This window comes from Gynuella sp. (genome assembly GCF_050297175.1).
In the GTDB taxonomy this organism is placed as follows: Bacteria; Pseudomonadota; Gammaproteobacteria; order Pseudomonadales; family Natronospirillaceae; genus Gynuella.
The window spans coordinates 57,672-114,879 of sequence record NZ_JBNKSF010000014.1; the positions used below are offsets into that span (position 1 = coordinate 57,672).

The 57,208-nt window shown below is 46.6% G+C and carries 61 protein-coding genes and 1 tRNA gene (2 of these 62 only partly in view); 31 read left to right on the top strand and 31 right to left on the bottom strand.

Annotated elements, in window-relative coordinates:
- The 5 genes in view from ACQY6I_RS05135 to ACQY6I_RS05155 are tightly spaced (at most 20 nt apart) and all read right to left on the bottom strand, a layout consistent with a single transcriptional unit that may run on beyond the window.
- A protein-coding gene (locus ACQY6I_RS05135; RefSeq protein WP_428240396.1) for a prepilin-type N-terminal cleavage/methylation domain-containing protein crosses the window boundary here: on the bottom strand, positions 1-61 show its 5' portion. The gene continues 530 nt to the left of window position 1, outside the view; only the first 61 of its 591 coding nucleotides appear in the window; the start codon lies at positions 59-61; its stop codon lies off the left edge, out of view.
- Between the two features lie 2 nt (positions 62-63).
- Positions 64-483, bottom strand: a complete 420-nt coding sequence (gspG, locus tag ACQY6I_RS05140; RefSeq protein WP_428240397.1) for a type II secretion system major pseudopilin GspG — start codon at positions 481-483, stop codon at positions 64-66.
- A gap of 20 nt (positions 484-503) precedes the next feature.
- Entirely contained in the window at positions 504-1,712 is a 1,209-nt protein-coding gene (gene gspF / locus ACQY6I_RS05145) for a type II secretion system inner membrane protein GspF (protein ID WP_428240398.1), read from the bottom strand.
- On the bottom strand, positions 1,712-3,244 hold the full coding sequence (gene gspE, locus ACQY6I_RS05150) for a type II secretion system ATPase GspE (protein ID WP_428240505.1): 1,533 nt from the start codon (positions 3,242-3,244) through the stop codon (positions 1,712-1,714). Before gspE ends, gspF begins: the two co-directional genes overlap by 1 nt.
- 10 nt (positions 3,245-3,254) lie before the next feature.
- Entirely contained in the window at positions 3,255-5,411 is a 2,157-nt protein-coding gene (locus tag ACQY6I_RS05155; protein WP_428240399.1) for a response regulator, read from the bottom strand.
- 79 nt (positions 5,412-5,490) lie between these two features.
- Between ACQY6I_RS05155 and ACQY6I_RS05160 the strand changes: the two genes are divergently transcribed.
- Positions 5,491-6,834, top strand: coding sequence for a substrate-binding domain-containing protein (locus tag ACQY6I_RS05160; protein WP_428240400.1), 1,344 nt, complete (start codon positions 5,491-5,493; stop codon positions 6,832-6,834).
- Positions 6,835-6,909: 75 nt separating this feature from the next.
- Here the strand turns inward: ACQY6I_RS05160 and ACQY6I_RS05165 are convergent, their stop codons facing one another.
- Both ACQY6I_RS05165 and ACQY6I_RS05170 read right to left on the bottom strand, forming a co-directional pair.
- Positions 6,910-7,839 (bottom strand): electron transfer flavoprotein subunit alpha/FixB family protein, encoded by a 930-nt coding sequence (locus ACQY6I_RS05165; protein ID WP_428240401.1) that lies wholly within the window; start codon positions 7,837-7,839, stop codon positions 6,910-6,912.
- Entirely contained in the window at positions 7,839-8,588 is a 750-nt protein-coding gene (locus ACQY6I_RS05170) for an electron transfer flavoprotein subunit beta/FixA family protein (protein WP_428240402.1), read from the bottom strand. The genes ACQY6I_RS05165 and ACQY6I_RS05170 overlap by 1 nt, the downstream gene beginning before the upstream one ends.
- 222 nt (positions 8,589-8,810) lie before the next feature.
- On the opposite strand from ACQY6I_RS05170, the gene ACQY6I_RS05175 reads away from it, so the two are divergent.
- Positions 8,811-10,463 carry an electron transfer flavoprotein-ubiquinone oxidoreductase gene (locus tag ACQY6I_RS05175; RefSeq protein ID WP_428240403.1) on the top strand — a complete coding sequence of 551 codons (1,653 nt, stop codon included), beginning with the start codon at positions 8,811-8,813 and terminating at the stop codon, positions 10,461-10,463.
- A gap of 26 nt (positions 10,464-10,489) precedes the next feature.
- Here ACQY6I_RS05175 and ACQY6I_RS05180 read toward each other — a convergent pair whose 3' ends face one another.
- Together ACQY6I_RS05180 and ACQY6I_RS05185 are read right to left on the bottom strand one after the other, a co-directional pair.
- A complete protein-coding gene (locus ACQY6I_RS05180) occupies positions 10,490-10,909 on the bottom strand; it encodes a secondary thiamine-phosphate synthase enzyme YjbQ (protein WP_428240404.1) in 420 nt (139 codons plus the stop codon).
- A gap of 24 nt (positions 10,910-10,933) precedes the next feature.
- Positions 10,934-11,911, bottom strand: a complete 978-nt coding sequence (locus ACQY6I_RS05185; RefSeq protein ID WP_428240405.1) for a sterol desaturase family protein — start codon at positions 11,909-11,911, stop codon at positions 10,934-10,936.
- Between the two features lie 251 nt (positions 11,912-12,162).
- Between ACQY6I_RS05185 and ACQY6I_RS05190 the strand changes: the two genes are divergently transcribed.
- The gene (locus ACQY6I_RS05190; RefSeq protein ID WP_428240406.1) at positions 12,163-13,302 is read left to right on the top strand and encodes a class I SAM-dependent methyltransferase; all 1,140 of its coding nucleotides are present in this window, start codon (positions 12,163-12,165) and stop codon (positions 13,300-13,302) included.
- 53 nt (positions 13,303-13,355) lie between these two features.
- Here ACQY6I_RS05190 and rlmKL read toward each other — a convergent pair whose 3' ends face one another.
- From rlmKL to ACQY6I_RS05225, 7 genes are all read right to left on the bottom strand, one after another.
- Positions 13,356-15,512 (bottom strand): bifunctional 23S rRNA (guanine(2069)-N(7))-methyltransferase RlmK/23S rRNA (guanine(2445)-N(2))-methyltransferase RlmL, encoded by a 2,157-nt coding sequence (gene rlmKL / locus ACQY6I_RS05195; protein WP_428240407.1) that lies wholly within the window; start codon positions 15,510-15,512, stop codon positions 13,356-13,358.
- 155 nt (positions 15,513-15,667) lie between these two features.
- Positions 15,668-16,822, bottom strand: coding sequence for a hypothetical protein (locus tag ACQY6I_RS05200; RefSeq protein ID WP_428240408.1), 1,155 nt, complete (start codon positions 16,820-16,822; stop codon positions 15,668-15,670).
- A gap of 11 nt (positions 16,823-16,833) precedes the next feature.
- Positions 16,834-17,136 (bottom strand): LapA family protein, encoded by a 303-nt coding sequence (locus ACQY6I_RS05205; protein WP_428240409.1) that lies wholly within the window; start codon positions 17,134-17,136, stop codon positions 16,834-16,836.
- A gap of 35 nt (positions 17,137-17,171) precedes the next feature.
- Entirely contained in the window at positions 17,172-17,462 is a 291-nt protein-coding gene (gene ihfB / locus ACQY6I_RS05210) for an integration host factor subunit beta (protein ID WP_044618043.1), read from the bottom strand.
- A gap of 110 nt (positions 17,463-17,572) precedes the next feature.
- Entirely contained in the window at positions 17,573-19,384 is a 1,812-nt protein-coding gene (locus ACQY6I_RS05215; protein ID WP_428240410.1) for an ABCB family ABC transporter ATP-binding protein/permease, read from the bottom strand.
- Positions 19,385-19,386: 2 nt separating this feature from the next.
- Positions 19,387-20,157, bottom strand: coding sequence for a pseudouridine synthase (locus ACQY6I_RS05220; RefSeq protein WP_428240411.1), 771 nt, complete (start codon positions 20,155-20,157; stop codon positions 19,387-19,389).
- Positions 20,158-20,169: 12 nt separating this feature from the next.
- Complete coding sequence (locus ACQY6I_RS05225; RefSeq protein WP_428240412.1) at positions 20,170-20,379, bottom strand: hypothetical protein; 210 nt, start codon at positions 20,377-20,379, stop codon at positions 20,170-20,172.
- Between the two features lie 321 nt (positions 20,380-20,700).
- On the opposite strand from ACQY6I_RS05225, the gene ACQY6I_RS05230 reads away from it, so the two are divergent.
- Complete coding sequence (locus tag ACQY6I_RS05230) at positions 20,701-21,192, top strand: hypothetical protein (protein ID WP_428240413.1); 492 nt, start codon at positions 20,701-20,703, stop codon at positions 21,190-21,192.
- Here ACQY6I_RS05230 and hda read toward each other — a convergent pair.
- The 3 genes from hda to ACQY6I_RS05245 are packed head-to-tail and all read right to left on the bottom strand — an operon-like array spanning position 21,189 to position 24,049.
- On the bottom strand, positions 21,189-21,863 hold the full coding sequence (gene hda, locus ACQY6I_RS05235; RefSeq protein ID WP_428240414.1) for a DnaA regulatory inactivator Hda: 675 nt from the start codon (positions 21,861-21,863) through the stop codon (positions 21,189-21,191). The genes ACQY6I_RS05230 and hda overlap by 4 nt on opposite strands.
- Positions 21,860-22,936: an AI-2E family transporter gene (locus ACQY6I_RS05240; RefSeq protein ID WP_428240415.1), complete on the bottom strand. Its 1,077-nt coding sequence runs from the start codon at positions 22,934-22,936 to the stop codon at positions 21,860-21,862. The genes hda and ACQY6I_RS05240 overlap by 4 nt, the downstream gene beginning before the upstream one ends.
- 6 nt (positions 22,937-22,942) lie before the next feature.
- Positions 22,943-24,049 (bottom strand): DUF2066 domain-containing protein, encoded by a 1,107-nt coding sequence (locus ACQY6I_RS05245; protein WP_428240416.1) that lies wholly within the window; start codon positions 24,047-24,049, stop codon positions 22,943-22,945.
- Positions 24,050-24,193: 144 nt separating this feature from the next.
- Here ACQY6I_RS05245 and purM point away from each other — a divergent pair, with 144 nt between their 5' ends.
- The 4 genes from purM (at position 24,194) to ACQY6I_RS05265 (ending at position 27,868) form a co-directional block, all read left to right on the top strand.
- Positions 24,194-25,252 (top strand): phosphoribosylformylglycinamidine cyclo-ligase, encoded by a 1,059-nt coding sequence (gene purM / locus ACQY6I_RS05250; protein ID WP_428240417.1) that lies wholly within the window; start codon positions 24,194-24,196, stop codon positions 25,250-25,252.
- Positions 25,249-25,902, top strand: coding sequence for a phosphoribosylglycinamide formyltransferase (purN, locus tag ACQY6I_RS05255; RefSeq protein WP_428240418.1), 654 nt, complete (start codon positions 25,249-25,251; stop codon positions 25,900-25,902). The genes purM and purN overlap by 4 nt, the downstream gene beginning before the upstream one ends.
- 13 nt (positions 25,903-25,915) lie before the next feature.
- Complete coding sequence (locus ACQY6I_RS05260; RefSeq protein ID WP_428240419.1) at positions 25,916-26,647, top strand: DUF3108 domain-containing protein; 732 nt, start codon at positions 25,916-25,918, stop codon at positions 26,645-26,647.
- A 213-nt stretch (positions 26,648-26,860) separates the two neighbouring features.
- Positions 26,861-27,868, top strand: a complete 1,008-nt coding sequence (locus ACQY6I_RS05265) for a 2-hydroxyacid dehydrogenase (RefSeq protein WP_428240420.1) — start codon at positions 26,861-26,863, stop codon at positions 27,866-27,868.
- A gap of 174 nt (positions 27,869-28,042) precedes the next feature.
- Here the strand turns inward: ACQY6I_RS05265 and ACQY6I_RS05270 are convergent, their stop codons facing one another.
- Together ACQY6I_RS05270 and apbC are read right to left on the bottom strand one after the other, a co-directional pair.
- Positions 28,043-28,708, bottom strand: a complete 666-nt coding sequence (locus ACQY6I_RS05270; protein ID WP_428240421.1) for a hypothetical protein — start codon at positions 28,706-28,708, stop codon at positions 28,043-28,045.
- Positions 28,709-28,727: 19 nt separating this feature from the next.
- The gene (apbC, locus tag ACQY6I_RS05275) at positions 28,728-29,816 is read right to left on the bottom strand and encodes an iron-sulfur cluster carrier protein ApbC (RefSeq protein ID WP_428240422.1); all 1,089 of its coding nucleotides are present in this window, start codon (positions 29,814-29,816) and stop codon (positions 28,728-28,730) included.
- Between the two features lie 108 nt (positions 29,817-29,924).
- Between apbC and metG the strand changes: the two genes are divergently transcribed.
- The 9 genes from metG to ACQY6I_RS05320 all read left to right on the top strand — a co-directional run bounded on the left by metG (position 29,925) and on the right by ACQY6I_RS05320 (position 39,187).
- Complete coding sequence (metG, locus tag ACQY6I_RS05280; protein ID WP_428240423.1) at positions 29,925-31,937, top strand: methionine--tRNA ligase; 2,013 nt, start codon at positions 29,925-29,927, stop codon at positions 31,935-31,937.
- 179 nt (positions 31,938-32,116) lie between these two features.
- Positions 32,117-32,698: an electron transport complex subunit RsxA gene (rsxA, locus tag ACQY6I_RS05285; protein ID WP_428240424.1), complete on the top strand. Its 582-nt coding sequence runs from the start codon at positions 32,117-32,119 to the stop codon at positions 32,696-32,698.
- Between the two features lie 12 nt (positions 32,699-32,710).
- Positions 32,711-33,298: an electron transport complex subunit RsxB gene (gene rsxB, locus ACQY6I_RS05290; protein WP_428240425.1), complete on the top strand. Its 588-nt coding sequence runs from the start codon at positions 32,711-32,713 to the stop codon at positions 33,296-33,298.
- Entirely contained in the window at positions 33,295-35,079 is a 1,785-nt protein-coding gene (rsxC, locus tag ACQY6I_RS05295) for an electron transport complex subunit RsxC (protein WP_428240426.1), read from the top strand. The genes rsxB and rsxC overlap by 4 nt, the downstream gene beginning before the upstream one ends.
- Positions 35,076-36,125, top strand: coding sequence for an electron transport complex subunit RsxD (rsxD, locus tag ACQY6I_RS05300; RefSeq protein WP_428240427.1), 1,050 nt, complete (start codon positions 35,076-35,078; stop codon positions 36,123-36,125). Before rsxC ends, rsxD begins: the two co-directional genes overlap by 4 nt.
- On the top strand, positions 36,122-36,739 hold the full coding sequence (gene rsxG / locus ACQY6I_RS05305; RefSeq protein WP_428240428.1) for an electron transport complex subunit RsxG: 618 nt from the start codon (positions 36,122-36,124) through the stop codon (positions 36,737-36,739). Before rsxD ends, rsxG begins: the two co-directional genes overlap by 4 nt.
- Before the next feature lie 3 nt (positions 36,740-36,742).
- Positions 36,743-37,450, top strand: coding sequence for an electron transport complex subunit E (locus ACQY6I_RS05310; protein ID WP_428240429.1), 708 nt, complete (start codon positions 36,743-36,745; stop codon positions 37,448-37,450).
- A gap of 141 nt (positions 37,451-37,591) precedes the next feature.
- The gene (gene nth, locus ACQY6I_RS05315) at positions 37,592-38,224 is read left to right on the top strand and encodes an endonuclease III (protein WP_428240430.1); all 633 of its coding nucleotides are present in this window, start codon (positions 37,592-37,594) and stop codon (positions 38,222-38,224) included.
- 18 nt (positions 38,225-38,242) lie between these two features.
- Positions 38,243-39,187, top strand: coding sequence for a DegV family protein (locus ACQY6I_RS05320; RefSeq protein WP_428240431.1), 945 nt, complete (start codon positions 38,243-38,245; stop codon positions 39,185-39,187).
- Here ACQY6I_RS05320 and ACQY6I_RS05325 read toward each other — a convergent pair.
- Both ACQY6I_RS05325 and ACQY6I_RS05330 read right to left on the bottom strand, forming a co-directional pair.
- Positions 39,184-40,143: a DUF4062 domain-containing protein gene (locus tag ACQY6I_RS05325; RefSeq protein WP_428240432.1), complete on the bottom strand. Its 960-nt coding sequence runs from the start codon at positions 40,141-40,143 to the stop codon at positions 39,184-39,186. The two genes, ACQY6I_RS05320 and ACQY6I_RS05325, sit on opposite strands and share 4 nt — an antisense overlap.
- A gap of 3 nt (positions 40,144-40,146) precedes the next feature.
- Positions 40,147-40,818: a CoA pyrophosphatase gene (locus ACQY6I_RS05330; protein ID WP_428240433.1), complete on the bottom strand. Its 672-nt coding sequence runs from the start codon at positions 40,816-40,818 to the stop codon at positions 40,147-40,149.
- Between the two features lie 126 nt (positions 40,819-40,944).
- Between ACQY6I_RS05330 and ACQY6I_RS05335 the strand changes: the two genes are divergently transcribed.
- Both ACQY6I_RS05335 and ACQY6I_RS05340 read left to right on the top strand, forming a co-directional pair.
- Entirely contained in the window at positions 40,945-41,301 is a 357-nt protein-coding gene (locus tag ACQY6I_RS05335) for a DUF3135 domain-containing protein (protein ID WP_428240434.1), read from the top strand.
- 44 nt (positions 41,302-41,345) lie between these two features.
- Complete coding sequence (locus ACQY6I_RS05340) at positions 41,346-41,903, top strand: NUDIX hydrolase (RefSeq protein ID WP_428240435.1); 558 nt, start codon at positions 41,346-41,348, stop codon at positions 41,901-41,903.
- A 25-nt stretch (positions 41,904-41,928) separates the two neighbouring features.
- Here the strand turns inward: ACQY6I_RS05340 and ACQY6I_RS05345 are convergent, their stop codons facing one another.
- A complete protein-coding gene (locus ACQY6I_RS05345; protein ID WP_428240436.1) occupies positions 41,929-42,249 on the bottom strand; it encodes an NGG1p interacting factor NIF3 in 321 nt (106 codons plus the stop codon).
- A 72-nt stretch (positions 42,250-42,321) separates the two neighbouring features.
- On the opposite strand from ACQY6I_RS05345, the gene ACQY6I_RS05350 reads away from it, so the two are divergent.
- The gene (locus ACQY6I_RS05350) at positions 42,322-42,813 is read left to right on the top strand and encodes a hypothetical protein (protein ID WP_428240437.1); all 492 of its coding nucleotides are present in this window, start codon (positions 42,322-42,324) and stop codon (positions 42,811-42,813) included.
- 76 nt (positions 42,814-42,889) lie between these two features.
- A tRNA-Ser gene (locus ACQY6I_RS05355) sits at positions 42,890-42,977 on the top strand.
- Between the two features lie 141 nt (positions 42,978-43,118).
- Here the strand turns inward: ACQY6I_RS05355 and ACQY6I_RS05360 are convergent.
- Positions 43,119-43,634 carry a hypothetical protein gene (locus ACQY6I_RS05360; protein ID WP_428240438.1) on the bottom strand — a complete coding sequence of 172 codons (516 nt, stop codon included), beginning with the start codon at positions 43,632-43,634 and terminating at the stop codon, positions 43,119-43,121.
- 143 nt (positions 43,635-43,777) lie between these two features.
- On the opposite strand from ACQY6I_RS05360, the gene ACQY6I_RS05365 reads away from it, so the two are divergent.
- Together ACQY6I_RS05365 and ACQY6I_RS05370 are read left to right on the top strand one after the other, a co-directional pair.
- On the top strand, positions 43,778-44,458 hold the full coding sequence (locus ACQY6I_RS05365) for a response regulator transcription factor (protein ID WP_428240439.1): 681 nt from the start codon (positions 43,778-43,780) through the stop codon (positions 44,456-44,458).
- On the top strand, positions 44,436-45,827 hold the full coding sequence (locus ACQY6I_RS05370) for a sensor histidine kinase (RefSeq protein WP_428240440.1): 1,392 nt from the start codon (positions 44,436-44,438) through the stop codon (positions 45,825-45,827). The genes ACQY6I_RS05365 and ACQY6I_RS05370 overlap by 23 nt, the downstream gene beginning before the upstream one ends.
- 102 nt (positions 45,828-45,929) lie before the next feature.
- Here ACQY6I_RS05370 and ACQY6I_RS05375 read toward each other — a convergent pair whose 3' ends face one another.
- Complete coding sequence (locus tag ACQY6I_RS05375; RefSeq protein WP_428240441.1) at positions 45,930-46,367, bottom strand: TerB family tellurite resistance protein; 438 nt, start codon at positions 46,365-46,367, stop codon at positions 45,930-45,932.
- A 93-nt stretch (positions 46,368-46,460) separates the two neighbouring features.
- Between ACQY6I_RS05375 and ACQY6I_RS05380 the strand changes: the two genes are divergently transcribed.
- Entirely contained in the window at positions 46,461-46,805 is a 345-nt protein-coding gene (locus tag ACQY6I_RS05380; RefSeq protein WP_428240506.1) for a DUF2721 domain-containing protein, read from the top strand.
- Between the two features lie 52 nt (positions 46,806-46,857).
- Entirely contained in the window at positions 46,858-47,580 is a 723-nt protein-coding gene (locus tag ACQY6I_RS05385; protein ID WP_428240442.1) for a sulfite exporter TauE/SafE family protein, read from the top strand.
- On the opposite strand, the gene ACQY6I_RS05390 is transcribed toward ACQY6I_RS05385, so the two are convergent.
- Positions 47,570-48,427, bottom strand: a complete 858-nt coding sequence (locus ACQY6I_RS05390; protein WP_428240443.1) for a zinc ABC transporter substrate-binding protein — start codon at positions 48,425-48,427, stop codon at positions 47,570-47,572. The genes ACQY6I_RS05385 and ACQY6I_RS05390 overlap by 11 nt on opposite strands.
- A 124-nt stretch (positions 48,428-48,551) precedes the next feature.
- Between ACQY6I_RS05390 and znuC the strand changes: the two genes are divergently transcribed.
- Positions 48,552-49,274: a zinc ABC transporter ATP-binding protein ZnuC gene (znuC, locus tag ACQY6I_RS05395; RefSeq protein ID WP_428240444.1), complete on the top strand. Its 723-nt coding sequence runs from the start codon at positions 48,552-48,554 to the stop codon at positions 49,272-49,274.
- Between the two features lie 4 nt (positions 49,275-49,278).
- Positions 49,279-50,061 carry a metal ABC transporter permease gene (locus ACQY6I_RS05400; RefSeq protein ID WP_428240445.1) on the top strand — a complete coding sequence of 261 codons (783 nt, stop codon included), beginning with the start codon at positions 49,279-49,281 and terminating at the stop codon, positions 50,059-50,061.
- Between the two features lie 36 nt (positions 50,062-50,097).
- On the opposite strand, the gene ACQY6I_RS05405 is transcribed toward ACQY6I_RS05400, so the two are convergent.
- A complete protein-coding gene (locus tag ACQY6I_RS05405) occupies positions 50,098-50,550 on the bottom strand; it encodes a transcriptional repressor (protein ID WP_428240446.1) in 453 nt (150 codons plus the stop codon).
- Between the two features lie 51 nt (positions 50,551-50,601).
- Between ACQY6I_RS05405 and hisI the strand changes: the two genes are divergently transcribed.
- Positions 50,602-51,009, top strand: coding sequence for a phosphoribosyl-AMP cyclohydrolase (hisI, locus tag ACQY6I_RS05410; RefSeq protein ID WP_428240447.1), 408 nt, complete (start codon positions 50,602-50,604; stop codon positions 51,007-51,009).
- Between the two features lie 25 nt (positions 51,010-51,034).
- Here the strand turns inward: hisI and feoB are convergent, their stop codons facing one another.
- Both feoB and ACQY6I_RS05420 read right to left on the bottom strand, forming a co-directional pair.
- Entirely contained in the window at positions 51,035-53,074 is a 2,040-nt protein-coding gene (feoB, locus tag ACQY6I_RS05415; RefSeq protein ID WP_428240448.1) for a ferrous iron transport protein B, read from the bottom strand.
- Positions 53,071-53,319, bottom strand: coding sequence for a FeoA family protein (locus ACQY6I_RS05420; protein ID WP_428240449.1), 249 nt, complete (start codon positions 53,317-53,319; stop codon positions 53,071-53,073). Before ACQY6I_RS05420 ends, feoB begins: the two co-directional genes overlap by 4 nt.
- 212 nt (positions 53,320-53,531) lie before the next feature.
- Here ACQY6I_RS05420 and ACQY6I_RS05425 point away from each other — a divergent pair, with 212 nt between their 5' ends.
- The 3 genes from ACQY6I_RS05425 (at position 53,532) to ACQY6I_RS05435 (ending at position 56,715) form a co-directional block, all read left to right on the top strand.
- Positions 53,532-54,122 carry a hypothetical protein gene (locus ACQY6I_RS05425; RefSeq protein ID WP_428240450.1) on the top strand — a complete coding sequence of 197 codons (591 nt, stop codon included), beginning with the start codon at positions 53,532-53,534 and terminating at the stop codon, positions 54,120-54,122.
- 269 nt (positions 54,123-54,391) lie between these two features.
- Positions 54,392-55,186 (top strand): phosphonate metabolism protein PhnP, encoded by a 795-nt coding sequence (phnP, locus tag ACQY6I_RS05430; protein ID WP_428240451.1) that lies wholly within the window; start codon positions 54,392-54,394, stop codon positions 55,184-55,186.
- A 164-nt stretch (positions 55,187-55,350) separates the two neighbouring features.
- On the top strand, positions 55,351-56,715 hold the full coding sequence (locus ACQY6I_RS05435) for a phosphomannomutase CpsG (protein ID WP_428240452.1): 1,365 nt from the start codon (positions 55,351-55,353) through the stop codon (positions 56,713-56,715).
- Between the two features lie 25 nt (positions 56,716-56,740).
- Here the strand turns inward: ACQY6I_RS05435 and ACQY6I_RS05440 are convergent, their stop codons facing one another.
- Positions 56,741-57,208 carry the 3' portion of a hypothetical protein gene (locus tag ACQY6I_RS05440; protein ID WP_428240453.1) on the bottom strand. It continues 1,095 nt past the right edge of the window, so the window shows 468 of its 1,563 coding nt (coding positions 1,096-1,563); its start codon lies beyond the right edge, outside the window; it ends in the stop codon at positions 56,741-56,743.

Sequence of the window (57,208 nt, forward strand, 5' to 3'; positions counted from 1 at the left end):
CGAGGATCACCAACATAACCATCAGTTCTATCAGGGTGAAGCCTGTCTCCGCCCGTTTCATGATTAATTTATACTGCTGATATCCGCATCGGCTTCTTCACCACCTTCGCGACCATCCTTACCATACGACATGATTTCAATAGACCCACTGCCGTTGTTTATATATACGTATGGATTACCCCAGGGATCTTTTGGTTCTGTTTTGATATAAGGCCCGCGCCAGTTTTTAGCTTCAGGACTGCCACTGGGCTTGTTCAACAAGGCATCCAAACCTTGATCAGTTGACGGATAAACAAAATTATCCAGACGATACATATCGAGCGCTGTTTCTATTGTCTTCAGGTCCGTTCTAGCCAGTTTCTGGTTGGCCTCATCCTGACGACCAAAATACATTGGTGCAACCAATCCCGTGATCGCTGCCATAATCAATACAGCAATCATCAATTCCAGTAACGAAAAGCCAGTCTGTTTGTTATTCATCATTTCCTTACTCTATTACTTATTTAAATATTTGAATTTAGCTGAGCGATTGGCAGAACCACAGCCATAACGATCAACATCACGATCATACCCATTACCACCAGCATTAACGGCTCCAAAAGAGTCAACATTGTGGAAATTAATTCTTTCAGAGTTCGCTCTTGTGTATTTGCTGTTCGTTCCAGCATTCGCTCAAGATCACCACTGGCCTCGCCACTGGCTATCATGTGAATCATCATCGGAGGAAAGTAGCCTGTCGCCGCCAAAGACTTGTTCAAAGACTCCCCTTCGCTAACCTTCTGGGTAGCAGCCGTCACTTTTTCCTGAATCTCAAGATTGCCGATGACCTGCGAAGCAATTCGCATAGCATCAACCAGAGGTACGCCACTGCTTCCCAATGTCGCCAATGTACTCGCGAACCTGGCAGTACTAAAACCTTTGATCATTTTACCAATTAAGGGCAGTTTTAACTTGAACCGGTCCTTAATTTTCTTTCTTCCAGGTGTTCGTCCCCACCAAACATTAAAAAATATCAGCAAGATCACCAACACAACCATCCCCAACCAGTAAGCACGAACAAAGTCACTCACGGATAACAATATCTGGGTTGGTTTGGGAAGTTCCTGATTACTGGATATAAAGACATCCAGAATCTTCGGAACAACCGTATTGAGCAGGTAAACCACAATGGATAAAGCAATCACGACCAGAATAGTAGGGTATACGGCAGCCATCTGTATGCTTTTCTTAGTGGCATCCTGACCTTCAACATAGTCGGCCAGTTTATCCATGACAGCTTCAAGATGACCCGACTGCTCCCCTGCATCGACAGTTGCACGATAAAGATGTGGAAAAGCACGCGGATATTCGCCAAAAGCCTGAGCCAGGGTATGCCCTTCGAGTACTTTTCCGCGAACAGCCATCATCATGGAGCGAATTTTGGCTGACTCGCTTTGCTCCGCGACTGCTTTCAAACATTCTTCCAGAGGCATACCAGAGCCAACCAACGTAGCCAGCTGCCGGGTCAGCAAGGCAAGATCCGCGCTGGATACTGACGGGCCTTTCCGGCCCAGAGACACATTTCCACCTTTCTCCTTGATCAGCTCTACTTCAGTCGGAAACCACCCTTTTTCTCTGAGCAGTTGCCGGATCTGACGAGGACTATCGCCTTCAAGGACTCCTTTACGACGCTTACCTTTTTCATCAATGGCAATATAATCAAAAGCGGCCACTAGAGCTCCTTACGACAAACACGTAATACTTCTTCAACAGTCGTTAATCCCTGCAGTACCTTTGCAATACCATCATGATATATGCTTGGATCTGACTTACGAGCCTCAGCTTCCAACTCTTGCTCACCGGCCCGGGTATGAATGAGTCGTTGTAGCGTGGGCGTTACATTCACAATTTCATACAAACCAAGTCGCCCTTTATAGCCACTGTTGCGGCACTGACCACACCCTTTAGCATAATAAATAGTCGGTGGATTGGCCGGATCAGCACCCAGAAAACCACATTCAGCCTTATCGGCTTTCACCGCTTGCTTACAATCCGGACAAAGAGTTCTGACCAGACGCTGTGCACATGCACCGATTAATGATGAAGACAGCAGAAACGGCTCGACCCCCATATCCTGTAAACGGGTAACAGATCCAACGGCACTGTTTGTATGCAGGGTCGATAACACCAAGTGCCCCGTCAGCGAGGCTTCCACAGCAATCTGTGCTGTCTCAAGGTCACGAATCTCCCCGATCATCACGACGTCTGGATCCTGACGCAAAATCGCCCGCAACCCCCGCGCAAACGTCATATTCACTTTGGTATTGACTTGTGTCTGACCAATACCCGGAAGGCTGTATTCGATAGGGTCCTCAACGGTCATGATGTTTCGAACCTGATTATTCAACTCTTCCAAAGAAGCATAAAGGGTTGTGGTTTTACCGGAACCGGTAGGCCCAGTGACCAGGATAATGCCATGCGGTCTGGTAATCAGCTTCTTAATATCATCATAAGCCCGCTTGTTCATTCCCAGGTGGCTCAAATCCAGCTTGCCAGCCTGTTTATCTAACAAACGCAGTACCACCCGCTCACCATAGTTTGAGGGTATGGTTGACACCCTTATGTCTACCTCCCGGCCCGCCACCCGCAGTGCAATACGGCCATCCTGAGGTACTCTCTTCTCAGCAATGTCCATCTTCGACATAACTTTGATACGAGAGATCAATAATGGTGCCAGTGCTCTTTTTGGTTGAACCACTTCACGCAACACACCATCAACCCGGAAGCGAACAAGCAATTTACGCTCAAAAGTTTCAATGTGAATATCAGAGGCACCTTCTTTAACCGCCTCTGATAACAGAGCATTAATCAAACGGATAATAGGCGCGTCATCTTCCTGCTCCAGAAGATCTTCAGTTTCAGGCACCGCGTCGGCCAGGCTTCGGAGATCCATTTCATCCCCAAGCCCCTCGACCATTTGCATGGTTTCGTCCGAATCACTCTGATATATCCTGTTGAGGGCAAGATTAAAATCTTCCTCTGTTACCTGTTCCGGAACCAGATTAACACCTGCAAAACGCCTGGCCTCCTGAAGAGACTCTAATGCCACATCAACCCGATAGAGTAATTTGGGGCGATCATCTTCTTTAAAATCGATAACCACTCCCTTGCGCTTGGCAAAGCTGAATGGTAACCGGGCTCTTGCTTCTAAATGTACACTCTCAGTCACTAACTTATCCGTCTTCGTGGGGTGTTGTTGTTCCATCATCGTTTAATCAACCTATCCAGCGTTTGAGTGCGCTGGCCAGCTCCTCAAGTGTTATGGGTTTGGAGATAAAGTCATCCATACCGGCTGTCAGACATTCCCGTTTTTCTTCTTCGCTGTTTCGAACGGTCAGTGCCAGTATTGGCACCCTGGACTGGTTGTTTTCCATCGTCCGTATCATTCTAGCGGCTCCATAGCCATCTAACACGGGCATTAAGCAATCCATGAGGACTAGGTCATATTTTTGTTTTTGGGTTTCGTTTACGACCTCTCGACCATTCTCCACAGATACAACCTGATATCCCAGCTTTTTTAACATCGATTCTGTTACAGTTCGACTGACCAAGTCATCCTCAGCCAGTAAAATAAGCTTATGAGCATTATCCTCTATATCCCCCTCTACAATGCCTTCCTGCTTTTCCTCATTCAACTGCAAAAAAGCATCATGGAGAGAGTAACGACCTGCTGGCTTGGTTAAATACGGCACCCGACCTAATCTGTCAATCAGCACATTTTTACTTTTGACGGCTCCATATAAAATGAGCAAAGTATTTTCGCTTTTACGCTGATAAAGTTGCTCAAGAAATGCCAACAGCGTCTCATCGTTGTCATTGAGCGGTAGATTTAGCAAAATGAAATCAGGGTTTTCCGACAGCCGTTCTAGTAGCACATCAAAAGTCGGCAATTGTTGCACCTGCATCCCCCAGGCACTGGTCTCCCCTGCCAAACCTTTAGCTGCTCTTGGCGGCATGGCAACCAACCAAAGAGTTTTCTGTTCCAACTCCTTGCTGGATTGAAATTGGGCAATCTGCTGACTTGATGCTTCCAAAGGCACATACGACACTACGGAATAGACTGCACTTTCTATTTCATTGCATGCCAGATCGCCACCCATAATCTGCGCCAGACGAGTGGAAATCATCAATGACAAGGCCGTACTGTCAATATTTTCGCTACCTTCCAGCAACAACCCTGTACTGGAACGACGGAGTTCTTCGATATCCAGCTCTATGGACTCAAAATATACCGAAAACTTGAGGACTGAACCGAGTTTTTTGGAGTCTTCCATCGACACTTTGAACACGACTTCGTTCTCATTGGCAAAGTTCAGTGCCAGCTGGATCTGACTTTGAATAACTTGTCCTACGTGTTTCTTATCCAGGTTAACCCGCGAAGGAACATTGATATCATAGAGATAACTCAGTTCCAGTCCGAGTTCATGGGCCTGATGCCCTAATGACTCGGCCAGATTCTCGGTAAACTTGCGCAAGTCGAAATACTGAAAATCCAGCTGAAAATTACCGCTCTGTATCTTTGAATAGTCTTCCAGATCAGTCATCAGCGCCACCAACGCGTCCCCAGACTGAGTCGCTAATTCCAAAGCCTGACGCTGATCATTATCCAGGCGCGACTGCTTAACCAGCGACAACATACCCAACACCCCCTGTAATGGTGTTTTGATGAGCCCCATTAGTGTGTGCAATACGTTCTCGTTAACATCGGCTCTCTGTACCTGCTCAATACGTGACGCATTCAACAAAGCAACTTGTTGCTGTAACTGCTGAGAAAATTCAACCCGATCCCAAAAACTGGTATACAACTTCTGAGCCTGACGCAGTAAAAATATCAGATAAACCAACATTCCCACGGCAAGGATGGAATCAAGGATGTTGGCACGGAAAAACAAAAATACCGCCGGTGGAATCAGAACCAGACATACAAAAGCCCGCACATAACGGATATAACAGGAATACAACGTAATCGTACCTGCGGTAATTGCCGAGCTATACAGCAACATCAAGGTTTCTGATTGGAAGAATTGGGCATTGGACAGGATAAATATCTGAATCCCTCCCCAAATCACGGCATTCAGCAACGACAGCGACATAAAATGTGTACGCCAGCGATGTGGCCCTTTGGCATAAATACCATCAAATCGGAGGCCATAAAAAATCCGAAGAATAGCGATAACCAGAATCGTCATCCCAATGACATAGCTGATCATCCGTGTCTCCAACTTGAAGCCCATGGCAAAGTCGACAAGTAAAAACACGACAAAATAGCTCAGCATACTGGGCAGACTTTTGACCGCCAGCTCCTTATCGATCTTTTTTAGAATCTTCCGGTCTTTTTGAACTTTTGATACCGGATTGAACAGAAGCCCCATGAATACTCCAATTTAATGCAACCATCATAATTACTATTTAGTATCCGCCGCGGTCTAACGTGGAGGCATAGCTTTATCTATGAAAAAGGCGCAAATCACCTTTCTTTTATTATTTCTTTGTACATCTGTACCGTGTTCAGCAGCGACATTGGAGGAAATCGGAAAAATCCCCGACAACACCCCACTATTTACGATTCATGGCTCTAATACCATAGGCGCGCATCTAGGCCCCAATCTTATTAAAGCCTACCTGAGTACCAAGGGGGTGAAAGATACAGAAATTAACGCTTCGGGTGTAGAGAACGAACAGTTAGTTAGTGGTTTTTTTAATAACAGGCGGGTCAGCGTCTATGTTGCAGCCCATGGATCCAGTACTGGATTCAAAGGACTACAGTCAAAGAAAGCGGACCTGGCAGCGGCATCACGCCCGGTTAAAAACAAAGAAAGCCGTTTATTCCCTGAGACCAACATGGTTGATGGTATGCATGAGTTTGTGTTGGGTATTGATGGCCTCGCCATTATCGTACATCGTAACAATCCCATTGAACGTTTAAATATTGATCAATTGGGACAGATATTTTCAGGGCAGATCAGCAACTGGTCTGAAATTGGCGGACCAAACCGTCCTATTCATGTATATGCCCGGGACAGCAAGTCAGGTACTTATGATACGTTTAACAGTCAGGTACTTGGTCGCGGTTATAAACTGTCAAACAAAGCCCAACGATTCGAATCCAATGAAAAGCTTTCTGATCAGGTCGCAAGGGATCTGGGAGGAATAGGGTTTACGGCTTTGGCTACCATTAACAATGCCAAAGCCATCAAAGTAAACGATATGGGAGCCAGCGCTTTTTTCCCCGATACCACCACCATTGCCACTGAGGACTATCCTCTGGCCAGAAGGCTTTATTTTTACAAAGCCACCAGCAACAACCCGTTTGTGAAAGACTTTCTAAATTTCGCCACTGGCCCTGAGGGCCAGAACATTGTTGAGCAAACTGGGTTTGTTTCACAGAACATTCTGAGCTATCAGAATCACCCCGCACCAGATATGCCTGTTGGTTATCGGGTTCTCGCTCAAAGCTCAAAACGCCTATCTGTGAACTTTCGCTTTCAGGCTGATGCCATGGAGCTGGATAACAAAGCCAGAGCCGATGTCAAACGTTTGAAACTATTCTTCGAACAACCTGAGAATGCCAACAAACAAATTATCTTGTTCGGCTTTTCAAGTGAAACCAGCCACCAGATTCGGGCCAGCTTAACTTCAGAGTTACGTGTCAACAAGGTAAAAGAAGCATTGCGTTCAGCTGGCATCAGCAATTCCATTGAACTAGGTGGCTATGGGGATATCAACCCAGTCGCAACCAACGAAAATACGGCATACGCGAACAAAAACAATCGCGTGGAAGTATGGATTAAATAACCATTGAGAGGATATCGGTAACGGAATACTCAACAGCCCGGAAAAATCCGGGCTGTTACTTCGGAAGGAGAATAACTAAAGTGCCTTTTCCAGCTCTGGTACTGCATCAAACAAATCTGCAACCAAACCATAATCCGCCACTTGAAAAATTGGGGCTTCCTCATCCTTATTGATAGCCACAATAACCTTAGAACCTTTCATACCTGCCAAATGCTGAATGGCACCAGAAATACCAACCGCAATGTACAAATCCGGCGCTACGATTTTCCCGGTTTGACCAACCTGCATGTCATTAGGCACAAACCCTGCGTCCACTGCTGCTCTCGATGCCCCGACAGCCGCTCCCAACTTATCAGCAATTCTCTCCAGCATGGCAAAGTTTTCACCGCTTTGCATACCTCGTCCACCCGATATCACAACCTTCGCTGCGGTTAACTCCGGACGATCACTCTCAGCGACTTCTTCCGATACATACTCAGAAACGCCTTTATTACACTGAGCCGAAACGCTCTCAATCGATGCAGAACCGCCCTCGGCAGCTACCGGATCAAACGCGGTACCCCTGACAGTCATCACTTTGACTGCATCTGCAGATTGAATCGTGGCGATTCCATTTCCGGCGTATATGGGACGCTTAAACGTATCTGGACCTTCCACCGCAATTACTTCAGATATCTGCTCAACATTTAACAGAGCAGCTACACGTGGTAAGTAGTTTTTACCATTAGTGGTTGCCGGAGCAATGATATGGCTGTATTTGTCTGCGATAGACAATATCAACTCAGCTACATTTTCGGCCAACAGATGAGACAGTTCTGGTTGATCCGCCACCAATACCTTAGCCACACTGGGAACTTTTGCGGCGTTTTCTGCAACTGAGGAGCAATCTGAACCAGCAACCAGCAAGTCAATATCTCCACCGATCTGTGCAGCGGCAGCAATTACATTCAAGGTTACAGGTGCCAATGCCTGGCCGTCATATTCTGCTATCACTAAGATACTCATTAGATCACCTTCGCTTCGTTTTTCAGTTTTTCGACCAAATCCGCCACACTGGCGACTTTTATACCGGCAGATCGTTCTGCTGGCGATTCAACTTTCAAGGTCGTCAGTGACGTGCTGACCGCCACTCCCAGCTCTTGAAGCGTGATTTTCTCCAGTGGTTTCTTTTTGGCTTTCATGATATCCGGCAGCTTGGCATATCTGGGTTCATTGAGACGCAGATCTGTCGTAATGACCGCAGGCAACTGTAATTTGACTGTTTGCAGACCACCATCGATCTCACGGGTAACCTGTACCTGGTTGCCATCAACTTCGACCTTGGAAGCGAAAGTTCCCTGTGCACAGCCCATCAGCGCAGCCAGCATCTGACCGGTTTGATTGTTATCCGAGTCAATTGCCTGTTTGCCCAGAATAACCATATCCGGCTGTTCTTTCTCAGCAATCGCTTTCAACGTTTTCGCCGCAGTCAGTGAGGAAACAGCCCCTTCTGCCTGCACCAGGATTCCCCTGTCAGCGCCGAGGGCAATAGCTGCCCGAATTTGCTCTTCTGCCTTTGCCTCGCCTATTGATACCACCACAATCTCAGTTGCCACCCCTTTCTCTTTCAACCGCACCGCTTCTTCCACGGCGATTTCACAAAATGGGTTCATCGACATTTTGACATTGGATAAATCAATACCGCTATTGTCAGGTTTCACACGGACTTTTACGTTATAGTCCACCACCCTCTTCACTGCGACCAGTACTTTCATAGGTTCTTCATCCCGTTTTTATGAATCATTGGCACAAATTCTAAGTTTCTTCCAGAATATCCCGGATTTCGTTGGTAGTTATCCACACATGCGGCCGATATTAGAACGATTCAAACGCTGATTTCAAACGCTTGTTTAAATTTTAACATCGATATGCTTTGATTATTGCCAGCAAAGCCAAATCTTAACCAAAACTCTGAGACCCGAACTGGAGGTAAAGCTATGGAACGCGATTCCATGGATTTTGATGTAGTCATCGTTGGCGCTGGCCCTGCGGGCCTGTCTGCCGCCATTCGTATATTACAGTTGGCCAAAGAAACTGAGACAGAGCTGACAGTATGTGTCGTTGAGAAGGGCTCCGAGGTTGGCGCACATATATTATCGGGTGCAGTCTTTGAACCTCGGGCACTGAACGAGCTGATCCCTGACTGGAAAGAAAAAGGGGCGCCTCTGAACACCCCCGTTAATGAAGATAAGATATTAGTGCTCAAAGATGCTAAAGGATCAATTAACGTCCCACCGGTGTTTGCCCCCAAAACCATGCATAACTCTGGCAACTATGTAATTTCTCTCGGAAATCTATGCCGCTGGTTGGCAGAGCAGGCCGAGGAGTTAGGCGCTGAAATCTTTCCGGGGTTTACAGCCCATCAACTGCTTAAAAATGAACAGGGACAGGTGGTTGGTATTATCACCGGTGATATGGGTATTGATGCCCAAGGAAATGAAAAAAACAGCTTCACGCCCGGGATGGAGCTTCGGGCCAAATTTACATTGTTTGCAGAAGGCGCCAGAGGTCATCTTGGCAAACAATTGATTGAAGATTTTGGACTTGATCAGGGCAAAGACCCCCAACATTATGGTATTGGCATTAAAGAGTTGTGGGATATCCCGGCAGAGCAGCACAAGCCAGGCTTGGTGATTCACTCTGCTGGCTGGCCGCTGAAACAATCAAAATCAGCCGGGGGAGCTTTTCTATACCACCTCGAAAACAATCAGGTTGTTATTGGGCTCATCACGGATTTATCTTACTCCAACCCGCATGTCAGCCCCTTTGATGAAATGCAGCGCATGAAACATCATCCGGAGTTCAGCAAATATCTACGCAATGGCAAACGGATTGCTTATGGTGCCAGAGCCATTACGAAAGGAGGACTACAGTCTCTGCCGACAATGCATTTTCCTGGCGGTTTGATCATCGGGTGTGATGCAGGCACCCTGAACTTTGCCAAAATCAAAGGCAGTCACACTGCTATGAAATCTGGCATGATCGCAGCCGAATCAGTCTTCACTGCCATAAAAAATGGTGCAGAAAATGGCGTGGATCTGTCTGATTATACGACTGCCTTCCAGAACAGTTGGGTTTATGAAGAACTGTACCAACAGCGTAACTTCGGACCAGCACAACACAAATGGGGAAACATCCTGGGTTCTGCTTACGCATTCGTGGATATCAATCTACTGAATGGCAAAACCCCGTGGACCCTGAGAGATCCAATTCCGGATTACGCTCAACTGAAACCTGCTGCAGACTGCCCCCCTATCGATTATCCAAAACCGGATGGCACTCTCAGTTTTGACAAGCTTTCGTCTGTCTTTCTGTCAAATACCAACCACGAAGAAGATCAACCCTGCCACCTGCAACTGGCAGACCCTGAACTTCCCATCAGAGTGAACCTGAAACGTTTTGATGAACCGGCGCAGCGTTATTGCCCTGCCGGGGTATATGAAGTGGTAGAGGAAAATGGCGAGACACACTTTCAAATTAATGCTCAAAACTGCGTCCACTGTAAAACCTGTGACATTAAGGACCCCAGCCAAAACATCACCTGGGTAACACCAGAGGGTGGCGGTGGTCCTAACTACCCCAACATGTAGCATCAACCTTGGCTGTTAAGTAGCGCTTAACAGCCATTGAGTGTCAATACTAATGATCGACTGCCACCATGGTTACGATGTTCACACAGATATATTCCCTGCCAGGTACCAAGCGCCAAAAGGCCATTACCGACAGGAACATCCAGTGAGGGTCCAAACAATGAAGCTTTAATATGCGCAGGCATATCATCCGAACCTTCATAAGTATGAACGAAACCTGGAAAGTTCTCAGGAACCGCAGTATTTGCCCAGGTTTCGAAATCCCCTCTCACACTGGGATCAGCATTTTCATTGATTGTCAGCGAAGCCGACGTGTGCTGAATAAAAATGTTCAGCCGTCCTATTTTAATGGATCGTAATTCAGGCAATTGCTCGACGATTTCATCCGTTACCAAATGAAACCCACGACCTCTGGCCTTAAGTCTGATTGTCTTTTGATACCACATGCAGTCTTCCCAATGAGAAAAAGACTATTGTGAATCAGTAGAAGCCGCATGTTCAAGCGGATCCCTCACCAGGACATCGCTACGCTCAGTGTAAAAGTACTGTGGTCGACGCCCCAACCGACGAAGCCAATACCGAAATGGGTGCCACCATCCTTTAACAATATTGAATGGCGAGGGAAACGTATGTGGTTTCGCTACTCCAACTTCAAGCTGCTTTTGATTTGGACGATAAATATAGGAACCAAACAACTTGTCCCACAACACTATCTCAGAACCAAAATTACCGGCTTCAGGAACATAGTTACTATGGTGAAAACGGTGTAGTTCACAACTTGCCAACACGTGGTTCCAAGGTCCAATTCGAATATCCGAATTGGTGTGAATGAAATATCCCTGCATGATCGTAAACAGCCCGGATATCAACAACCCTTCATCACTAATACCGATTGCCAGTAAGACGAGTTGAGTCAGAATTGTCCCGGATATCAATTCGATAAAATGAACCACACTATTATTAGTGATATTTACCTTGTCAGGCACATGATGTATACCATGCACGGGCCACAAAACGTCAACTCGATGTTCAAGCCGATGCTGCCAGTAGCCGACAAAAGATCCGGCCAGAACCGCAACCAATACGTTAAACCATAAGGGCCAGCTGTTCGTATCCGGACTAAGATCAACAGCAATCGCTCTGACTGCGGCCTCTCCAAGTCCTCCATACAACATGATCAACCCGAAATATATTCCGTCCCGCCGCCACTCCTTGGGAGTCTGCTTCCAGTCCGCCCTGAACGGAATAATCTGCTCGAGCACGATAAAATAACCGATACAGAGAATCGTACTCGCGAACAAGGTCATTCCATAATCCCAACCGTTCCGAATAGCAAGATAACCCAAACCTGATATCAGGAAAAATATTAAAGGGTATGCAACGTTCTTCACCATAGAACGCAACCGTTCTCCAAACGAGGCTGTACGTTTTTCCTCAATAGGGCTCATAAAATGTCCTTGTGACGTAAATAGGAAGAGCCACACACAGCAGAGAACTGAACAATGGAAAGAGTACTTAAGGGAGTTATCCTGCTCACAAAAACGGTTCGGTTTTTCTTAGCGGCAACGGCATTCTATGTTGCCATTCGGTACTTGGGCACCCTACTTTTGGCCGCACGCAATTGTGAGACTGCTCCAAACTATAGTTGGAAACATCTTACATTATCGTTAACATCCCGGCATAACCAGTGAACAAGCATATGACTGAGCCTCTTTTTAACACACCTGCAGGAACATTTATTTTAAAGAGAGACTCTGTCTCTCATAATGCCAATCTACGTGCGTGGGATGCTGCAGATGAATATCTGCTGGACATATTCCATCAATCGCCTGCTGAACGCATTATCATCATTAATGATCAGTTTGGGGCGCTCAGCATCCCCCTTTCCAAGCATGTTGAGACCGTATGGTCAGACTCATTTTTGTCACTTTCGGCAATCCATGAGAACACTGCCGGAAATCAAATTTCGCGACACATTCATTCAACCCAAGCAAACAAAATTCCAGCGGCCCAGGTGTCTTTGGCGCTCATGCGAATTCCAAAGAACAATCAGTTCTTTAGCTGGCAGCTGAAGTGTCTGCATCACCTGCTACCTGTTAACGCGGAACTTTGGCTGGCAGGGATGGATAAACACATAACTAAAAGTCAGTTTGACATGGTCGCGGACATATTCGGACCCGTTGAATTTTTGCCTGGCCGTAAAAAAGCGAGAATATGGAAAGCTCGCAAGATAGATGAGCGCCAGCATTCAGTTGATTTATTCAAACCTGGCTATCAGCTGGAAAAATATCAGCTTTCAATGCAACAGACGCCCAATGTGTTTTCGGGCAACCGACCAGATTCCGGTTCACTCTTTTTGTTGGAGCAACTAACTAACCTTCAGGACTTCAAACATATTGCCGATGTAGGTTGCGGCAATGGCCTGTTATCCATGGCAATAGCCAAAAACCTAGGGCAAGCACACATTACAGCAGTTGATGAATCTTTCCAGGCTGTTGCCTGTTGTCAGGAAAATGCCCGGTTGAATCATATTGACAACATTACAGTATCTGCGGGCAATGGATTAGAGGCGTATGAACCAGACAGCTTTGACCTGGTTCTTTGCAATCCTCCCTTTCATCAGGGCACAACGTTGACGGAACAATTGGCTCACTGGATGTTTAAAACAGCCGCCCGCACTCTTCGAATGAATGGTGAGCTTTGGGTCGTTGCCAATCGCCATTTGGACTACCCCAAAATACTCAGAGCTATCTTTGGTCATTGTCAGATGGTGAAACAGAACAATCGATTCAAAGTATATAGAGCTCGAAAGTCAAAAAATGAACGCTATACCGACTGATTTCCCACATAAACCATTTACGGGAAGTCAGTCAGATCTTCAGTAGACATCTATCAACGATGCCTGATTATCCAGCACCGATGAATGTTGGGCGTGCGGGCAAAATCCAACGGAATCGTCTGAGCAGTAATATCCTCGACAGCAAATCGCATGGCTAATGTTTCGTCGAGCACAAACTTTTTTTGATTATTGGAAAAAATCAACACTCCATCCTGAGAGAGAAGTTTCATGGCTCCATGAATTAACTCACTATGATCCTGCTGGATATCCAATACTTCGATCATCTTTTTTGAATTGCTGAATGAAGGCGGATCCATAAAAATCAGATCATATTTAGAAGCCTCTTTGGCCGCCTGCTGCAACCATTGTTTGCAATCTGCTTCGATAAACTGGTGGTGGCGATCACTGAAACCGTTCAGCTCAAAGTTCCGTTGAGCCCACTTCAGATACGTCTTGGACAAATCAACACTGGTAGTTTTGGAAGCCTTTCCTTTTGCGGCATGCAAACTGGCAACACCGGTATAACAAAATAAATTAAGAAATGACTTACCTTTACTGTGGGTTTGAATGTACTGACGAATCGGACGATGATCCAAAAACAAACCGGTATCGAGAAAATCCGAGAGATTGACAATAACCTCCAGACCGTTCTCATACACGATGACTTCTTTGCTTACGGCGGCAAACTTCTCATATTGCTGCTTGCCTTTCTGCCGTTTCCGCTCTTTCAGAAAAACATGATCTTCAGGAACCTGCATCACCTGAGGCAGAGCTGTCATGATGTCCGCCAATCTGGCTTGCGTTTTTTCCTCCGGGATTTTCGCAGGTGCTTTATATTCCGATACATGCAGATAGTTGCCATACAGATCAACGGCAACAGAGTATTCAGGTAAATCCGCATCATAAAGCCGATACGCATCGGTATTGAGAGTTTGCGGCCATTTTTTAGCTTTTTTCAGATTCTTAGTTAGACGGTTGGCAAACATTTGTGCGCCTTCGCCCAGCTCAATCTGACCAGTTTCAGACTTTTTCTCAGACTTCCTGACGGCCTGTTCATCTATATCAAATGTCAGAATCTTACAATCAATGGAGCCATTAAATATGCGATACTGTTTTCCTGCTCGCAGACCCATTGCATGCCCGAGATCGGGATTTCCAGTCAGAACAGCCGCTTGCCAACCTGGCAACTGACTGACCAGCAAACGACCAAGATAACGGTATAAACCTTTGAGTGAGTTTAGTTCCCCAAGACGCTCACCGTAAGGCGGGTTGCAAATCAACAGTCCCGGGTTTAAATCGATATGAGTCGGTTTTACCCATTCAGCTAATTCTTTATGGTAAGCGAAAGCCAAACCTTTAAGCCCGGCCCGATTAATATTTTCGTTAGCATTGCGAATCACTCCTGCATCGGCGTCATAACCTAGTAGTGGCGGGATCTGTGCCTCACCTGCTGATCTTCGTTGACGCGCCTCTTCCAAAAGCCGGTTCCATAACTCATGTTCATGTTGCAACCACCCCTTAAAACCAAAGTAGTGACGAGTCAGTCCAGGAGCCCGATCACCAGCCATCCAGGCAGCTTCAATCAGAAAAGTACCCGATCCACACATTGGATCAATGAGTGCCCCACGCTTGGCCGCTATCGTCGGCCACCCGGCTCTTAACAACACCGCTGCCGCCAGATTTTCTTTCAATGGAGCCTTACTTCCAGCCAAGCGATAACCCCGCCGATGCAAGGGTTCACCAGATAAATCAATGGCAATTGTTGCCTGACCTTTCTTGATTCGAATATCGATGACAATATCGGGCTGATCTTTTTGTACACTTGGCCGAACGCCCGTTTTGAGACGAAACTGATCGACCACTACATCTTTGGTTTTCTGGGCCCCAAAAACCTCATTGCGAATATCTTTTAATTCGCCCTTAAACTGAACTTTAAAGCTACCACTGGCACGCAAATGCTCAGTCCAATCCACGGTATTAATATGAAATGCAAGTGTTTCAAACGTAGTCACCGGTCCACTCGCTAACACCAGCGCTACACGACTGGCCAAGCGGCTCCAGAGCAGAATCCGGTAATAGACTTCGGCACTGGCATACCCTGATATAGCCCCAACCGTTTCTTTGGGATGTTCAAGACCAAGCTGGATTAACTCCTCCAGCAACAACTGTTCTACACCTTTGGGGCAACTGACGATCAATAGTGAATTCAAAAGATAACCTTGTCTGCAATTCTGACGGTGCGCCATTTTGCTACAAAACAATCGCAAGCAAAAATAAAATAAAAATAACGGCCTAGTCGGGGCGGATATTTGTATTAGCAGCAGGTATCGCCAGAGCTATGGTTTGTGGAATTAGGCAGTCCGACTTAAAAGACTTTACGGTGATTTCCGGAAAGCTGAGCTTCCCAGTCAAGTTTATCCGAAACGGTTTCCCAGGATTTACAGCTTGGGCATTGCCACTCCAGTTTATTCAGCTCAAAACCACAATGACTGCATTGGTGGGACGTATGCGAAACAAGGTGTTTGTCAGTCCAATGAATGATAGCGGTCAGGTCAGCAGGAACATTGGAAAGGTCAGCCTGATTGATTAATAACTGAACCACTTTGGAGTTTATTTCCTGCCGGCCCAATGACAATAACAGTTGCTTGTCTTTAACCAGTTTGTCAGCCATAACCGAAGGCATTTTTTCAAGCCCGGAGATGGTGTGAATCATTTCACGAACATCCCGCGCAAAAGATGCAACCTCCTGTTGATCGATAAAGCTGAAAACTTCGGCGATAAAGACCGGATTCGCCTGAATGGCTTTTTGCAGATATTTCATGGCAGTTTTGGGGTGATCCCACAAGACCATTAAACGAGCATATAACAACCAGGCACGAAAACTTTGCTTGTTTTCGCTCAAAGCTTTAGCAAGATGTCCTTCTGCTGACGCATATGCCCGCTTTCGAATGTCCACTTCCGCCAGTTCACAAAAATGATGTGACAATGCTTTTTTCTGCTGCTCGCTGATTTTGCGACCAAACTGTTTTCCCCAGTGTATACAGTTTTGCCAATCCTTCTGCTGTTCATAAATTTTAACCAGCTCTGCAATGGCCTTAAATCTGAATACAGAATTTTCCCTGACAAGGTTCATAAGCAGGCTTTCTGAGCGATTGCTTAATCCTAAGTTATAGTAGTCCTGGGCAAGGTGTAGCTGGATTTCCTGATTTACAACTTTGGCCAGATTCGCCCGACCAAACAGATGCTGGTATACCATGATGGACTGATCATACTGACCTTTTTGTCTCAACGTCTTCGCGACATTCAGGTAAGCTTTAACGGTCTCTGGAGTTACTGGCAGCTGATCCATCATTTGCTGAATGGACTTATCCGATGGTTCTGCAAAGTTTATTGGCTCAATTACAGGCACTGTCTGTACAGTACTACCTGACAAACTTAAAGATGATTTGCGTCCAATTGTTATACCCGCAGCCAGCAGAATAAGCGCCAGAGCGATAAAAAGTACCACTTCAAGGCTCATATGTTACCCACTCACTCTTTGGGCTCAGAAATGGGCATCTCTGTCAGTTGGGTTCTCAGCACGGATATTTCTTTCTTTTGTTTTCTGATCTGATGACCTGCTCGCAAACCATAGTATGAAGCCAGCACAACGCCAATAAACAGACCAATTCCTAATGCCATGAACAGCCATAGAAACAGAGGTAATTCAGGAGTTTTTAACTTTAGAAAGGCAATCGAAACAGGTTGGTGATTGTCTATACCGATGACGACACCAGCAACGGTTACAATCAAAAATAAGACAATAAAAACTATGCGACCAAGAAATTTAATCATTCATCTAATCTGGTCTTATTAAGGTCTGCACATGATCATTCTTCGATATGGGCATTTACCAGATCCCTCAATTCTTTACCGGGTTTAAAATGCGGTACAAACTTACCAGTCAAATCTACGGACTCCCCTGTTTTAGGATTACGACCTAACCTGGGAGAACGATAATGCAATGAAAAACTGCCAAACCCGCGTATCTCAATACGCTCTCCGCTCGCCAGCGTTTGTGCCATATGATCCAACATGGTTTTTATGGCAAGTTCAACATCCTTTACCGACAACTGATTTTGTCTTTCGACAATCCGTTCGATGAGTTCAGACTTGGTCATTGTGCCTCCTCGATCTTCAGAATCTTTGGTCAATCAAGTGAACCTCACTCCCAGACCCCTGCAATGACACTCTAGCTAGCGTAATTGACAAATATATTAAACTCAAGCCTTTATTTTTTAAGGAGTTTTTCAGATTCCTGTTGCTGCTGCATTTGCCACAGTTCAGCATAGAGACCGCCACTGGCCAGCAACTGTCCATGAGTACCGAACTCGCAAATCCTTCCTTGTTCCAACACAACAATCACATCAGCATTCACAACTGTCGATAAACGATGAGCAATCACCACAGTTGTCCTGTTTCTGGATAATTCCTCCATGGCATCCAATATTGCCTTTTCTGCTCTGCTATCCAACGCCGAAGTCGCTTCATCAAAAATCAGGATCGGAGGATCCTTCAGTAAGGTTCTGGCAATCGCAATCCGCTGTTTTTCACCACCCGATACTTTTAACCCCCGCTCTCCGACTAATGTATCAGCCCCCTTTGGTAACTGACGGACAAATTCACCAAGATGCGCCATTTCAATTGCCCGCCAGACATCCGCATCACTTGCTTGTGTATTGCCGTACCAGACATTGTTAAAAATGGTGTCATTAAAAAGTACAGTATCCTGTGGAACCACCCCGATATGACGGCGCAGACTTGATTGCGTTACATCCACAATACATTGATCATCTATCTTGATCCGGCCCGAGGAAGGATCATAAAACCGAAACATCAATCTCGCCAAAGTTGATTTTCCAGAACCGCTGTGCCCGACCAAGGCAACTTTCTGCCCTGGCAAAATCTCCAGATTCAGGTCATGGATGATCATCCTCTCAGCACTGTATCCAAAACTAACATTCTCAAAAACAACATGCCCCCGATGTACTACCAGATCCGTTGCATTGCCGGCATCGGTGACAGCTGGTTTCCGGTTCAGCAAGCCAAGCATGTTTTCCACATCAGCCACCGCCCGACGCACTTCGCGATATACAAAACCCAGAAAATTAAGAGGAATAAACAGTTGGATCATATAGGCATTTATCATGACAAGGTCACCCAGTGAAACCTGGCCTTCTGCAACATCGTAACCAGCCATGATCATCATGACGGTTACAGCTGCAGAAACAATAAATGCCTGCCCACTGTTCAATGCAGCCAGAGAAAGACGATTTCGCATCCGTGCAGCTTCCCACTGCTGCAGGTAATGATCATATTCACGACTTTCATAGGCTTCATTATTGAAATACTTAACGGTCTCATAGTTCAACAGACTATCAATGGCACGTGAGTTGGATCTTGAGTCCAGCTGATTGGCCTCACGTACAAACCTGGTGCGCCATTCAGTTGTGTAGATGGTGAAAAGGATATACACCGATACCGCAGACACAGTAATCAGAGCATACAGGACGTTGAAATTGACAAACAAAATGCCCGCGACCATGAGTAGTTCAAACAGCGTGGGCAAAATATTAAAAACCACTGTTCGTAGCAAAAAGCTGATGCCACTCGTTCCGCGATCGATATCCCTCGATACTCCACCGGTTTGGCGATTAAGATGAAAATCCAGCTCCAGCTTATGAAGATGCTGAAACACCGCCAGCGAAGTCTTACGCATGGTATGTTCAGTGACACGAGAAAATATTGCATCCCGCAATTCACCTAAAAATACAGAAGCAAATCGCACAGCACCATAAGCCAATAACAATGCGAGAGGCACCACCACAACCTGAGCCTTACTGGCATCAAGCGAATCTACAATATGCTTTAACACCCAGGGCATGGTTACGGTTGCGATTTTTGCCAGAATCAATAGCACAAGTGCAGCAGTGACTCGCCCGCGATAATCCATCAGATAAGGCCACAGTCCTTTTAGAACCGACCAGACATTTACATCCTTATTGGGTGCTTCCTCATAGATACCAGCTCTGCGACTCGACATAATTACTGAATATGATGAAGCCAGTCAGGTATGGGACGATCCAGAACATTGGTCAGCCGGGACCAGCCCAGTTGCGCCAATATATCCCGCCATGAATCTGTCAAACCCGCATGAATCACCACATCCTGACCATTAGCAGGATGTTTAAACTCTACCTGCATGGCCCGTAATGCGAGTTGCTTCCAACCGAAATGACGGATGAATAAGTCATTATGACGACCATCACCATGACGGGTATCACTGATAAGATGATGGGATATTTTCCGAAAATGACGGCGGATCTGGTGCTTTCTACCGGTTTTCGGTTCCGCCAATACCAGAGAATATCTGGCTTTTGGGTATTTACTGACCGGTATCGCCAATTCGGTATGAGCGAGTTTGCAATACTCAGTCACCGCTTCTTTGGCCGGCTTATCCTTTTTGGCAAACTTATCCGCAATCTTATCCAGTTCCTCCGCCAAAGGCGCATCAATCACTCCTGATACTTTTGTCCAGCCTCGGGCAATTAACAAATAAGACTTACGGATCTTTTGCTCAGAAAACTGCCCCAACATAGCCCGGGCGACGTCCGGGGTTTTGCCGAACAGCAACACACCACTGGCTGGCCGATCCAGACGGTGCAATGTGTGTAACTTCTGCCCACAATATTCTTCAGCCAGATTCTGAGCAAATTGAGTGGCAGATGAATCCAGCCAGCTTTTATGCACCAGCATGCCTGGGATCTTATCCACCGCAAGAAGATAGTCGTCTTCAAATAAAATCGATTGTTGCACAATGAACCCTGATTATTCCTCGTCGTCCAGTTCGGTGACGACTTTTTCACCACATTTTTTACAATCACCTTCTACGTAGATAATGCCATCCAGCTCATATTCAATTGGATTTACCATCCCGAGATCCATCTCCATGCAGTGGTTACACCACGTATACTGTAAAAACGAACGCTGCTCCTCAAGATCTCGAGCATAGAAATCACGTTCTATTAGATCTGACATCAGGACTCCTCCCATGGGGTTTGTGAACATATGCCAACATGTATTGCCGGCCGGGGGTATAACCGATCTGCGATACTTTTACCAATGAAATACATCTTTTCTATAAACTTAGATCAACTTATCAATCCGATAAGAACGCCAGACACCTACCCTATCCAATCGGCTTTATACGCAACTGGGGGGAAACCAAATCAGAAAATCACCCTGCCCGGTCACACAGACAGTTACGGCGATATTCACTCATAACGAATAAATTATTGCTAACAGACGCACCCCAGAATCCGTATTATAGACACGCCTTTAACAATTAGGGATCTAACTTTGACACATCCTGTCTTTATTTGTTTTGAAGCCTCTGGCTATAGTGAGCGCAGCTACCCCATTGCACTGGGTTGGACACTGCATGACGGCTGCTACAAAAGTATATTTATCAAACCAGAGGATGACTGGACTGAGTGGGATGCCAACCTTGAGAGTCACCTAAGCAAGACCAGAGAGGATTTGTACCAACTCGGGGAGCCCGCACTGGATGTAATCCGAGAACTGGATCTGGATGTTGAACAGGGCATCGTCTATGTAGAAGACACAGATGCAGCCACCCTCTGGCTTGAAGCACTTTACAATGCTTACGACAAAGATATTCCTTTTGAAATCAAATCATTGTTTGAGCTGTTCCCTGAAATCAATCGCAGCGACTTCGACGAGGAAAGACGTTATTTGTTGGAATCCAATAACCTGTCCTTCAGTTCAGCAGAAGATCAGGTACTGGTAATGCAAAGACTCTGGGCAGACTTTGGTCAAAAGCAACGTTAACCAATCACTTCTTTGATCAGTGGAATTGTAATCCGACGCTGTTGCGTCAGAGACGCCAAATCCAATGTATCGAGCATCTGAAATAAGCTGCCAACATCGCGTGGAAAATGCGTCACAATATAGCGGGCTACTTCTGGCGTCAGATTCAGCCCCTTTCGTTCCGACCGGGCAATCAAGGCCCGGACCATCTGGCTGTCGTTTAGGGCATGGAGTCGGAAAATCAATCCCCAGCTAAAACGACTGACCAAGTCAGACATTTCCAGGGACAATTCCCCAGGAGATACATCCGCGGCCAACAATAGCTGTCGTTTCAACTGACGGGTACGGTTAAACAGGTTGAACATAGCCTCCTGCCAACGCGATTTGCCTGACAGCAGATGCACATCATCAATGCAGACCAGGGAGTACTGCTCCAAACCATCCATCAGGGAAGGATCACAGTTGACGGTATCACGAAAGGAAAAATAAAAAGCATTGTGCTCTCTGCACATGGCCTGCAGCAAATAACTTCGTCCAGCCCCGGACTCCCCCCAAATGAACAACAGATGCTCTTCGTTTCCGACAAAATCGGCCAGACAACTTAACAGCTCCTCATTACCCTCGGCATAAAAATGCTCCAGAGCCAAAGGCTCAGGCAGCTTAACGGCGAGAGGTAACTGAACTGGTTTCATGGTTTCCCGTACAATGAACTGCCCTTATAGTTGGCATGCAAATGCCGCAACAGCACCATAATCACTGCCGCCACGGGCAATCCAATCAGAATGCCCACGAAGCCAAACAATTGTCCGCCGGCCAACACCGCAAAAATAACCGCGACAGGATGAAGCCCTATTCGGTCACCAACCAATAAAGGAGTTAACAACATGCCTTCGACCATTTGTCCTATCGCAAAAACCAGACAGACCCACAACAATGGCATCCAATCCTGGAACTGCAACATAGCGGCAATTAAAGCAAACCCAATCCCAACCACAAATCCCATATACGGAACAATACTGGCAAGACCGGCCACTAATCCAATCAACAATGCCAACTTAAGACCAACAACCCACAGCCCAATAGAGTACATAATTCCCAGCGCCAGCATGACCAACAACTGCCCGCGCAGAAAAGCACCTAGCATTTCGTGGCATTCCTGAGCCACTTTTGTACTCGTCTGATAGTAGTTTCGAGGAATCAAATCACCAATCCTCGCTACCATAATGTCCCAGTCACGCAGCAAATAAAAAGTCACCACCGGAATCAGGACCAAATTACCAATAAAAGCCGCCACAGCAATACCCGATGTGGTTACCCTGGCAAGAGTTTTGGTCACAATAGACCCCGTTTCCTTCCAGTTTATGGTTGCGCCTAAGGATGACCAGTCTATGGCATCAAGATCGACGCCTACATTCTGATTGATCCAGGGAATAGCTTCTTTTTGGAAACGCACTATTGCCTCAGGTCCGATCTCGGCCAGGAAGCGAAACTGCGAGGCAAGCTTGGGCACCAGAATCAAGCCAATCGCCACCAGAACCAGCAATAACACCGCAAACGTCACTACGACAGATAGCGTTCGTGAGAGTTTTAACTTTTCCAGACGATCAACCAGCGGATCTCCCATATAAGCCAGTGCAATACCCACCAGAAACGGGGACAAAATTGGTGAAAGCAGATAAATAAACATGCCGAAAAGCAGCACGCTGACCAGAACTAACCATTTTTGAGTATCAGAAATCACCATTAAATCCTTTTCAGTCGCCATCGGGGGTTAGGGGTTCCAGACGTAGCGAAGCTCATTTGGAGGCTCTTGAACACCTGCAGCAGCAAAATACTGCTCCGGAACCAAACGCGAATCCAGAGCAATCAACCTCTTCAACTGCTGTACATCACCAGAAACATCTACCTGAATGCGTAATATGTCATCAGTAACAGATACCACTAGCGGGGAACTCACTCCCGTCATGTTTTCAACATACTGCAGCACTGAATGGTATCGTTTTAAATTTTGAACACCGGAAATTCTAAGCACCACACGGTCCTGGAACAAACTATTCAAATAAACCGCATATTGACCAGACAAACGACTGGAAATTTGCCCCAGCACTTGATCGATAATATCTTCCTCGGACCTACCATTGACAGTATATTTCTGTTGTTCACCATTAAAAATGAACAGCCAGGTCGAACGCCACTGCTGATCATTAACGGATTCCACTCGACCAGCCAGAATGGCATCGGCATTGTACCGGGCTGATGCGGCTGCCAAAGGCTCCGCAAACAGTCCCCATAGTTCCGAAACATCAAGCGTTAACTGATCTTCCAGGTCACCATGAGGCAGCATAACCGGAAGGCCACGGGCATCTGCCAACTGCTGGACTTTATCTGCCATATTTAGACTGGAATCCGAAGATAATATTTCTCTCACTCCATGGTTATTGGAAGCCACCCAAACCATTATATCAGGGCGCCGTGCACTCCAAACGGGGAACCCTAAAGTGGTCAGACTGGCATTAACCCGGCTGGGATCAAATGACATCTTCAGCCTCTGGGTATCCACCACTTCGCCAAGTGCATTGACTCTCTTTTCATTATTCGCCTCAAAACTGAAAGACAACAGGTAGCTTTGAGCGTCCTGCAGATATTTATTGATATCGTCATCCGCCAGCACCGCTTCATCACCACTGACTTTGGCAAATACTTTAGCCAGCCCTTGTGCCATCAGCTGATGCCGCTCTCTGGTAGAAGCCCCTACTGCAATCACTTCAGAGACTTTATACAAATCAGCAACTTTTGTGGCTGCCTGTACCTGAGAGGATATTCCCAGACACAGAACTCCCAGAAAGATCAAATGCCTGCCAAGAGACTTTAACACCATAAAATAACCTTCAGCCCAATTAACTTTGATAACTATTGTGACAAACGGGCGATAAAAAAACAGTGCTATGTGACAAAACTTGCTTCACCGGTGATAGAATGCGCGCCGCTTCCAATCCGAGACCTCTTTTCTGGAGACCAGCACATGGCTGACACACACAAAACATCATTAAGTTACGCAGACGCCGGTGTCGATATTAATGCCGGTAATGCTCTGGTAGAAAAAATAAAATCTGTTACAGCCAGAACTAAACGCCCTGAAGTACTAGGGGGACTTGGGGGGTTTGGCGCATTGTGTGAAATTCCGGAAGGCTACCGCCGGCCGGTACTGGTCAGCGGCACAGACGGCGTTGGAACCAAACTCAAACTGGCGCTGGATATGAAGAAGCACGACACCATCGGCATTGATCTGGTTGCCATGTGCGTGAATGATCTGGTGGTTTGCGGTGCTGAACCATTGTTCTTCCTTGATTACTACGCAACCGGAGCCCTGGATATTGAAACTGCGGCAGAGGTGATTACAGGCATTGCCAAAGGTTGTGAAGAATCAGGATGCGCACTTGTTGGTGGCGAAACAGCCGAAATGCCAGGCATGTATCACGGTGACGACTATGATTTAGCGGGATTTTGCGTGGGCGTAGTGGAAAAAGACAATATCATTGATGGCTCCACGATTGCCGATGGTGACACGATTATTGGCCTGCCCTCTTCCGGTCCACACTCCAATGGTTATTCTCTGATTCGAAAAGTGATTGACGTGGCTGGCGCAACGCTGGACCAGGATTTTGGTGACAGTACTCTCGGACAAACTCTACTGCAACCAACCCGGCTCTATGTTAAACCGCTGCTCAAGACAATGCGTGATACTTCAGGCATCAAGGGCCTGGTACATATCACCGGTGGCGGCTTTCAGGAAAACATTCCCCGCATCCTGCCAGACCAGGTCAAAGCCATTATCGAAACCACAAGCTGGCAACGCCCAGTCATCTTTGACTGGTTACAGGAAAACGGCAACATAACCGACTGGGAGTTGTTCAAAACCTTTAACTGTGGAATTGGCATGATATGTATTGTCGCCACCGATCAGGTGGAACAAGTGATGGAAAGCCTTCGTTCTTCAGGCGAAACGCCAGTAATTATCGGTAAAACCGCATCCTGCGATACAACAGATGAACGCGTTGAGCTAAGAGGAATCAAAGCGTGAACCAGAAATCAGGCATCGTGGTCCTGATCTCAGGCAGTGGCTCTAACCTACAGGCCATTGTCGATCAGGTTCAGCAGGGGAATATTGATGGTGAAATACGCGCCGTCATATCTAACCGCGCAGACGCATTTGGTCTTGAACGGGCCCGCACTGCGGGCATTCCTGCCATCATTCTTGACCACCGGGTATTTGCCTCTCGTGAAGCATTCGACCAGACGTTAGCCCGTACGATAGAAGCCTTTACACCGGAAGTTGTGGTCATGGCGGGATTCATGCGCATCCTGACGCCTGAATTTGTACAGCAGTTTATGGGGCGACTAATCAATATTCACCCTGCACTATTACCGAAATACAAAGGCCTCAATACTCACCAGCGCGCTATCGATGCCGGTGACAAAGAACATGGCTGTACTGTCCATTTTGTGACCCCTGAACTGGACGATGGCCCCAACATCATTCAGGCTGTGGTTTCTATTACGGCTGATGACGATGCCAAGTCATTGTCAGTTAAGGTTCAGCAACAGGAACACATCATCTATCCACTCGCAGTAAAGTGGTTTACTGAGAAAAGGCTTAGCATGATTAAGGGTCAGGCATATTTTGATGGGAACATTCTTGAGCAATACGGCAAAATTATTGACGCCCGATAGTCTGACAAAGGCAATGACCAAAAGACTTTCTTCTTTTCATGCATTGCTGGCTGTTACGCTCCTTGCAGCATCGTCAGTGCAGGCAGAAGATCTGACCGAGTTTAGGATGAAGCTCAAAGCTGAACGTTTTCGCCCAATCAGCGTTACTATGTCCGGCACCCAGAGCTTGGTGAAACTGCCTAACGAAAACTGGCAGTTTCAGTTGCTGGCAGATGGTTCTTGGGCAGGCATCGAAGAAACATCTGAGTTTTCTATTCAACAAAACAAAGTATTACCCGTACATTTTCAAAGTGATTCCCACTTCAGCTTTTTTTCAGAAAAAAAGGAAATCACTTTTGATCATCAAAACAGCAAAATATCTATAAAAGTCGACAAGGACCAACGCACTCTTGACCTGAAAGCGGACGTTTTTGATCCACACTCCTACCAGATTCACCTGGCCAACCAGATACGCGAAGGCAAAGACAACATTGAGTTTCGGGTTATCCGTTACAAAAGGCCCTTGGTCTATAGTTATCAGGTTGCTGGAGAAGAGTGGCTCAACACAGCTGCCGGCAAACTGCTGACGGTGAAGGTCAAGCAAGTTCGGGGGGTAGATAAAAAAGAAGACTATTTTGTCTGGTTGGCAAAAGATTATGGCTACATCCCGATTCAATTTGAGCACTACAAGAAAGATAAAATCATTGATCGAATTAAGATGATTTCCGGCACGTTCGATGGCAACCCAATTCAGGGTAGCCAGTAACCCTTCAGAGAAGTCAGACTGGCTTTAGATGCGACTCGAATACAGACGACTTTAAGCGCCTTGAAGGGTATCTTCGTTTTTTCTCAGAGTTTCCAATTACCCACGCTGCCCCAGCGAAACAGATGCCAACAACACCGTTGATAAAGACAAATACTTGATCCTATCTGTTCAATCAGCCAACATTTCAAGATATTCATTTTGCTGGACTATGTTATGAAAGTGGCTGTTTTTTCTACCAAACCATATGATCAAAAGCACCTTGAAGCGGCCAACCATGGCCAGCATGAACTGGTCTTTTTTGACACCCATATGTCAGCTCAAACAGCCGCTCTCGCGGAAGGATTTGATGCGGTTTGTTGCTTCGTAAACGATGTTCTGGACGCCGAGACCCTGAGCAACCTTCACCACGCCGGCATCAAAATGATCGCCATGCGTTGCGCCGGCTTCAACAATATTGATCTCAATAAATGTTGCGAATTGGGCTTACCCGTTGCTCGTGTACCAGAATACTCTCCATATGCGGTAGCCGAACACGCTGTTGCCTTGATTATGGACCTCAACCGCAACATCCACAGAGCATTCAATCGGGTCAGGGAAAATGATTACTCCCTTAACGGATTATTGGGTTTTGATATGCATGGTAAAACCGTCGGAGTGATCGGGACAGGAAAAATAGGTGTCGCATTTGCTACTATCATGCATGGTTTTGGCTGTCAGATTATAGCCTCCGACCCTTACCAAAACCCGGACATGGAAGCACTAGGCACTTATGTCGATAGAGATGAACTCTGGCAGCAAGCGGATATTATAAGCCTACATTGCCCACTGATGCCGGCAACACAACACCTGATCAATCAGAGCACGATTGAAAGAATGAAACCTGGAGTCATGATTATCAACACATCCAGAGGTGGTCTAATTGATACGAAAGCAGTCATTGATGGGCTCAAGAGCGAAAAAATCGGTTATCTCGGCTTGGATGTCTATGAAGAAGAAGCCAATTTGTTTTTTGAAGATTATTCCAATGACATGTTGATGGACGATATTTTTGCCCGTCTGCTGACCTTCCCAAATGTTGTCATCACCGGTCACCAGGCATTTTTTACCCGTGAAGCACTACAGGCAATTGCCAGGATAACCATGCAAAACCTGAGCAGCTTCGCCTCCGGCAACATAGCAGAAGTAAGATGGATACCAGAGACTTTGGCTCAACAGCCATAGTCCACTGGCACAGCAACTGTCCCTGAACCTGCTGACATACAGGTACTGATGCCACCCTCCAACGTTAGAGGCATGGCATCTCATCCTGATTGATCAACATGGGCCTGTTACCTACGCTTACTGCCCAATAGACAAATGAACAGGAAAATCAACAGATCTTGACTTCAACCCTGGTCACAGGAAAAACCGGAAACCAACCATCACCATTTCCTGCAACTCCTCGCCATCGAACAGTTCGCCAACCATAAACCGGTTATATTGACCCACAATCGCCAAACGTTTCGACACATAGATTTCTGCATCCACATACCAGTCATACTGAGCATCCTGATCTTTTGACCAGTCAAAACTCAAATACTTACTTTCATATTGCAAACCAGGGGTTATATGAAAATCCTTTAACCCTGGCACCGGCGTCATCACTGCACCCAGCCCGATTCCAAAGTTTTTCCACTCATAACCATTTTCAGCCTCAGTAGTTGCATAATACAGATCAACTTTAGCACCGGTAAAACTCCATTTTGCTGGTTCAGTAGCAGAAGCATAAGCGTCTCCTTTCAGCGAAAATCGTGATACCCGAAATGAATCATCTGACTTACCTTCCAACTCATCCATTGTGCCGTAGCGCTCGTATGCAAAATACCCCATGTTCTTATCATAGTTATCATATTTGGCCAGACCGATAAGCCCATAGAAGTGATCTTTACTGCCCAGCGCTTTAATCAATATTCCAGAATCACCCTCTGGGCCATCAGATGACGACTGCAATGAAGCCGCAAAAACACTGACAGGGGCTGCCAACGTTGCCAACAACACAACCAGGTTTATTATTTTTTTCATATATCACTCTTCATTAAATTTAGTCATCTGAAATCTGAATGGACGGAATATTAGGCGCTGATTTTGTCAACATAGCCACCTCACTCGCAAGCGCCAGAGCAGCATGTTGATAACGAATAGCGACTTCGCTGTCAGGCTCACTGATGACGGTAGGCTCACCACCATCCGCTTGTTGCCGTATTGCCATATCGAGAGGCATACTGGCCAGCAACCGAGTGTCATACTGGTCCGCCAGACGAGCCCCTCCCAGCTCACCAAAAACATGCTCTTCATGGCCGCAATTGGAGCAGATATGAACCGCCATGTTTTCGACAATTCCAAGAACTGGAATATTCACTTTACGGAACATTTCTATACCTTTCTTGGCATCCAGCAAGGCGATATCCTGCGGTGTAGTAACTATCACCGCGCCTGTTGCTGGTACTTTTTGTGACAGGGTCAACTGAATATCGCCCGTTCCAGGAGGCATATCCACGATGAGATAGTCCAACTGCTGCCATTTGGTCTGCATCAACATTTGCTGCAAGGCACTGCTGACCATGGGACCACGCCAAACCATTGGCGTCTGCTCATCAACTAGATAAGCCATCGACATGCTCTGAATACCATGCGCCAGTACCGGCAACATATACTTATCATCTTCAGTATCCGGGCGAGTGGACGGTGGAACTCCCAACATCATAGCCTGACTGGGACCATAAACATCTGCGTCCAGCAAACCAACACTGGCGCCTTCTTTTTTGAGCGCTAACGCAAGATTGACCGCTGTTGTACTCTTACCGACTCCACCTTTGCCAGATGCAACCGCAATGATATTTTTAACCTCTTGCATGGCCGGAATGCCGCCTTTGGCAGCCTGTGGTTGCACATGCCAATCAATGGTTACTTTGGGCTGCAATCCGCCAAGCTGACTGCCCAGCTGAGCCTCCACCAGCGTAGCCAATCCCCACCCAAAAGATCCGACCGGATACGGCATCATCAAAGAAATTTCCAAAAACGCATCATTAACCTTCACACTTGCAATATCGGCAACTGTGCTTAAAGGACGTAGACAGTTTGGATCCTGCATCTCTGCCAAAACTGATTCTACGACTGACTGATAATTCATAATCGATAACCTTAAAAAAATAATCGGTGCAAAGATTGGCCTGACTCGGGCGGTAAGGTAACATTTCGCGCTGTTTTTTTGTTACTTTCAAAGGAAATAAATTCTTCCATGAGCAATCCGCGAAAAATTCTCCTGACCAGTGCGCTTCCCTATGCTAATGGCCCGATTCATTTGGGGCATATGCTGGAACATATTCAAACTGATATCTGGGCCAGATTCCAACGTTCTCGCGGAAATATGTGTATCGCGGTATGTGCTGATGATACCCATGGCACCGCCATTATGCTCAAGGCCGAGGCAGAAGGCATTACTCCAGAGCAGTTGATTGACCGGGTAAACAAAGAACATAAGGCCGATTTCACAGACTTTCTGGTTGCCTATGACAACTATTATTCAACCCATTCAAAAGAAAACGAACACTACTCGAGGCATATCTATCAGCAATGCAAGCAAAATGGTGTGATCGCGGTCAGGAATGTACGTCAATTTTTTGATCCCGAGAAAAAAATGTTTCTCGCTGATCGCTACATCAAAGGGACCTGCCCCAAATGCGGAGCAGAAGACCAATATGGTGACAACTGCGAAGTGTGCAGCTCCACCTATTCACCAGCAGATCTGATCAATCCCCGCTCAACTATTTCTGGTGCTACGCCGATTGAGAAAGATTCCGAGCATTATTTCTTAACAGTTTCCCAGCATAGCGACATGCTGAAGTCCTGGACCAGGTCAGGTGTGCTGGCGGATTCCGTCGCCAACAAACTGGCAGAGTGGCTGGATACCGGCCTTCAGGACTGGGATATCAGTCGCGACGCCCCCTACTTCGGTTTCGAAATTCCGGACGCGCCGGGCAAATACTTTTATGTGTGGCTGGACGCACCAATCGGCTACATGGCCTCATTTCAGAACCTGTGTGATCGTACTCCCGAATTGGAGTTCGATGAGTTCTGGCGCGCCGATAGTACAACCGAGCTGTATCACAATATCGGTAAAGACATCATCGCATTCCATGCACTGTTCTGGCCCGTAATGCTGGAAACGTCCGGGTACCGCAAACCAAATGGTGTCTGGGCCCACGGTTATGTGACCGTCAATGGGGAAAAGATGTCCAAGAGCCGCGGAACATTTATCATGGCAAGGACATATCTGAAACATCTGAATCCAGAATATCTGCGTTATTACTATGCCGCAAAACTGACACCCAGCGTTGAAGACCTTGATTTGAACCTGGACGACTTTGTTCAGAGAGTCAACTCAGATATGGTTAACAAAGTAGTCAACATTGCCAGTCGTTGTGCGGGTTTCATCAAAAAAGCAGGAGGCCAGCTGAGCTCCCATCTGAGCGAACCGGAGCTGTATCAGACTTTTATCGAGAAAGGCGATACTGTTGCCAGGCACTACGAAAAAAGGGAATACAGCCGGGCAATTCGGGAAATCATGACCCTGGCCGACTTAGCCAATGAATACATTCAGGCCAAAGCACCATGGAGTCTGGCCAAGCAGGAAGGAAAAGGTCAGGAAGTGATAGATGTCTGCTCCACCGGAATTCAACTGTTCCGGGTTCTAATGACTTATCTGGCACCAGTGCTTCCGAACATGGCCGATAAAGCTGCTGGCTTCCTGAATCTTAACAATCTTGACTGGACAGAACTCAGCAAGGACTTATGCGGTCACCAGATAAACAAGTTCACCCCACTAATGACACGGATCGAACGCAGTACTGTAGACGCGATGATTGAAGACAGTAAACAAGATGTCGCCGCAGCCAAATCAACTACAACTAAGAGTGCCCAGACAGACAACATGATTCAGTTCGATGATTTTGCCAAGGTTGATCTAAGAGTGGCAAAAGTGATCAATGCAAGCGCGGTTGAAGGTGCCGACAAGCTTATTTCCCTGACACTGGATGTTGGACCTTTAGGTCAGCGCCATGTTTTTTCTGGAATCAAGAGCAAATATCAGCCAGAGGACCTTATTGGTAAAAATCTGGTACTGGTTGCTAATCTTGCTCCACGAAAAATGAAATTCGGTTTGTCAGAAGGTATGGTCCTGGCTGCCGGTGATAAGGATTTTTGGGTACTGGAAGCCCATGAAGCCGTGAAGCCTGGTGAAAAAGTCAGCTGACACATCAATACTCCGGGTCATTCATAACGACAATGGCCCGGCTTTAGGCGCATGGTTTATGATTTCATAGCCGATGAGCTTTCTTTTATAACCAAATACTTTTAAAACTCTGATTTTTCATATTGTATGGAATATTTGCCTTAAGGATAATTGGCCACCATTTTTTCTGGGGTATCAGCATGACCGATTATTTGTTGATGTTGGTGAGCACTATACTGGTCAACAACTTTGTATTGGTTCAGTTTCTGGGCCTGTGTCCATTTATGGGCGTATCCAACAAACTGGAAACCGCCATGGGCATGTCTCTGGCAACGACCTTTGTGCTGACACTTTCTTCTGCCTGCAGCTATCTCACGTTCACTTGGATTCTCCAGCCTCTTGGGCTCGAATACCTGAAAACCATCAGCTTTATCCTGGTGATTGCGGTTGTCGTGCAGTTCACCGAAATGGTCATACGTAAAACCAGCCCACTGCTATATAGAGTGCTGGGAATTTTCCTGCCATTAATTACTACCAACTGCGCTGTTTTGGGTGTCGCCCTACTGAATATCAAAAAACAAAACAACTTTTTTGAATCGCTGATTTACGGTTTTGGTGCAGCCGTAGGCTTCGGATTGGTATTGGTGCTATTTGCAGCGTTGCGCGAACGGATCAACCACAGTGATGTTCCAACCCCATTTAAAGGCTCTGCCATTGGATTGATTACCGCCGGATTAATGTCATTGGCATTCATGGGATTTTCCGGCCTGGTACCGGCTTAAGAGGACAATAATGTGATAACAGTCATCATCGCTATTGTTGCCATTTTTCTTCTGGCTCTGGCTTTTGGCGCCCTACTGGGTTTTGCAGCGGTCCGCTTCAAACCAGAAGGAAACCCTATCGTCGACCAAATTGATGCCATATTGCCGCAAACCCAATGCGGCCAATGTGGACACCCTGGTTGCCGCCCATATGCCGAAGCAATTGCTGGTGGCGACGAACCTATCAATAAATGCCCTCCTGGTGGCGAATCAACCATTGCTGCACTGGCTGACCTGCTGGATGTGGAAGCAGTGCCCTTGGATGCTGAACATGGCGAGGAAAAACCAACTCAGGTAGCCGTGATTCGCGAAAACGAATGTATTGGTTGTACAAAATGCATTCAAGCGTGTCCGGTAGATGCCATCATCGGTGCTGCGAAACAAATGCATACGGTGATTGCATCAGAATGTACCGGGTGCGATCTTTGTGTGGAACCCTGCCCAGTGGACTGCATTGACATGGTGCACGTAGCCACCACTCTCGAAACCTGGGGCTGGCAACAGCCTGTTACCGAATACCACCTGATTGCCACGGACCAACGTGGGGAAGAAGCTGCATGACAACCGCCTATAAAATCTGGGACATACCTGGCGGGATACACCCGGAACAATACAAAACCCTTTCCAATGCTTCAGAGATCCAACCGGCGGTTTTACCTCCGGAGATCATTTTGCCACTGAATCAGCATATAGGCGCGCCCGCCGAGGTGCTGGTGAACGTTGGCGATCAGGTGAAAACCGGGCAGCTGATTGCACGCAATAAAGGACAAATCAGCGTCGGAGTACACAGCTCTATCACTGGCACTGTGACTGCCATTGAGTCACGCCCAATTCCTCATCCTTCCGGCATGCCGGCACTCTGTGTCGTTATTGAACGTCTGGCAGAAGAAGAGATTTTATTTCTGCCCCCTTTGAACGACTGGAAGAGCGAGCCACTGGAAATTTTGTTGCAGCGGGCACTGGATGCAGGCCTTGCGGGTATGGGAGGTGCAGGTTTCCCCACTCATGCAAAGTTAAACAGTCGTGGAAATATCCATACCCTGATCGTTAATGCCGTGGAATGTGAGCCCTACATTACATCTGATGATCGCTTGATGCGGGAAAAAGCGTCAGAAATTGTCGAAGGAATTGAAATTACCCGACTGATCACTGGTGCACAAAAAGTATTGATCGGCATCGAAGACAACAAACCTGAAGCCATCACCGCCCTGCAAACTATCATCGACAGGATTCCCGACAAAGGTATTGAAATACGTGTAGTGCCTACCAAGTACCCATCTGGTGGAGAAAAGCAGTTGATTCAGCTGCTCACTGGTCAGGAGGTTCCTTCTGGCAGTATACCGGCAACTCTGGGCATCGTAATGCAAAATGTAGGCACTATTTATGCCCTTCAACAAGCGATTGTACTGGGTAAACCGCTGATCGAACGCGTGGTCACTGTCACAGGTGAAAACTGCCCCAATCCTGGCAACAGATGGATCAGACTGGGCACCCCGATGTCTTTTATTCTTGAACAGGTCGGCGTCAAAGCCGATGGCCCCCATCAACTGATCATGGGTGGACCAATGATGGGCTTTACGGTGATGGACCATCAGGCACCGGTCATCAAAACCACCAACTGCTTGTTATTGCCTGAACCCAAACCAGAGCAACCTATATTACCCTGCATACGCTGTGGTATGTGTGAACAGGCATGTCCGGTTAACCTGTTGCCACAGCAACTTTACTGGAATGCAAAAAGCCATGACTGGGAAAAAGCAGAACTAAACAGCCTGTTCGATTGTATTGAATGTGGTGCCTGCGCGTGGTCTTGTCCCAGCAATATTCCTCTGGTGCAGTATTACCGGTTTGCCAAGGCTGAAATCAAAAAAGAACGCGCCGAAACAGAAAAATCAGACCGGGCCCGACTGCGTTTTGAGCAAAGACAGGAACGTCTGGCACAAGAGGAAGCCGAAAAAGAAGCCAAACGTAGAGCCAGAGCCGAAGCAGCAGCCAAAGCACAACAGGCGAAACAGGAAAGCGACGGTGACAATGCGGTCAATAGCGACATGAAATCCGAAATACTGGCATCCGTGGCTCGCGCCAAAGCCAAAAAGCAAAGTCAAGCCGAGCCGAGTGCGGTTCCTCCAAAGCCTGTCCTATCAACCGAACAACTCAAAGGCAAATGGGAAACGTTACAAAGCAAAGTCGAAACCGCTCGCACCAAACTGGATGCCGCCAAGACAGAAAACCCTGAAATGGTGAATGCATTAAGCACCGCACTGGGCAAACTGGAAGAAAAAGCACATCAGGCAAAACTGGCTTATCAACAGGCCGCTGAAGAAGAGAACAAACCCCAATGAGCAAGACCAACCTGAGTTCGCCACACCTGAAGAAACCATTGTCGGTACAACAGGTGATGCTGCAGGTATGCCTGGCAACAGTCCCTGGATTTCTGGTACTGACAGCCACATTTGGCTGGGGTTATCTGATCAATATGATCATCAGCATCACTACCGCATTAGTTGCCGAAGCCATTATGTTGAAGTTGCGCAGTCTGCCAGTCAGAGTATTTCTGTCTGACTTCAGTGCCGTCCTTACGGGTCTGTTGCTGGCCCTTGCGCTTCCACCAATGGCTCCTTGGTGGCTGGCCCTGGTTGGTAGTGCATTTGCCATCATATTCGTCAAACAGCTTTATGGTGGTCTGGGTAACAACCCATTTAATCCAGCTATGGCGGCATATGCTCTATTGTTGATCTCATTTCCTGTCCAGATGACAACATCATGGGGAGTAAGTTCGTTGGTCAATGACTCCCTGCCCTCTTTCAGCCAACAACTACTGAACAACTTTGGCGGTCACACCTATGACGGCATCACTATGGCCACACCGCTGGATAGCTATAAAACCGGAATTGAACTGGCCACCCGCGCAGAGTTACAGCAAACCCCCTTATTTGAGAGCAGTTGGTTGAATTCCTGGCTATGGGTCAGCCTGGCCTATCTCGCCGGCGGGTTGTACCTGCTCTTTCGTCGCATCATTTCATGGCATACTCCGGTTGCCCTGCTAGCCTCGCTGACCTTCATGGCCCTTATTTTCAGCTGGGATGCTGACTCCCATGTCCCGCCATTCATGCACCTTTTCGGCGGAGCAACGATGCTGGGGGCTTTTTTCATCGCTACAGACCCTTCCAGCTCAGCAGTCAGTAATCGAGGTAAACTGGTGTATGGCGCTGGCGTTGGGATTCTGACATATATCATCAGGACCTGGGGTAACTATCCAGATGCAATCGCGTTTTCAGTACTGCTGATGAATTTTACGGCCCCTTTTATAGACAACTATACCCGCCCACGCACTTATGGCCATGCCCGTGCCATCAAGGGTTATAAGGTAAATAAGGATTCCCAATGAATTTAGTCAGCAGCATACGTAAAAACGCTCTTGGGCTGGGAATTTTTGCCATTTTTACCGTTGGTCTCATCGCTATTACCCAATATCTCAGTACAGACAGAATTGAGCATAACCGTCACCTGTTTCAATCCCGACTGTTGTACGAAATTTTCCCTGGTGCCAGCCAAGACCTTGCTACCGAACAGGAAAAGATTACCAGCGAGGCGTTTATTGATGCTCAATTATTGAGTCTGAAAACTCCAGAACCATTTTTTAGTGATGGTCAGCATGTCATTCTTCCAGTCATTGCCCCAAATGGTTATACCGATGCCATTCAACTGCTGATAGGTATCAACCCGGATGGTTCCATTGCAGGGGTTAGAGCAATTGCCCATCAGGAAACACCGGGACTCGGTGACCAGATTGACACTCAGAAATCAGATTGGATACTTCAATTCAATGGCAAGTCTATTGGTGTTCCCGCACTGGAACAGTGGAAAGTAAAAAAAGATGGCGGTGCATTCGACCAACTGACTGGTGCGACCATAACACCAAGAGCTGTTACGGCAGCGGTTAAAAATGCCTTGTTGTTTTATCAGGCCAACCAAACCAAACTGTTACTAAAGGGCTCGTAAATCATGAACGAAACCTCTTTCAGACAAATTATTAAAAACGGCCTCTGGAATAACAACCCTGCACTGGTACAACTACTAGGATTGTGTCCGTTACTGGCCGTTTCGGCGAGTGTAGTCAATGCACTGGGGCTTGGGATCGCGACGACTGTCGTGATGATCGGTTCCAATACCGCAGTATCTTTAATTCGTAACCATGTTGATGACGCTGTTCGATTACCCGCTTTTGTTATGATCATCGCATCATTTACTACAGCAGCCGAATTGCTAATGCAGGCTTTTACCTATGAGCTTTATCATATTCTGGGAATTTTCATACCGCTGATTGTTACTAACTGCAATATTCTAGGTCGCGCAGATGGTTTTGCCCGCAAACACAGCGTAATCCCCTCTCTGCTGGATGGCCTGATGATGGGCCTCGGGTTTATGTGCGTACTCGTTCTGCTCGGAGCCATTCGTGAAATCATCGGCCAAGGAATCATATTCAGTAATATGCAATTACTGTTTGGGCCAGTAGCAAAAGACTGGCAAATAACGGTGTTCTCCAATTACCCACAATTTCTATTCGCCATCCTGCCACCTGGAGCATTCGTCGCATTAGGGCTCATTATTGCGGCTAAAAATGCTTTGGATGGATGGTTGAAGGCTCGCCGACAACCTGACAGCCAAAAGACTGGCTCCAAGCGGGTAAGGGTTACCGGAGTCATTAGTTAATTTCTTGCTTCGTCTTAATTACTGATACAGAGACTTTTCCACACGAAGAGGCCCATTGGCAAAAAACCATTCTGTCTACTGTTTTAATTTTGTCCGGCTTCACTTAAAGTGAAGCCTTATTGACTTTGTTAAAATGCGTAAATGAATAAAACCAAACGACAGCAGATTTTCACAATCCTACAAGAATCAAATCCGCAACCAACGACTGAACTTGAATATCATTCAACATTTGAACTACTGATAGCCGTTATGCTATCAGCCCAATCGACAGACGCTGGTGTCAACAAAGCCACTCGACGATTGTTTCCGTTGGCAAACACGCCAGAAGCTATTCTGGCTCTAGGTTTGGATAAACTGAAAAACCACATCAAAACCATAGGGTTGTTTAATACCAAGGCCCAGAACATTCTCAAAACCTGTGAGATATTGATTCAGGAATATAACAGCGAAGTTCCTGATCAACGGGAATTATTGGAGAAACTTCCTGGTGTAGGCAGAAAGACCGCCAACGTCATCTTGAATACAGCATTCAGGCAACCGACGATGGCTGTTGATACACATATATTCCGTGTTGCTAACCGGACTAAAATTGCTCCCGGAAAAAACGTTCGGGAAGTCGAAGACAAACTAATGCGAGTAGTTCCTAAAGAGTTCTTGTTAGATGCTCATCACTGGCTTATTTTACATGGACGCTATACCTGCGTGGCCAGAAAACCCAAATGTGGTGCCTGCATCATCGAGCACCTTTGTGAATATAACGACAAAACGGAATAAACCCATGCAAGGAAACTCATGAACAAGTCCGTCGTACTGGTAGATGCATGTTGTGACATACCCAGATCTTTTCTGGAAAATCATCAAATTGAAATCCTGCCTAACTACATTGCCTCAATAAAGCGTTACTACACAGACACCAAAGACCCAAGGGAATCACTGGAGTTTTACAACGCTCTGCGCAAACGAAAAGAGAAGATGACGCATACAGGGATTTCTGAGGAATTTTACAGTTCACTACTGTTAGACAGACTCATTCATGAATTTGATTCTGCATTGATCATCACCAGTGACCAGACTTTCAGCCACAACTACCGGCTCATCAAAGAGGTTGGAATTCTAAATAAAGAACGTATCACTACGGTCAGAAAAAAACTCGGACTGGACCCTTGCTTCAAAATCAAACTGATAGACAGTAATTCGGTAGCATCAGGAGAGGGTCTATTACTACATGAATGTATCCGTCTAATCAAGGAAAAAGCATTGGCGCTAGACGAGATTCCAACGCTGCTTAAGGGAACAATTAAACAACTACGCACCGTATTCGCCATCCGACATCCGGATTTTTTCAAAAACAGCACCTTATTGAAACGGGCAGATAGTGAAAATAAGTATTTTGGCACCCTAGATTATCAATTGACCAAGCTAATGGGACATCGCCCTGTTATAAGCCTGACCGAAGGGCAATATCAGCTCACCGATAAAGAGAAAAGCTTTGACGATGCGGTTAAGAATATTACCGCGCAGGTTCAACAGGCTATCGATGGAGGCTTAGATAAAACCGTCATCAATATTAGCTACGCCGGCCATCTTGCCGAACTTCGGGCCAATCATCATATTTCCCAACTGAACCAGTTCGCCCACGAACATGATATTCGGGTACTGACATCTGTCATGAGCATCAGTGTGGCCGCTCATTTTGGACCACAATCCATCGCGATTTCGTTTGTGGAAGAGAACTAATTCACCTCAACCCGGTTTAGCGCACACTGTTCACCATAGGGCGTTAACTTCCAGGCACCTTTTCGAACAGCCACCAAACCGTAAGAACGCAACAATACCTTAATACTATAGAAAGTGTTTTGAGGTATTTTAAGATCTACAAACGCATGTGCCTCGGGCGCCATTCGACCCAATGCCGGTTTTTCCTGATCAAGTACCTGATCAAAGAAGCTGCTTCGGACTTTAGCCTCAGATTGTTCGTCCATAACAATTGGAGCAATGGCCAGAAAAATTTCGTCCAATGACCACTCAGTATGATGATTGATCGTTTTCAGAGTTCCACCATAAAAACATTTACACTGATAGGGCAAAGTAACTTTTTGATCGAACAACGGCTGCAAACGATTCTGCCGCAACTGCTCCATCTCCTTTTTCAGTAAGGCGATCTGCCGACGCAGAATATTGACCTCCTGGCCACTATGTTTAGAAACATGCTCAGGCCGCACCCATCCCCGCGCCGGAGCTTTATCAAGCATTAGCTCATAACTGGTTTCGGTAGCATGAAGCAAAGTACTTTGATCATGCCAAAAATAGTGATCTGCCATTTTCAGCTGATTGACAAACTCGTGCAGCCTGGTCTTATCCGCTGCATTGCCGTAAGGTTTGTTTTGGCCGTTATAGATCAGACTGACAATCGGTTTATTAGTGGCCTGAGCAGAAGCAAACAGACGGTGCATATAACCAACACCTGTTGGCGACAGCGGCCCGTACTGATGACCAACGATAAGGTATAGGTAATCAGCATTGTTAAGACAATTCAGATTCAGCTTCCACAGATAATTATCAGTATGTTTAGGAAATGAAAAGCCACTGACATTAGCTCCTTGCGCAACCAGGCACTCCTGCACCATACGCGTTTCAGAGCTTAGGTCAGCCTGAGTAGAACCAACCATTACCTGATAACTCAAATCACTCATTTGCTAATTATCCTTATCACCAATAGATGTCTTTCCGACCAACTGTTGGACAATAACATCACGAACATGTTCCTGAAAATGTAAATCATAACGTCGATCGAATACCACATTCATAAACTCTACGATAATCATCGCCGTTAAACCCCAGATACGATACTGCTGATATTGGTATTCTGGAATCTTTAACCCAGTAAGTCTTTGCCGACTCTCTGTAAAAATCGGTGCGGTGGTCAGAAAAAACTCCAAAGGAACCGTGAATATCTCATCGATTTCGTCACTGGAGTGCCCCCAACTAGCGCTGCTATGCACCATCCCCACAAATGGTGTGACATGAATACCTGCTTTGGAAATAACCGGAGACAATTCACCGACAATGGTCACCTTATCTGCTTCTATCCCAGTCTCTTCCTCTGTTTCTCGCATCGCTGTTGCCATCAGACTGGCATCCTGAGACTCTACCTTACCACCTGGAAAAGATATTTCACCGGCATGTTGACTGAGGTGTTCAGACCTGACGGTAAACATCATCTCCAGGCCACTGGAAGGAGTTTCGATAAACGGCAGCAATACAGCAGCCTCTTTGGGGAAAGCACCGAGTACAGGCTCTGGTTTGTGCTGAGACAGGGAACGCTGGATCCGGATTATAGTTTCATTCTTATTCAGCTTTTCGTACATAGGTTGATTCTACTCGTTTTGTGACACGGTTAGTGCAGTTTTTACTACTCTGTACAAAAATAAGACATAAAGGGGGATGGCTTATAGACTATTTTTGGTAATATGCAAGGATATTAAGTTGTAGTTATGGAAGATTTTAATATGACTCATGAAGCGTTTGATTTTGAAAAAATGGCTCTGCTTGCCAAAGAGGATCCTCAAGCCCTTGAAAACTGGCTGGAAGAACGGGTTGAAGAATTAATCATGAGTTCTCCAATCGAGCATCAACATAGATTGCGCGGCCTGCAGTTTCAAATTGATATGGAGCGAAAGCGCGCCTCCAACCCATTGGCTGCCTGCATAAAATTATCACAGATGATGCATGACTCGTTTTCCAAACTAAGGCATGTTCTTAATGAGGTTCAGCAAAATAACTACCAATCTTCAAATCAGGTAGACCCCACTTCCGAGGCCAAAATTATTCCTTTCGCCAGAAGCCGCTAAAAAAAGTTACAATCGGGTAGACCCAAAGCAGTGATAACAGAGACATGAAATTTTGTAGCGAATGTGCGGCTCCGCTGATTGTTGAAGTACCCGAAGGTGATCACCGTCCAAGACACGTCTGTCCCAAATGTTCAACAATTCACTATCAAAACCCCAGAATTATAGTAGGCACCCTGCCGGTGCATCAGGGAAAAATCATGCTATGTCGACGAGGCATAGAACCAAGAATTGACTTATGGACATTGCCAGGCGGTTTTATGGAGAACGATGAATCCCTGGCCGAAGGCGCCCTGCGCGAAACATGGGAGGAATCAAAAGCCCGTGTTGAAATTGAACAATTGATATCTGTCATCAGCCTGCCCATTGTGGACCAGGTTCACTGTTTTTATCTGGCCAACATGCCAATAGCAGAATACAGCACAACAGAAGAAAGTACCGAGATAGAACTATTTGCACCAGCTGACATTCCATGGCAGGAAATCGCTTTTGAGACTGTCAAAACCACCCTGCAACACTATCTCGATTCGGTTCAACAGGATCTTCCAAAACCCTATCAGGTCTGCAACACCACTCTGGGTCCAAGAAAATCTGATACCTACTGATTCTCTCCTTCATCAAGCTGGGAGGTTAAAAGTGTTCCAGACTTTTAATCTCCAACACCTCATACGCAGGTGTTTCGTAAGGATGAGCATCCAGCATTGCGGTGAGCACACGCCTTATTCTTTCGCCATCACATACAGTTTCCAACCGATATTCAGATACTTCACAAACACTCCCTCTGTTGCCAATGGCTGGCTCACTCTGCTCTCCCGGCATGAATTGGCCTACACCCAGCACCTGCCAGCAACAATGGCTATAATGACCAATATTCCCCGCACCTGCTTTAAACAGCGCCCCTTTCACTTTAGAGAGAGCGTCTTCAGGCACAAACACAATAATTTTAAACATGGTTATTTCTCATTAAGAATGTCCTGCCCATAATACTGCTGAGTTTTTTTATGGGTAAATGGTGAACTTTATATGATAAGACGATGGTTTTTGTTGATAGGCCTATTACTGACATCCTGCTCCAATACTGGCGACGGGCTCAAAACTGCCGAACAGTTCTGGGAAGCTGTCAGTCAAAAAGATTATCAACAAGCGGCAGCTTACACACTGGAGTCCGATCCGTTGTTTATTCAAAGCACTCTGTTTTTTTATCGGAACTACCAGTCCGAACTAGGTAAGCCTCAAAAACTAAAAGACCGAATTATCATTCCCACCTTGCTTAAGAACACCGACAATGACAAGACTCTCAAGCTGTTTACTATTATCACCCCCTTTGACGGCGGATACCGGGTTGCCTACAAAACCATGGTGAAAGCATTTGTCGGTGATCTGAAAAATAAGCTGGATCAGCACCTGGATGATGGTGAAAACTGGCTCGATCAGCAACTTGATGATTTCTCACAATGGCTGGAACCATGGCTTGAATACCAGGATCCAGACGAAATCGAACAATTCAGCATATGAAAATGTATAAATTTCAATGATTTAGACAAGAAAGCATTGACAGCAGAAATACCTTAGGTATTATGGCGGCCGTTCCGGAGGAGTGGCTGAGTGGCCGAAAGCGGCGGTCTTGAAAACCGTTGAGTCGAAAGGCTCCGGGGGTTCAAATCCCTCCTCCTCCGCCATTTTCTATACTGCAGTCTATTTTGCAGTTTTTTTCAGCTTCTTTGTTCCCTAGAAAATCCCAGCTTCGGTTATAAGGTGGAATATGATCCAGACTCAGATATAGAGCTGGTGAACAATACCTATCACCAGCTCTGCTTGCTTCAGAATCTGCAACCACCTCTACCCATACCTCGCCCCATTTGAGGTCCTTGTGAGTTAAGCGCCATACCTTTACCGACAGTAGTCCGCCATGCCAATTGCTGCTCACCTGACAAACTGTCAAACAGTGCCTGACGATTCTGCTGATGCAGTTCCATCAAATCATAGTTGTCAGCCATAGCCTGCAGCATTTGGCGCCTATCCGTTACGACACCGTTTTCATCTCTTAAACCACTCATGGCATTTTGCAATTCAGCATGTGAGGACCTGAACTGATCAAACAAAACCTGTTGTTCAGCAGTCAGATTCAAAGCAGTTGCCAAACCGTCAAAATCCATATCCCGTAACCCTGCCATTGGACCTCCCTGACCACCGTAATACATCATTGAAGCATTGGCTCTTTGTCCACCCATTCCAGACCTGTTTTCGTTACCAAAACCACCGCGGCCATATGCCAAAGAGGCAACCAAGGCAGTGGCCATAACCGAAACGACGATCAGTTTGTTGCGAGTTTTCATGATATTTCCCCTTCTCTATTGAACATATCCATATTCTAGGCCTGGTTCTTTAACCCCTGTTTTACTGCAACATTAACGATTGTTAATCTTCGAGGCTCTGTGCTTGCCATATACTTAGGGCATACGATTAACGGGGTCATAACGTGAAAATACTGGTGGTTGAAGACGATAAAATTCTGTCAGACTTTATTGGTAAGGGGTTACGGGAAGCAGGTTTTCTGGTTGAGCAATGTACCGATGGTAAAGAAGGGCTCTTCATTCTGGCATCTGAGTCCTTTGACCTGATCATTATGGATCGCATGCTTCCCAATGTAGACGGTTTGACGATAATCAGAACCATTCGAGCATCTGGCAATATGACTCCGGTGTTGATTCTCAGCGCGCTTGACGAAGTAGATCAAAGAGTTGACGGCTTATCCGCTGGTGCTGACGACTACCTGACCAAACCTTTTTCGTTCAAAGAATTACTAGCACGAGTGCAAGCGCTGTTACGCCGGCAAAATCAGACCAATACTGATACTACGGTTTTACAGGTAGCCGATATCAAGCTGGATTTGAGCCGACAGAAAGTCTGGTTGGGCGATGCGTTGATAAACATGCAACCTCGCGAATTTCGACTATTGGAATACCTCATGCGCCATGAAGGACAACTGGTGTCGCGCACGATGTTGCTGGAAAATGTTTGGGAATATCACTTTGACCCTCAGACCAACATTGTCGATGTTCATATCAGCCGTCTGCGACAAAAACTCGATAAAAACCGCAGCATCAGCTGTATCAGAACTGTTAGAGGAGCTGGATATGTCCTGGAAGCAAATCCGTAACCTGCTGTTCAGCTCAAGCTTTCGATTTGCTTTGTTAACCAGTAGCGTCATCTGGTTTTCTACGGTAGCAGTGTTGGTAGTGATGTTTTTTCAACTGGAACGCGACATCTGGCAGGGAATCGAAAGTAACCTTGAGAACCGGACCCAACAATTATTGGACAGTGCCCACAGCGATCCACGACAGTCCACTGAAAATCTAATCAATAAGTTCAATGGCGAAACGGATTCCATCATTGCAATTCCACGAGGCTCTCATCGTGGCATGATGTCTGGTCGAAATGGCGAGATGCGCAATAAGCATCGCTCGCTTGGGTTATCCAGCCCTCCGGAATATCTACTTAACCAGAATCAATCTGTGTCACTGGAATCAGGCAAATTGAGAGTCAGCCGGGTCATTAGACTCCCGAACGGCGATACGATCGTGCTGAAAGAAAATGTTGAATATCTGCACAATCTCGAAAACAGCCTGTGGAATACTCTCTGGGTTGGTCTGGTCGTGACTCTGGTTTTGGCCCTGATCAGCAGTATTCTGTTAACGCAACGCAGCCTGAAGCGAATTCATCAGATCAATCAGGACTGCCAGACCATCATGCAGGGCAGTCTTAACCACCGAATTCGCTATAAAAATAATGTGATACCCGTCGGAGGCAAGTCCTTTGCCGATGACTACGATCAAATGGCATTTCATATCAACAGCATGTTGGATGAAATCAATCACCTGATGGGCAGAATCCGCCAGGTGTCTGATAATGTTGCCCATGACCTTAAATCCCCGCTGGCTCGACTGCGAGTAAAACTCGAACAGGCTTACCAGAAAGGTCCCAGTCCGGAAGTCGACGAAAGCATTCAAGAAGTGGATCGCCTGCTGGCAATGATCAAATCCCTGCTTGGCATTGCGCGCCTGGAATCCGGCACTCACCAAGGATTTGAAAAAATTCATCTGCCAATGCTGCTGAACGATCTTGAGGAAATGTATCAACCTGTATTTGAAGATAAACAAATTACTTTTACAGCCAGCTCCGAAGATATCTATCTGACAGGCGACAAACATTTACTCATACAGGCTCTGGCAAACATTCTCGACAATGCCAGCAAATATACCCCTTCGAATGGTTCTGTTGAAATCAGAGCGACCGTTAGCAGTGACCATGAGTTGCAGCTAGTTATTCAGGATTCCGGACCGGGCATCCCGGAAGATCAGTTTGAACGCGTTTTTGAACGCTTTGCGCGATTGGACGAGGCCCGTAGCACAACTGGTTTTGGTTTGGGTCTGAGCCTGGTAAAAGCCATTATCGGACTCCATAAAGGTCAGATCAGGCTAGCGAATGACCACGGATTGCGAGTTCAAATACTTATGCCGCGGCTGTAGTCCATTTGATCTACAACCACAGGACCCAGGCCTATGGTTGTATCTTAACGGTAGTAAACAAAGTTAGAAGACCAAAGCCAGATCACGGATAAAAGCCCTCAATCAGCCCTGCTCCATCGCCTCATGCTTGGCCCGCATGAAATGAGAATGATGCAAATACAGCAATTCGTTGATTTTACGAATCATATGATCTTCATACTGGTCCAGCTCTCCATCGGCAAAGGCGATACGCCACAACTTAACAATGAACTGAAATTTGTGCTCAACATCAAAATGGCTATTCAGGCATTCAGTAAACCGATAAAGGTCATTTGACTCCTGTACCATCTGTTCAGCAGCCTCGATCACTTCATCCTGTTCGCGCCGGGAAAGTGAAAACTCTTGTGCCAACACTTCACGTATACTTTGAACTTCCTGTTCATCAACCCGATTATCCGCCATCATGACCTCTACCAGCAGAACAGCCTCTGCCAATTTTACGTCCAGAGAATCTGCGCTCTCCTCTTCTGCGTTAAACCACGCTAAGATCTTGTTTATCATGTATGCTTCCGGTTTTTATACAACTTATTAAAACAATGCTGTCTCCACTACGGCGAGTGCCTTACAGGAGAACTGATTTTGCAGGGCATTAGAATGTGCACCCCGGCAATACGGTTTCCTATGATTTCGCTGTTTCTATTAGCATATACCAATCGATTTCTCGTGATAGCTGATTTAATCAAATCTTTGTATAAACAATATAAAGAAACCGCTGAAAGTATGATCAAAACCCGAATCTCACACCTTCTGCAGTGTCAGATTCCACCGGGTCGGTATACGTTGTTGCACAAGGTTGACGCATTTATTCTGTCTATCATCATCAAAATGCAGTTATTACGACGTTATTCAACTGCTAAACTTGACCGTTCGGGGGTAATTTGCAATCGATGCTTAATGCGTTACACCTTTTCTTTTTGCCAAGATATTCATGTCCGCTGAAACATTACAAATGCAATTCGAAAGTTTCTGCAAATTGCTTAAGGAATAGTCCATGTTTGATTTAATCTGGTGGGGGTGCGCAATTGCACTGTTTTTTGGCTGCCTGATCCAAAGTGCAATGGGATTTGGTATGGCCATTCTGGCTGCCCCTATCATCGTACTTCTACGGCCCGAGTGGGTGCCTGTCATTTTGACGGTTACAGCGCTATCACTGAGTCTGATCAATGTCTGGAGCCTGCACTCATTCGTTCAGTGGCGCTCACTAAGACTGGCTGTCATCACCCGAATTCCCGGCACTATTCTGGGAGCCTGGATTCTGACAATTATTGCTACTCATGTTTTACAGCTAACAGTGGCATCCATCGTGTTTCTGGCAGTACTGATTTCTGCTTATGGCAAACCCTTCGAACCCACTCCAGCCAGAGTTGGCCTGGCAGGTTTTATCTCCGGCCTGATGGGCACAACCACCTCTATTGGTGGTCCGCCGATGGCGCTGATCATGCAACACAGCTCGGGAAATAGTATCCGAGCTAACTTAGCAGTATATTTTACCTTCAGCTGCGTGATGTCATTGATGTCGTATCAAGCGATTGGCCTGCTGAACTCAGACCTGTGGCTGGCGAGCCTGTCCTTTCTACCGGTGGCCATTTTTGGCTTTCTGGCTGGAAAACTCGCCCGCCAATGGGTCGACAATCGATTTCGTTCGCTACTGCTGATTTTGTGTACAGCATCAGCATCCGTCGCATTTATTGGTGCCCTGGCATTCAACCACTGAAACAGGATGTAAGGTGTTGGACATTCTGCTCCATCAACTGCCAGATCAACTCCGGACCCGGTTCGATCTGATAACCAATGGCATCGAGAGTATAAAAGCCAAGGTGCTGTTGTTCGATAAAATGTCGTATGGGTGCCTGGCTATATTGAGGCTCGGCAAATACACAACGAATCTGCTGCGAGGCAACCAGATCGTTGATGCGATGAATAGTTTTTAAGCCTGGAGCCAATTGCGGGTTCACTGATATAGCGGCTACAAAATTCAGATCAAAAAAGTGATCCATGTATTGAAAACCATCGTGCAGAACAATAAAAGGAACTTCATGGTAAGGCGCTAACTGCTGTTTCCAAACTCTGGCCTTATCCTGCATCCGGGTGGCAAATTGCCGCGCATTGTTCAGAAATAATTCGCGCTCATCCGGATCCAGTCGGGCCATACGATCAGCCAAAGCATTTACAAACCCAATTGCATTTTCAGGTGACAGCCAAAAGTGAGGGTCACTGCCATTATGCTCATGATCAGCTTCAAATTCATGATTAACGCGAAATGGAAAAATTGTAAGAGCAGAGCCGTACTCTTGCAGACCAAACACTTTGTCCTGCTTCTGACTCATAATTCTGACCAGTGAGGACTCCAGGTTAGGGCCAGCCCACACGATTAGATCTGCCTGTTCCAACTGTCGCCTTTGAGATGGTTTAAGCTGAAAGTCATGAGGAGAAGCACCGGTATTCAGCAACAACTCCGCATGGTACCGACTCTCCTTTAACACGGCACTTGTCATAGAATGCAAAGGTGCAATGGTAACTACTACACTGTTCGTATCTGCTATCGAAAAAACAGATATCATGCTAATAACCCAAAAACAGAATGACCGGACTGACAACGAGAACTCTCCCAAGCTTTGAACATTGCGACAAATGTTATAATATAACAACCTGAATATCACCTTTCATCACTAAGTTGTTACATTCATGACCACCTTGATCAAGGCTTCCGGACTTGGCTTTTCCCGGCAGGGAAAACAAATTCTTGAAAATATCCACGTAACTCTGGAAAAGAGCTCACTGGTTACATTGATTGGCCCAAATGGAGCTGGAAAATCTACATTGGTAAAAATACTACTAGGCATCCTATCACCGGACAGTGGGCAGATCGAACGTAGCCCGGGCCTCAAAATTGGTTACATGCCACAGAAACTGCATATTGACAATACGATGCCACTGACGGTTTCCAGGTTTCTGTCGTTACCACAAAAACAATCTGTACAACGCATTGAACAGGTATTGAGTATGACCGGTGTCGTACACCTGGCAAACCAATACGTTCAAAAACTCAGTGGCGGTGAAATGCAGCGGGTATTACTGTCCAGAGCATTAATCAATAACCCCGACCTGCTGGTCCTGGATGAACCCGTACAGGGTGTGGACTTTACTGGTGAAGTGGCACTTTACGAATTGATCCAAAGGATCCGTGACGAACTTGGATGCGGTATTTTAATGGTCTCCCACGATCTGCATATTGTGATGGCCAAAACCGATCAGGTATTGTGCCTGAATCGTCATTTGTGTTGCTCCGGAGAACCGGAAACAGTCTCACAACATCCGGAGTTCCGGCAATTGTTTGGTCATCACAGTAGCATCGGCATATATACCCACCATCATGACCATCACCACCACTTATCTGAGCAAGGTTAAATGTATGGATCAGTTTCTGATCATGGCAATACTGGGTGGTCTGGGGATCGCACTGATCACCGGTCCTCTGGGAAGTTTTATGGTTTGGAGGCGCATGGCCTATTTTGGCGATACGCTGGCCCACTCAGGCTTACTGGGTGTCGCTCTGGGCCTGCTCATGGCCATACAGCCATTGTTAGGACTGGTTGTAACCACCACAACGGTGGCCATTCTGCTGTTTATTCTGGATCGCCAAACACTGCTGCCAACAGATACATTATTGGGAATTTTATCCCACGGCTCACTTTCTCTCGGACTGATCGCCCTAGGGATGATTCATAACCCCGGGATTGATCTCAATGGCTTGCTATTTGGAGACCTGCTGACGTTAAACTGGAACGATATCGCCTGGATATATGCCATCGGTATCGCAGCACTGCTAACACTCACTGTGATATGGAAATCCTTACTGTTGATGACTGTTTCAACCGAACTGGCAGCAGCCGAAGGCGTTGCGATCACCCGTATACAGCTGATCTTTTTGCTGTTACTGGCCTTTACCATTGCCATCGCAATGAAAGCCGTAGGTATATTACTGATCACCTCACTTCTGATTGTGCCGGCAGCAACCGCCCGCCGACTCGCTCGTTCTCCCGAACAAATGGCTGTGTTCGCTTCTCTGCTGGGAAGTTTGTCGGTGTTCGGAGGCCTGTTGATGTCTTACTGGTGGGACCTGGCCAGCGGACCCGCAATCGTGATATTTGCATGTCTGCTATTCATGGCCAGCCTGTTTCGACGCCAGAGTTGATCGGTTACATCATATCTGCCAGCAATGGAATCACCGCTATTTTTTTAGATTTCCAGCGGCCTGCTGGCACTTGCCACAAATGCCGGATACTTCAATGGTTTGGGATTGAATCTGAAAACTGCGCTGCAATGCTTCCTGCTCCAACTGTTCAGTCAGATTATCCAGCTTCAACTCCTCTACCAAACCACAGCGGTTGCAAATAAAAAACTGGGCACTGTGTTTATGATCGGTGTGATGGCACACCAGGTAACTATTGGTAGAGTCAATTCGGTGGACCAGACCCAGCTGCTGCAAAAACTCCAGTCCCCGATAAACCGTAGGTGGTTTGGCATTGGGACGGGCCTGCTGCAACAAATCCAGTAACTGATAAGCGGTTAATGCTGTCTCTTGTTCTGCCAGAATCAACAATATGGTTTTCCGCAACTCAGTCAGCTTTTCACCCTGCTGCTGACATAATTGTTCTGCGGTCGTTAGAATCGCCTTTGCCATATATTCCGTTTCATCGATAATGCTGACTCCAATCATACTGAAAGAGTGGTTATGAGTCAGTTTAAAAACTACGAAACTTTACCCCAAGGTCAGCAGATCGGGCTGGAAGACGCTTTGCGCCAGCTTAAATTCAATGAACAGGAGTTAATCCCGGCCATTGCCCAGCAGCATGATACTGGAGAAGTATTAATGCTAGCCTGGATGAATATAGCAGCCATCAGGGAAACACTCGAAACCGGACAGGTATGCTACTGGTCGCGCTCACGCCAGAGCTACTGGCGCAAAGGCGAAAGTTCCGGGCATGTGCAAAAGCTGGTCAGCATGCGGTTCGATTGTGATGGCGATGCCATCCTGTTACAAGTGAATCAGACTGGACCAGCCTGCCACACCAATCGTCGCAACTGTTTTTATCTTGAAGTGAACGGCGATCAAGTTACGATCCTCACCAATCCGGCCTGAGCCGGATTGGTAGTGATACTTTGCTTCAACCAACAGCAATCAGCTCGCGGTTGATTTTTGGCCTTACCCACATTTTCAGCAACACAACAAAAGCAACCATCCAGATGGTAACGAGCATAAGTGTTGTGAAAGATTGCAACGGATGCCGGGCAAATGTCAGCAACTGGAAACAATAGACCGCAGCGGCATATGCCACCGATGTGGTCCACCCTGCCACTACGAGTGTCCAGAGTTTGCCCCCTTCTTTTACCAGTGCCCCTATGGCAGCCGCACAAGGGGTATATAGGAGAATAAATACCAGATAAGCCAGCGCCCCTTGCCAACCTGCGAATAACTCAACCATTTTCGAATGACTCGGAGTATCGACAACCCCAGCCTCTGCCTGAGCCACATCAGTAAAACCCAGCGGATCAGTCACAGCGGTCACGATACCCAGCAGATTTGAACCCAGCAATGCTGCCGCTTCAGTAACATTAGTCAGCGGCGAAACAAACTCACTGGCATCCTCGGTTTCTCCCGAGTACAAAGCTTCCATGGTACCAACGACAGCCTCCTTGGCCAGAATACCGGTAAAAATCCCCACGGCAGCCGGCCAGTTATCCTCTCCCATTCCAATCGGCGTAAAAACCGGTGCAATCACCTGCCCGACTTCGGCCAGCGCAGAGGGGCGTCCCTCCTGTTGCTCAGAGCGCCATGACGGTACCGAGTTAAGAACGGTCAGTACAGCTGAAACCAATACGATGGTTTTGCCTGCCCGCATAACAAAGCCACGAATTTTATGCCAGCTGGAAATGCCCACATTACTCCAGCGTGGACGATGATAGTGCGGCATCTCCATAAACGAACTGGCACGAACATCCTTAAACAACTGTTTTCTGAATATCCATGCCGTTCCCACTGCCACAAGAATACCCAAGAGATAAAGAGCAAACACCAGTAGTTCAGCATTGTCACGAAAGAAAACAGAGACAAACATAGCGTAAACGGCCAACCTGGCGCCACAAGACATAAACGGAGCCATTGCCATGGTCAACATGCGCTGTCTGATATTGGTCAGGCTTCGAGTAGCCATGATCGAGGGGACATTACAACCAAACCCCAATAACAGTGGAATAAATGCCTGCCCCGGCAAACCAATTGCAGACATCATGCGATCCACGATAAAAGCAGCTCTGGCCATATAGCCACTGTCTTCCAGAATACTCAAACAAAGATACAGAAATCCAATAACCGGAATAAAGCCTGCAACCAGCTGTAACCCGCCTCCTAATCCTTTGGCAAAAACCGTAATCATCCAGTCCGGAGTACCCAGCACCATCAACCAATGACTGGGTAGTTCCACAAACCAATATCCGGCCAACATATCAATAGGATCGATAAACAATGATCCGATACCGATGGCCAGCGCAAACATTGTGTACATGGCAAACAAAAATATCGGAATGCCAAACCAGGGGTGCAATACGATGGAATCCACTTTTTCGGTGATGTTTTGTCCGCCTGAGGTATTTTTAATAACACCCGACAGCCAGTGAGAAACAGACTGCATTACAACGGGTTTGCCGATTTGTTTGACTTCCAGAGCCACATCAGCCAGATGTTTTTGCAATTCACTGGCAGAATAGCGATTGCCATCAATCACCGGAATACCCAGGTTAGCGGATAACTGCGCTACATCCGGCATCGATCCTATTTTTTCGGCCAAATCAGTCATCGTCAGCACAACGATCATAGGCCGTTGCATTCCCACCAGCTCAGCGGTGAGCTTCAAGTTACGCTTCAGGTTGGTGGCATCTACAACATTAACGATTACATCATAACTATCTTCAGTTAAAAACTTCCGTGCCAGCGCTTCGTCCATACCACCAGAATGATGCCCTAAACTATAGACTCCGGGCAGATCGGTCATGTCCACACGCCGCTCATTGGTGCTGAAAAAGCCGGTTTTACATTCGACCGTCACGCCGGTCCAGTTGCCCACTTTTTGCCGGGTCCCTGCAAGTTTATTGAACAGGGTGGTTTTACCAGTATTTGGATTTCCGACCAGTGTAATGCTCAAACTCATACAGCATGATCCTTACACTCCGACTCACATAGATGTACATGTTGAGCATCTGTGGAATGAATTGCTATAAGTGTCGACCCCACTTTGATTTGCATGGGATTCCCAAATGGAGCTTTCATCATTAACTGTACAGTTTCTCCTGGATCAAAGCCCAAACTAATCAGCTGTTCCTGAGTTTCACCGTGGGGGTGGGTTACCCGGTGAATTTTTGCGACATGTCCCTTTTGTAACTGTGATAACACCATAGACCGCCCCCTGACAAGATTGATAATGATTCTCAATGATAGAGATGAAATACTAGACTGTCATGATATAAATCAAAGACAAGCAATAAAGCAGCCAACCGACAGGACCAAAAATTACTGAGACATGCATCAAATTACCGGCAAATTTGCTTTGCCTGAATCCGCAACCTTGTAAAAGATGGCAATATTCAACTCCGAACAAGATTATCAGCATGACAACCAGGTTTACCGTAGGATTATCCTTGGCTGCAGCATCGTTAATACAAACAGGCTGTAACACCGAAAACAATGACGACTACCGCTGTCCGACATCCAATACCCAAGCCCGGGAATTGATTGGCAACTGGCGACAAAGCTGCAAAATTGTTGCCAATGACAAACTGACGACTGACACAACGTTACACTCAATAACGCGTGCGTCCGGCAGTACTGGAAATCCAGGCTCAATGGATGGCAAAGCTTATAAGACCGAGCTGAATTTCTCTGAAGATGGCACCCTTCAGGAAACCTACATCACTTACTCCACTACCGATTGCAACAGCAATACAATTTCCACCAAACAATCTTATTATTCCTGCTATGAAATCGGCAACGCCTTACTGACTAACAGCTCAGAGTCCGCTGTTGAGCTGAATATTGAGTCCGGAGAGAGTACTGAATACTCCATTTTTCAACTCGATAATGGCTCTCAGTCTCTGCGACTCGGATCAGCTGCAGCCAGCAGCTCCCTTGAAAAAGATGGCACAACCTCAGCACGCCGTTATGATGGTCTCGATAGCAATAGCTATGAAAGCACCCCTTAAGTAGTCACGATAGCTGGCTACCTCCCTTCATACGAATGTCATATTTCCGGGCCATGATGACCGAAAATAATTGACACCATGGAAACAAACAATGTCTATTTGCGCTAGAAACCGACACTTCATGCTGCAACAGCGCTTGCAGCAACGGCGAAGAGAATCTCAGGATATCAGCCTGTCAGAAACCCAAAAGACACATTCTGATACAGGTGCGGTAAGCAGGTATCTACCGGACTACATTCTATCTGCACGTCGAACAGAGACCCGTACCGATGAAACTTACCTTTCTGGGAACCGGTGACTCACAACAGGTTCCAGTATACGGCTGCGAGTGCAAAGCCTGTCAACGTGCTCGTTTAATATCCTCTTATATTCGTCGCCCTGCCTGCGCACTGATCCAACATGAGAACAATATGGTTCTGCTGGATGCAGGACTCACCGATTTAGGTCAGCGTTTTAGTCCTGGGGACCTCAATGCCATTCTTCTAACGCATTTCGATATGGATCATATACAGGGGCTCTTTCACTTGCGTCGCGGCATGAACGATATCATTCCAGTGTATTGCCCTTCTGATCCACAATCACCAAATGCATTGATTGCAGAACCAGGTATATTGGATTTTCAACCAAGCATTGAGTCCTTCAAGGTTTTCCAGGCAGGGATCCTTAATATTACGCCTCTTCCCCTGCAACATAACCGCCCGACCTACGGATACTGTGTTGAATCCCCGGCTCATCGAATAGCCTATCTGACCGATACCAGGGGCCTACCTGAACAGAGCCAAAAGTTCCTACAGCAGTGGCAACCGGAAGTACTGGTTATCGATTGTACTCACCCACCGGGTGTCGCGAGTCATCAGCACCATAACGATTTTGATGAAGTTATAGAGATCGTACGCGAAGTAAAACCGGAGACGACCTACCTCACCCATATCAGCCATACCATGGATTTATTTCTAATCGAACATTTCAAACGCCTGCCAATGCATATTCACGTTGCCGTGGATCAGCTGACCATTCGCCTCGAAAACCTGTCAGGCAACCTCCGCTCTAAACTCGGAACCTGAATAATTTTGTCGTCGGATATGACACAGTCTTAAGTATTGGGTTAATTGTTTGTTAAAAGCTGTTAATTCACCCCTGGCAACAGATACTATATCCAAACCCGGAGACTGGGCCGCTATCCTCGGCTCAGGCCAGGACCCATTTCCATATCAATAGGGAGCAATCTATGGCTGAGTTAACCTGCTTCAAAGCCTACGACATCCGTGGTGAACTCGGAAAAGAACTGAATGCCGATATTGCCTATCGTATCGGCCGCGCATACGCAGAATTCTTCAAACCCAAAACAATCGTGGTCGGCGGAGACATTCGCGCCACATCCGAGGAGCTGAAACTGGCGTTCGCAAACGGCATACGCGATTTTGGTGCAGATGTTATAGATATAGGCCTGTGCGGTACCGAGGAAATTTACTTTGCCACTTCTCATTTAAAAGTTGATGGCGGTTGTATGGTCACGGCCAGCCACAACCCCATTAACTACAACGGTATGAAGATGGTTAGGGAGGGTGCCCGTCCTATTTCAGCAGACACTGGCCTGAAACAAATCAAAACCTTGGCGGAGAAAAACCAGTTCAAGGACACCGGTAGTCGAGGAACTCTGACCAAACGGGATAATAGTGCCGCGTATATTGAACACTTGCTAAGTTATGTCGACCTTAAACAGCTTCAACCGATAAAGATCGTGGTAAATGCTGGTAATGGCGTTGCCGGACCAACTATCGACCGATTGGAGACAGCTTTCAAAGCAGCTGGTGCACCGATTGAGTTTATTAAGATCTTCAACGAACCCGATGGTACCTTCCCTAACGGCATTCCAAATCCTTTGTTACATGAACAACAACCGGTTACCGGCAACGCCGTTATTGAAAATCATGCCGACCTTGGAATTGCTTGGGATGGCGACTATGACCGCTGTTTCATGTGGGATTCCGAAGGTACTTTTATCGAAGGTTATTACATTGTAGGCCTATTGGCCGAAGCATTTCTGCAAACCAACCCCGGCAGCAAAATCGTTTATGATCCCAGATTGACCTGGAATACTGTCGATATCGTCAAAGCCAACAGCGGTGAACCCGTAATGTCCAAATCAGGCCATTCTTTCATTAAAGAAAAAATGCGTGCTGAAGATGCCATTTATGGTGGTGAAATGAGCGCTCACCATTACTTCCGGGACTTCTCCTATTGTGACTCCGGCATGATCCCATGGTTGCTGGTCATCGATTTGTTGTCACGCAAGAAAGTCAGCCTGACATCGCTGACCCAACAACGGCTGGCCACATACCCTTCTCCAGGGGAAATCAACAGTAAAGTGACAGATGCAGACGCTTCAATTGAAAGAGTCTATAACGCGTTTAAAGCAGATGCGATTGCAGAAGACCGAACCGATGGTATCTCACTGGAGTTCAAGGACTGGCGCTTCAATCTACGGAAATCCAATACCGAACCGGTTGTCAGACTCAATGTCGAAACCCGTGGCGACAAACAGTTGATGCAGGAAAAGACCGACGAACTATTGGCTCTGGTCCGGGCCTGATTCTACCCTTTCATTATCCGGCCGGTTATTGAGTAACCGGCCGTGGATTCGCTCCCACACCAAATAACAGATCGAAAGTTGGCCCCAGAATAACCGTATCGGTACAGCTAATAGGCTCAAGCTCCCCGGACTTAAGTTTTGGATAACGACGCAAAGACTCACCAAGCTGATACAAAGCCGTTTTAAGAGTGCTGGCGTACTGATCAATCATATATTGGTATTCACCACTACCTGATCGGGCAACCAGATCCGGATTAGGAATTCGATTGCGCTCAGCCATAAATCCCAGCGGAAAGACACTCCTATTGAAACAATTGGACTGAAGATGTTCCCGCTTCGCATACGCTTCCGCCCAACGACTTACCGCTTTGATACTCGAGTACACAAAATCCTTCGGAACTTTAGATTCCAGGGCCTTCCGATAGAGTCGACGTATGGACTCAGCCTTGCCATACAGCTCAGAAAGATCGGTTGCACTAAAGGGTTTTAACAA

Coding starts and splice junctions, on each gene's coding strand:
- gspG (WP_428240397.1), bottom strand. CDS start 483: ATGATGAATAACAAACAGACTGGCTTTTCGTTACTGGAATTGATGATT.
- gspE (WP_428240505.1), bottom strand. CDS start 3,244: ATGGAACAACAACACCCCACGAAGACGGATAAGTTAGTGACTGAGAGT.
- ACQY6I_RS05155 (WP_428240399.1), bottom strand. CDS start 5,411: ATGGGGCTTCTGTTCAATCCGGTATCAAAAGTTCAAAAAGACCGGAAG.
- ACQY6I_RS05160 (WP_428240400.1), top strand. CDS start 5,491: ATGAAAAAGGCGCAAATCACCTTTCTTTTATTATTTCTTTGTACATCT.
- ACQY6I_RS05165 (WP_428240401.1), bottom strand. CDS start 7,839: ATGAGTATCTTAGTGATAGCAGAATATGACGGCCAGGCATTGGCACCT.
- ACQY6I_RS05170 (WP_428240402.1), bottom strand. CDS start 8,588: ATGAAAGTACTGGTCGCAGTGAAGAGGGTGGTGGACTATAACGTAAAA.
- ACQY6I_RS05175 (WP_428240403.1), top strand. CDS start 8,811: ATGGAACGCGATTCCATGGATTTTGATGTAGTCATCGTTGGCGCTGGC.
- ACQY6I_RS05180 (WP_428240404.1), bottom strand. CDS start 10,909: ATGTGGTATCAAAAGACAATCAGACTTAAGGCCAGAGGTCGTGGGTTT.
- ACQY6I_RS05185 (WP_428240405.1), bottom strand. CDS start 11,911: ATGAGCCCTATTGAGGAAAAACGTACAGCCTCGTTTGGAGAACGGTTG.
- ACQY6I_RS05190 (WP_428240406.1), top strand. CDS start 12,163: ATGACTGAGCCTCTTTTTAACACACCTGCAGGAACATTTATTTTAAAG.
- ACQY6I_RS05200 (WP_428240408.1), bottom strand. CDS start 16,822: ATGAGCCTTGAAGTGGTACTTTTTATCGCTCTGGCGCTTATTCTGCTG.
- ACQY6I_RS05205 (WP_428240409.1), bottom strand. CDS start 17,136: ATGATTAAATTTCTTGGTCGCATAGTTTTTATTGTCTTATTTTTGATT.
- ihfB (WP_044618043.1), bottom strand. CDS start 17,462: ATGACCAAGTCTGAACTCATCGAACGGATTGTCGAAAGACAAAATCAG.
- ACQY6I_RS05215 (WP_428240410.1), bottom strand. CDS start 19,384: ATGTCGAGTCGCAGAGCTGGTATCTATGAGGAAGCACCCAATAAGGAT.
- ACQY6I_RS05225 (WP_428240412.1), bottom strand. CDS start 20,379: ATGTCAGATCTAATAGAACGTGATTTCTATGCTCGAGATCTTGAGGAG.
- hda (WP_428240414.1), bottom strand. CDS start 21,863: ATGAAACCAGTTCAGTTACCTCTCGCCGTTAAGCTGCCTGAGCCTTTG.
- ACQY6I_RS05240 (WP_428240415.1), bottom strand. CDS start 22,936: ATGGCGACTGAAAAGGATTTAATGGTGATTTCTGATACTCAAAAATGG.
- ACQY6I_RS05245 (WP_428240416.1), bottom strand. CDS start 24,049: ATGGTGTTAAAGTCTCTTGGCAGGCATTTGATCTTTCTGGGAGTTCTG.
- purM (WP_428240417.1), top strand. CDS start 24,194: ATGGCTGACACACACAAAACATCATTAAGTTACGCAGACGCCGGTGTC.
- ACQY6I_RS05260 (WP_428240419.1), top strand. CDS start 25,916: ATGACCAAAAGACTTTCTTCTTTTCATGCATTGCTGGCTGTTACGCTC.
- ACQY6I_RS05265 (WP_428240420.1), top strand. CDS start 26,861: ATGAAAGTGGCTGTTTTTTCTACCAAACCATATGATCAAAAGCACCTT.
- ACQY6I_RS05270 (WP_428240421.1), bottom strand. CDS start 28,708: ATGAAAAAAATAATAAACCTGGTTGTGTTGTTGGCAACGTTGGCAGCC.
- apbC (WP_428240422.1), bottom strand. CDS start 29,816: ATGAATTATCAGTCAGTCGTAGAATCAGTTTTGGCAGAGATGCAGGAT.
- metG (WP_428240423.1), top strand. CDS start 29,925: ATGAGCAATCCGCGAAAAATTCTCCTGACCAGTGCGCTTCCCTATGCT.
- rsxA (WP_428240424.1), top strand. CDS start 32,117: ATGACCGATTATTTGTTGATGTTGGTGAGCACTATACTGGTCAACAAC.
- rsxC (WP_428240426.1), top strand. CDS start 33,295: ATGACAACCGCCTATAAAATCTGGGACATACCTGGCGGGATACACCCG.
- rsxD (WP_428240427.1), top strand. CDS start 35,076: ATGAGCAAGACCAACCTGAGTTCGCCACACCTGAAGAAACCATTGTCG.
- rsxG (WP_428240428.1), top strand. CDS start 36,122: ATGAATTTAGTCAGCAGCATACGTAAAAACGCTCTTGGGCTGGGAATT.
- ACQY6I_RS05310 (WP_428240429.1), top strand. CDS start 36,743: ATGAACGAAACCTCTTTCAGACAAATTATTAAAAACGGCCTCTGGAAT.
- nth (WP_428240430.1), top strand. CDS start 37,592: ATGAATAAAACCAAACGACAGCAGATTTTCACAATCCTACAAGAATCA.
- ACQY6I_RS05320 (WP_428240431.1), top strand. CDS start 38,243: ATGAACAAGTCCGTCGTACTGGTAGATGCATGTTGTGACATACCCAGA.
- ACQY6I_RS05325 (WP_428240432.1), bottom strand. CDS start 40,143: ATGAGTGATTTGAGTTATCAGGTAATGGTTGGTTCTACTCAGGCTGAC.
- ACQY6I_RS05330 (WP_428240433.1), bottom strand. CDS start 40,818: ATGTACGAAAAGCTGAATAAGAATGAAACTATAATCCGGATCCAGCGT.
- ACQY6I_RS05335 (WP_428240434.1), top strand. CDS start 40,945: ATGGAAGATTTTAATATGACTCATGAAGCGTTTGATTTTGAAAAAATG.
- ACQY6I_RS05340 (WP_428240435.1), top strand. CDS start 41,346: ATGAAATTTTGTAGCGAATGTGCGGCTCCGCTGATTGTTGAAGTACCC.
- ACQY6I_RS05345 (WP_428240436.1), bottom strand. CDS start 42,249: ATGTTTAAAATTATTGTGTTTGTGCCTGAAGACGCTCTCTCTAAAGTG.
- ACQY6I_RS05350 (WP_428240437.1), top strand. CDS start 42,322: ATGATAAGACGATGGTTTTTGTTGATAGGCCTATTACTGACATCCTGC.
- ACQY6I_RS05360 (WP_428240438.1), bottom strand. CDS start 43,634: ATGAAAACTCGCAACAAACTGATCGTCGTTTCGGTTATGGCCACTGCC.
- ACQY6I_RS05370 (WP_428240440.1), top strand. CDS start 44,436: ATGTCCTGGAAGCAAATCCGTAACCTGCTGTTCAGCTCAAGCTTTCGA.
- ACQY6I_RS05375 (WP_428240441.1), bottom strand. CDS start 46,367: ATGATAAACAAGATCTTAGCGTGGTTTAACGCAGAAGAGGAGAGCGCA.
- ACQY6I_RS05380 (WP_428240506.1), top strand. CDS start 46,461: ATGTGCACCCCGGCAATACGGTTTCCTATGATTTCGCTGTTTCTATTA.
- ACQY6I_RS05385 (WP_428240442.1), top strand. CDS start 46,858: ATGTTTGATTTAATCTGGTGGGGGTGCGCAATTGCACTGTTTTTTGGC.
- ACQY6I_RS05390 (WP_428240443.1), bottom strand. CDS start 48,427: ATGATATCTGTTTTTTCGATAGCAGATACGAACAGTGTAGTAGTTACC.
- znuC (WP_428240444.1), top strand. CDS start 48,552: ATGACCACCTTGATCAAGGCTTCCGGACTTGGCTTTTCCCGGCAGGGA.
- ACQY6I_RS05400 (WP_428240445.1), top strand. CDS start 49,279: ATGGATCAGTTTCTGATCATGGCAATACTGGGTGGTCTGGGGATCGCA.
- ACQY6I_RS05405 (WP_428240446.1), bottom strand. CDS start 50,550: ATGGCAAAGGCGATTCTAACGACCGCAGAACAATTATGTCAGCAGCAG.
- hisI (WP_428240447.1), top strand. CDS start 50,602: ATGAGTCAGTTTAAAAACTACGAAACTTTACCCCAAGGTCAGCAGATC.
- feoB (WP_428240448.1), bottom strand. CDS start 53,074: ATGAGTTTGAGCATTACACTGGTCGGAAATCCAAATACTGGTAAAACC.
- ACQY6I_RS05420 (WP_428240449.1), bottom strand. CDS start 53,319: ATGGTGTTATCACAGTTACAAAAGGGACATGTCGCAAAAATTCACCGG.
- ACQY6I_RS05425 (WP_428240450.1), top strand. CDS start 53,532: ATGACAACCAGGTTTACCGTAGGATTATCCTTGGCTGCAGCATCGTTA.
- phnP (WP_428240451.1), top strand. CDS start 54,392: ATGAAACTTACCTTTCTGGGAACCGGTGACTCACAACAGGTTCCAGTA.
- ACQY6I_RS05435 (WP_428240452.1), top strand. CDS start 55,351: ATGGCTGAGTTAACCTGCTTCAAAGCCTACGACATCCGTGGTGAACTC.